Genomic DNA, 57,671 nt, shown 5'->3' with positions numbered 1-57,671 from the left:
GATGATGCCGTCCATTATTTAGAAACAATGAGGACTTCCGGTTAAGGAAGCCCGTAACGTATAGGAGGCATTGTATACTCGAGCTTCATAAACTCGGTTGCGGCAGGTTCGTTGAGGATGAGCGCATAAACATTTGTCGCTCTGAGATCCATTTCCAATACATCTGAAGAATAGGACGAAACTTTAGAAATAAGCGGCAGCTCCAACTGTTTTTTAACAGCTTGCAAATAGCTTTGCCCCCGCCCTGACATTCCGAGCAAACGAATATACGGGGCTTTTTTCGTTTTTAATATGCTCGCCATTTCTTCTTTTTTCGTATTGGTCAAAAGATAGGTGCATAATCTTTGCAATCTTGTCCATGTGTATCTTTTCGTTTTCAAGAGAGATAGAAACTGGTGGAATGATGCAGCCCTTTTAATATGGTGAACAACGCGGTGTTCCAAGCCTTCGTCCATTTCATATATTTCTTTTAATTCTGTTAAAGTTTTGGACAATATAGAATATTTTAAAAATGGAAAGTAAAGCTCCCAATCGTGAAAGGCTGAATAAGTTTGTTTATAATTCAGTAAAATGCGAAACGAACTTTCCGGAACATAATGTTTCATGGAAGACAAGTTTTGTTCATGAACAATGTTTTTTCGGATGCTTGTTGCGCTGGCAATGCTCGGGTGATGGTATGATTCATCATGGTAGCCGGCGCCAATTCTCTCGATTGTAAGAGGCTTCATCGAGCTTTTTTGTTGAACAATGGCTTTGACATATTGAAATCCTAATATATTGTTCGGTTTGCTTAAATCTAATAGCGTTTTTTCCCCGGAAGCAATTTTTTGAAAAGCAATGGAAACGGCCTTTGGATAACTGTTGCCTTTCGAAAGCGCTGTTTTCAAAAGATGAACGAAATCATCGCTTCTTTTCTCCAGCAGTTCATATGTTTCAAGAAAAGCGTCAATTTTTCCGACCTCGCTTCCGAAACATAGTGAATCACAGCCAAGCGCATCTAAAATCGACACGGCGCCGCTGGCGAAAATTTCTGCGCTTTGCGTTGAAAAGGCAAACGGAAGTTCAAAAACTAAATCTGCGCCGCCTGCTAGAGCCATTTCTGTTCTCGCCCATTTTGAGACGAGTGCCGGCTCTCCCCTTTGCAAGAAATGACCGCTCATCACTGCAATGACAATATCAGCATTTGCTTTCTTCTTTGATTCGGCTAGATGGTGTAAATGACCGTTATGAAATGGGTTATATTCTACAACAATTCCGACCGCCTTCAACTCCATCACCTTCTTTTTCAATTCATCAATATATTTGTGCAATAATGCCTATATTATAGTGTAAAGGAAAAATATTGACAAATACTTATTTGAAAGCTATAATAACCTTTGTTGTCTTGAGGTGATATATGTTGAAATGGTCTGTTCATCAATTATATAAACTGCAGAAAAAAGGCTTACAAATCAATGAAGATGTCGATCTATATGATCTTGTCCAAAATCATCCTGATTTGCGGGAGATAACTCCTGTTCATGTTCAAGGACATGCAGATATAAGCTCTATGAAAGTCATCTTTCATTTAACAATTACTGGCGAAATGACGCTTCCTTGCGCAAGAACACTTGTTGATGTTAAATATCCATTTGAAATCCGCACATCGGAAACGTTTTTGTTTAGCTCCGACGAGTATGAAACGAGTGAGCAAACACATGTTGTTCAAGGAGAAGTCATTGATTTAATGCCAATCATTCATGAGCTTGTCCTTTTAGAAATTCCGCTTCAAGTGTTTAGTGATGAAGAGGAAAACAAGCAGGAAGCAGCACCTCAAGAAGGAAAGTTTTGGAAGTTAATAAATGAGGAAGAACAACAAAACAAAATTGACCCAAGATTAGCTAGCTTAGCTAAGTTATTGGATAAGAAAGAAAATGATTCTTAAAGCATTGCTCTGTAAGGAGGTGGGAAAAATGGCAGTACCTTTTAGAAGAACATCCAAAACGAAAAAAAGATTGCGCCGTACACATTTTAAATTACAAGTTCCAGGTATGGTAGAATGTCCAAACTGCGGAGAAATGAAGCTGGCGCACCGCGTATGCAAATCTTGCGGAACATACAAAGGCAGAGAAGTAGTAAACAAATAATGAAAAGTGACCATACCCATGTCAAGTAGACAATTTAGCTGCGGCCTTTTCTCGATATTCAGTCGGGGAAAGGCCGTTACATTTTGTGAAAGCAAATGCGGCTTAAGATCTGCTTGAACGGCTTGATCGTTTTGGACTTTCTGTATTAAAGCGCGAGAAAAAGCTTTTCAATACATACATATTTTTTCTCCTGGCACAAAGGCTTCCTTGAATCTTTGAAAATTTCTTAATCCATTCTGCAATCTGTGCATCCTCTTTATTCCTAAGGCTCCATGAAGCTGCCGAGAAAACGATCCTTCCTCTAATGTTAAGCGAACGACTTCACGAATATGAGTAGAAGATTTGTCCTTTTAGCATAAATCTCCTCCAAGCTAGACTCTAAAAAATATCCTCTTTTTTGACAGCCAGCCTGCTGGCGGAATGGGAAAAGATGTGAAGAAAATGTCGAATGCCGAATTAGAACAACCGCTTCTTCCAAATTTACTAATGCATCTCTCAATTCTCCCTCGATTTTCAAAAAAAAACTTTTTAGGAAGCAGAAGAAATGTCAATGAAAGAAGCACATTCTTTTTCCTTTCAACTAAAACTGTGCTTCTATCGTTTCTATTACAGGCATATATATTATTAAAAATTGCATGAAATAGTTGAGATGAGGCAAAAAGCTCGCATCACAAAATTTAGAAAAGAGAATGGAAGCAACAATTGATTTGTTACATCTCATTCTATTTTTAAAAAATCATTTTTAAGAAAAAGTCAAATCAAAACGGAGGGATGAACAAATGGCGGTGACACGGCAAGATGCATGGACAGAGGATGAAGATCTGCTCTTGAAAGAAATTGTTTTGCAGCATATTCGCGAAGGCGGAACACAACTAAAGGCTTTTGAGATCGTTGCGGAGAAACTTTCAAGAACGGCTGCTGCATGCGGTTTTCGCTGGAATTCATATTTGCGAAAAAAATATGAAACAGACATTGAACTTGCGAAACAGGAACGTAAAAAATTTAGACAGCAAAAAGAAAAGAAAAATTCCGAAAAAAAGCTGCTTCATTATGAGGAAGCAGGTGGAAGATCGGAAATCACTATCGATGATGTGATTGCTTTTTTAAAGTCTACACAGCACCAACCGGTGAACAATCGGTTGGAAGAAGAAAATAAAAGCTTGCGTGAAAAAATCTCTTTTCTAGAACAAAAAGTAGAAGAATTTAAAAACGAAAATGAACAATTACATGAACAATTGAAAAAGATTGAAAATGAATTTTACGCTTTTATTAAAATGATGGAAAAAGTGAGGGAACGAGCAGGATTGAAAGAAGAGGCGGAGGAAGAAAAAATGAAACATAAAAAAAGACCGTTTCAGTTCGGTCAGGAATGAAAAAAGGGAGATTCTAAAAATAGATGAAACCGACAAAGCGTGCCGGTTTCATCAACTATCGACTTCTGACTTTGAAAAAGACGCTGCCAGCGTCTTTTTTTAATGAGCGCCCTTTTCTTTGACAGTGACACCGTTAGGATACCAAACGAGAGGATTTTCTCCACGATCTCGTTTCATATCATACTTTACAGGGACAAAGCCCATCTTTTCCCAAAAGCCAGCCGATTTCATACGCGGATTTGTTTTTATAGGCAAGCCGAACGATTTGGCAAAATCAACCAGCGCTTTTCCATACCCTTTTCTTTGGTATTCAGGAAGCACTTCCAATTTCCATAACTCAAGATAGTCCTGTTTTGGCTCAAAATATTGATCATATTTTTTATCCACCCGATATAAACTCATCCGGGCAATTAATTTGTCTCCGTAGTAAATCCCGTAAAAGGGCGAATCGCTGTTATTTTCGATAATATTTGCTTCTAAATCCTCCAGCATGGATAATTCTTGTAAACCGTATTCTTTAAATTTTTTAAATTCCTCTAAAGTTTTATAATTGACTAATAATTTTTCCACTTTTACCATGGCGAATCTCCCCCAATTGCCGCTATAATGATAGACGCCTTTTCACTCACATTATACTAAACATAAAGAGAAAATAACATTGAAAAAATAATAAAAAAGCAAATATAATCAAATTTTTAATTATATTCAGGAAAAAGAAGAATTTTTAGTTTTTGTTTGTTATGATACATATGAGAGAGGTGGAGAACTTGAAGATCGGTGTAATTGGCGGAGGAGCTGTAGGCTTGTTAATATCGGCATACCTTAGCCGAAAACATGACATTACCCTTTATACAAAGACGGAAGAGCAGGCAATTTCGGTAAGGACAGAAGGGATACATGTCATAGGCCCGAACCCTTGGACTGCATATGTAAAATCACGTGCAGATGTATTATATAATGAAGAATTATTAATTATTGCTGTCAAGCAATATAGTCTGCCGTCATTATTTGGAAATCTAAAGCAATTGCCGCCGAAAAAGATTGTATTTGTTCAAAACGGCATAACTCATATCGGCAGAATGAAAGAGCTTGCCCAACATGAATTGTATATAGGTGTTGTAGAGCACGGCGCCTTAAAAAAATCCCCCAATACCGTTCACCATACTGGTATTGGGAAAATTCGCATCAGCCCGTATGACGGCGGTGGGGCGCGGGAATTTATTGATCAGTTAAATACGTCTGATCCTTTATTTTTGATACAATATGAAGAGGATTGGGAGCCGGTTGTATTGAAAAAATTGGCCGCCAATGCAGTTATTAATCCATTAACTGCCTTATTTCGAATGCCGAATGGCCACATCGTCAGCAATCCTTATGTTGCAAAGCTTGCCAAAAAGCTATTTCACGAAGTATGTGATGTTCTTGAAATAAATGATAAGGATGATTTATGGGAATATATTGAAAGTATTGCAATAAAGACAAAAAACAATCGTTCATCAATGCTGTCGGATATTGAACATCATAAAAAAACAGAAATTGATTCAATATTAGGGGATCTCATTCAAAAAGGGAAAGAAAAGGGTGCTCATACTTGTACAATGGAATTTTTGTACAATGCGATTAAAGGGTTGGAAAACCGGGAGGAACGTTGATGGGAATTGTTATAGGAATCATCGCCTTTTTTGTGACGTTTCCATTGGCCGCGTGGCTGCTGTTTTTGGTTCTTTTTCGTGTTTTATTAAAGAGTAAGAAAAAATCTTTCCTTTTGAGCGTTGATGTGGCTACTGTATTTTTTGCCGTTTCATTTTGGATCAAGCTTTCTGTTATTTGGCATCATCAATCGTTTTTATGGCTGCTTTGTTTATATTTGCTGCTTTTTTTGGCGACAGCTGGACTTCAATTCGTATTCACTGACGAGATCAAATGGATGAAAGCATTGAAAATGATGTGGAGAAGCTCTTTTTTAATATTTTTTCTGCTGTCTGAGAGCATGGCGATCATCGGGGTGTTTATGTACATAATGAATCAAATGTGAATAAATAAAAGCAAATTTTTTTTGTTTGAAAATATTACATGCTATACTCTTGTCGGGGTAATGATAATGAACGAAGAAAGGAAGTTAATAGATATGGAGGCGTTTGAACTCTTCCTTCCTCAATCCAATCCTTTTGTGAACAATTATATAAATCGGCGATTAGAGGTTGAAAAATATTTTGATTATGATCCATTTCAAGAAGATGTATTTCAAAAAAGATATGACGATATTTTATCAAGGACTTATAAGAGGGATGAGCTGGCGGATGTTTTAATCCAATATCATAAGCGGCTGAACGCAACAGAACAGATAATGGAGAATATTTTAAAATTAAAAAATCCGAATAGTGTCGTCGTTGTGGGCGGTCAGCAAGCTGGACTCTTAACAGGACCTTTATATACAATACATAAAATCATTTCCATATTGGCATTGGCGAAAGAGCAAGAGAAAAAGCTAAACATACCTGTTGTTCCCGTTTTTTGGATCGCGGGGGAGGATCATGACTTTGACGAAATTAATCATCTCTATGTGGCAGACAGAGGGCGTTTGAAAAAGAAAACGATCATGCAAACACAACGAAAAAAAACAATGATATCGGAGTTATCAATTGATAAAAACGCTTGTCGCATTTGGCTGGAAGAAGTTTTTGCGGCATTTGGCGAAACGAAATATACGAAACATTTGCTTGCTTCTTTGTATCATGAGCTTGACCAATCTGCCACTTATGTTGAATTTTTTGAACGATTACTCATCTCCATGTTCGGAGATGAAGGAATTGTACTTATCAACTCTGGATCAAAAGAATTGCGGGAATTGGAAAAATCTTATTTCGAACAAATGCTCATGGCAACTGACAGCATTTATCATCAAGTCGTCAAGCAGCAGCAAATTTTAAAAGAAGAAGGATATCCATATCAAGCAATTACAATGAGAGAAAACTGCGCCAATCTGTTTTATCAAATAGAAGATGAGCGCTATTTGCTCATAGAAAAAGAGAAGAATCTATTTTCGATCCCTGAAATCAATTGGACGTCTTCGTTGTCTGATCTTTTAGAAGAAGTCAGAATGAATCCATGGAAGTTCAGCAATAATGTAGTGACAAGACCGGTCATGCAGGAATATTTGCTTCCGACTTTGGCTTTTATCGCCGGACCAGGAGAAATTGCGTATTGGGCAGAATTAAAAGGGGTATTTCATTTATTCTCGATGAATGTGCCGCCAGTTATTCCGAGAATTCATTTGACGATTTTAGAAAGAAACATAGAGTCGGACTTGCTAGAATTAGACCTGCCGTTGGAAGAGGTTCTTAAGCAGGGGGTTGAACCGTTAAAACATAGGTGGTTTAAACAAAAGGAGCCTTTTGATGTCAGCGCATATGTGTCGAAAGCAAAAGAAGAGATTGAGGACATTCATCGGTCATTGCGAGAAAAAATAGAGGATTTCGACCAAAGCTTAGCGCCCGTATTGCGAAAAAACGCACAATTTATCGAACAGCAGATAGATTTTGTGGAAAGGATCGTTCAAAAAAAGATACATGCAAAATATGAAGCAGAGCTGCAAAAGTTCAGGCGTATTGAGTATTCACTGAAACCGAATAATCAATGGCAAGAAAGAGTATGGAATATTTATTACTATTTAAACAAATATGGGCCGAATTTTGTAAAAGATTTGCAGCAGTTGACATATACTTTCAATGGAAAACATAAAATTGTCAAATTATAAAACTATTTTTTGAAAAATCCTGTGTCATACAGGGTTTTTTTTTATGTCCATTAATAGTACAATAAATTTGTGGTGAAAAGTGGGGGGAAGTGGTGGAAAAGAAATGAAAGTGGGGCCAACGTGATGTTTATGGGAGAATACCAACATACGATCGATTCAAAAGGAAGATTGATCGTACCCGCAAAATTCAGGGAAGGCCTTGGCGAGAAGTTTGTTCTCACGAGAGGTCTTGATCAATGCTTGTTTGGATATCCCCTCAGCGAATGGAAAGTGATTGAAGAGAAACTGAAAGCTCTCCCATTAACAAAAAAAGATGCCCGAGCTTTTACACGATTTTTCTTTTCCGGCGCTATTGAATGTGAAATGGACAAGCAAGGACGGATTAACATTGCGGCTCCACTTCTTGCTTACGCGAAATTGGAAAAAGAATGCGTCGTCATCGGCGTTTCCAGTCGGATAGAAATTTGGAGCAAACAAAATTGGGAGCAATACGTGGCTGAACAAGAAGAATCATTTGAAGAAATTGCAGAAAACATGATTGATTTTGATATTTGATGTTCATCCTATCCATAATCAAGACTTCTTCCGTTGGAAACGAGGTGCTGGATATTGTTTGTACATAAGACAGTTTTGCTGGATGAAGCGATTGAAGGTTTACGAATAAAAGAGGACGGAATTTATGTTGATTGCACATTAGGAGGGGCAGGCCATAGCGAACAAATTGCTAAAAGGCTGACAACTGGACATTTATACGCCTTTGACCAAGATGAAGCTGCAATTGCTTTTGCGAAGGAAAAACTCGAGCCCTTCCAAGATAAAGTAACCATCATCAAAAGCAATTTTAAACATTTAAAAGAAGAGCTTTTCTCTAGGGATATTCATAAAGTAGACGGGATTTTGTTTGATTTGGGAGTATCTTCGCCTCAGCTGGACACACCGGAACGAGGCTTCAGCTATCAATATGACGCTCCTCTTGATATGAGGATGGATCAAAACCAAGAGCTTTCCGCTTTTACCATTGTCAACACCTGGCCCTATGAAAAGCTTGTAAAAATTTTTTTTCAATACGGAGAAGAAAAATTTTCAAAGCAAATTGCTCGAAAAATTGAACTTGCCCGCAAAAAAAAGACCATTCAAACAACTGGCGAGCTGACGGAAATTATAAAAGAGGCCATTCCTTCCGCCGCTAGAAGAAAAGGCGGGCATCCTGCCAAACGCATCTTTCAAGCAATTAGAATTGCCGTCAATGACGAGCTTTCCGCTTTTGAAAGCGCGGTTAGTCAGGCAATTGAACTGTTAGCTCCAGAAGGGCGGATATGTGTCATTACGTTCCATTCTTTAGAAGATCGAATTTGCAAACTGGCGTTTAGAAAAGCTGCCAGCCAAGCAGAAATTCCGCGCAACATACCGATAATTCCCAACGAAATGCTGCCAGAAATCAAAATTATAACAAAAAAACCGATCGTGCCGTCGGAAAAAGAAATTGAAGAAAATCGAAGGTCGAGATCCGCTAAACTTCGTATAGCAGAAAAGATTAAAAAATAGGAGGTTTTCTATGAGCAATTTAGCTGTCAAAATTCAAGAAAGGCGACAAGAAGAAAAGAAGCATGCAAAACAACCCCTCGTTGTTAAACGAAAAAGATCCTCCATTACATTAGGCGAGAAACTGTTATTTGTTGTTTTTTTATTTTTGATGCTGGTATGCTCCATTTGGATTATCTCAAATAGTGTGAAATTGTATCAAGCAAATATAGAAATGCAGAAAATCGAAGCTAAAATTGAAAATCAGGAAAAAATCAACAGTGATTTAAACCTTCAGGTCGATGAATTGAAAAGACCTGAAAGAATTTATAAAATTGCTAAAGACTTAGGCTTCACATTAGATCCAAGCAAAGTAAAAGGCATACAGGACTGATTGGGATGAAGAAAAGCAAAAATATGAATCGGGGAGCAGCAATATTATCCGTAATATTTGTTCTGCTCTTTTTTATCTTATTTGGGAGGTTTTTCTACATTCAAGCGACAGGAACTGTCGATGGTCAAGTGCTAGCTGTAAAGGCAAAAGAAAAATATGAAAAAAAGCGCATGCTTGAAGCCCGCCGCGGCCAAATATTGGATCAAAAAGGAAACGTGTTCGCTGAAGATACTGTTACCTATACATTAGTAGCTGTATTGGATGAAAAAATGACAACGGATCCCGACCATCCGAATCATGTTGTCGATCCTGAAGAAACGGCAGAAAAATTAGCTCCCATTCTTGGAATGAAACAGAAAGAAATCGAAGCTATTTTGAAAAAAGACAAATTTCAGGTCGAATTCGGAGAAAAAGGAAGAAACATCAGCTTTGCGAAAAAACAGCAAATTGAAAAGCTTAAATTGCCCGGCATCGGTTTTATTCGCGATACAAAACGTTTTTATCCAAACGGAAAATTTGCATCATATGTGATTGGCTACGCCAAGCGAGATGAAAAGACGGGAAAAACAACCGGGCAGCTGGGGATAGAAAAAAGCTTAGATAAATATTTGCAGGAAACAGACGGATATGTGATATATGAAAGCGACCGAAGCGGCTACAAGCTGCCGGGCAGCAAAGACAAAATTGTTACGCCGAATAACGGAGCCGACGTTTATTTAACAATTGACCAAAAAATTCAAACGTTTTTGGAAGATGCGTTAAATGAAGCTGAAAAACAATATCAGCCGACGAAAATGATCGGAATTGTCGCAGACCCAAAAACGGGGAAAATTTTAGCGATGTCTCAGCGGCCAAGCTTTGATCCAAACGAGCGTGATATTCAAAATTTTTACAATGACGCTGTTTCTTACCGTTTTGAGCCTGGTTCGACAATGAAAATTTTTACATTAGCTGCTGCGGTTAATGAAGGGGTTTATAACGGCAACGAAAAATATAAGTCCGGGATGTATAAAGTAAAAGGCGCAAGTCCTATATACGATCATAACAATGTCGGATGGGGCACCATTACGTTTGATGAAGCTGTTCAGCGGTCATCCAATGTCGGTTTTGCCATATTAGCGCATAAAAAGATTGGGCTTGAGCGGTTTTATCAATATTTAAATCGTTTTGGGTTTTTAGAGAAAACGGGTATTGATTTGCCGAACGAAGAGAACAGCAAATTAAATTACAAATGGGAGAGGGATAAAATTTCGACTGCATTTGGACAAGCGTCAGCTTTCACACCAATCCAGCTCGTACAAGCTGCAACAGCTATTGCCAACGATGGGAAGATGATGAAGCCTTATGTCATCGATAAAATTGTAGACCCTGACACAAATCGAGTGCTAAAGAAGACGGAACCATCGGTAGAAGGCGAACCAATCACAAAAGAAACTGCTGCGAAAACGCTTGACATTTTAGAAACTGTTGTGACATCTGAACATGGAACAGGGAAACCTTTTCAAATACCGGGGTATCACATCGCCGGGAAGACTGGGACAGCTCAAATAGCAGGAGAAGGAGGACGTTATTTAACGGGCCGGGAAAATTATGTATTTTCCTTTTTAGGTATGGCTCCAAAAGAAAATCCAGAGCTCATTGTCTACATTGCTGTTCAGCAGCCGAAGTTGAAGCCGACAGAAACCGGTTCAGCTCCTGTTTCCATGATTTTTAAATCAGTGATGAAAAATAGTCTTGAATATTTAAAAATTGAACCGACGACTGCTGCTGCGAAGGAAGAAAAAAATGTTGAAAATGAAAAAGAAGTCGGAGTTTCACTGCCTGAATATAAAGGCCAGCAGGTTCAACAAGCCGTTCAAGAGCTCGAAAAACAGCAAATTCAACCAATTGTTCTAGGCGGCGGAGCCACCGTCACCTCCCAATATCCAAGCGCGACTTCACGGGTGATCCAAAGAGAAAAAGTGTTTCTTCTAACGGACGGAGCTGTGAAAATGCCGAACATTTCCGGATGGTCGTTGCGGGATGTGATGAAGCTGTGTTCCATCATGGAGCTTGAGCTGAAATATGAAGGAAGCGGATATGTTAACGCACAAAATATTAAACCAGGCACTGAAATTAGAAAAGGAGATCAATTAACTATTAAATTAAAAAAGCCTAAGTAGTACCACAATAGGAGCCTGCTTTTAAAAAAAATGTATCTGGGAACGGTTCGGCAAGCGGGCGCCTGCTTCCGCTTGAAGCTTGTTCTATATTAAATGGACGAGTCATATATTTTGATAGCGAACCTACATGAGGGGAGTTATCGTATATATGCGCGTTTCAAATGTAACAGTAAGAAAACGGCTCGTTTTCGTTCTATTGGCAGGTTTTTTGATTTTCGCCGTGATCGAAGTAAGACTAGGATATGTCCAATTTGTGTTAGGCGGGCAATTAACTTCTCTTGCTAAGGATTTATGGAGCAGAAATATCCCTTTTGAACCAAAGCGGGGAGAAATCGTGGACAGAAATGGGGAGAAGCTTGCGACAAATGTCAGTGCCCCGAGTGTTTTTATCATTCCCCGTCAGGTCGAAAATCCAGCTGAAACGGCTCAAAAGCTTGCTTCTGTCTTAAATATGCCGACGGAAAAAGCTTATCAATACGTAACGAAAAAAGAAATGATTGTCCGTGTTCATCCTGAAGGGCGGAAAATATCTGACGAAAAAGCGCAAGAAATACGCAGTTTAAATTTAAAAGGCGTTTACATTGCCGAAGATTCTAAAAGATATTATCCGTTTAACAGCCTTTTAGCGCACGTTTTAGGCTTTACAGGGATCGACAACCAAGGGCTAAGCGGACTTGAATTATATTATGATCGGCAATTGAAAGGCCAAAAAGGATATGTTAAATTTTATTCTGATGCTAAAGGAAAAAGAATGCCAAATGAAGTGGAGGAATATATGCCTCCTGTGGACGGCTTGAATTTAAAGCTGACGATTGATGCAAAAATTCAATCGATCATCGAAAGGGAATTGGACATTGCCGAATCGAAATACAATCCGGACGGAATAATTGCCATTGCCATGAATCCGAACAACGGAGAAATTTTAGGCATGGCATCAAGACCGACATTTGATCCGACAAAATATCAGCATGTCGATCCGAAAGTTTATAACCGAAATTTGCCGATCTGGAGCACGTATGAACCTGGATCAACATTTAAAATTATCACGTTAGCAGCCGCTCTTGAAGAAAAGAAGGTTGATCTTTATAGAGAGCATTTTTACGACCCGGGTTATGTAAAAGTTGCCGGTGCGACATTAAGATGTTGGAAAAAAGGCGGACATGGGGATCAGACGTTTCTTGAAGTTGTTCAAAATTCATGCAACCCGGGATTTGTTGAACTTGGACAAAGGCTGGGAACATCGACTTTGTTTGAATATATTAAAAAATTTGGCTTTGGTGAAAAAACGGGGATTGATTTAGCAGGTGAAGGAAGCGGCATTCTATTTCAAGAAAGTCAGGTTGGACCTGTCGAGCTTGCGACCACAGCGTTCGGCCAAGGGGTCTCTGTAACGCCGATCCAGCAAGTGGCCGCTGTTTCAGCCGCGATCAACGGCGGTGTTTTATATACACCGAATATCGCAAAAGAATGGATTGACCCGGATACGGGAGATGTTGTATCAAGAAAGACACCTGAGGCGAAAAGACGCGTTATTTCCGAGGAAACATCCAAACAAATTCGCGCTGCTCTTGAAAGTGTTGTTGCAAAAGGTACAGGAAGAGGAGCGTTTGTTGAAGGGTATCGGGTCGGAGGAAAAACGGGGACTGCGCAAAAAGCTGCTCCCGGCGGAGGATATTTGACAAATAATCATATTGTATCGTTTATTGGTTTTGCACCTGCAGACAACCCTCAAATAGTTGTTTATGTCGCCGTTGATAATCCAAAGGGAACGGTGCAATTTGGCGGTGTAGTTGCCGCACCAATTGTAGGAACAATCATAAAAGACAGTCTCCGACAGCTCGGTGTGAAGCCTAGAACGAAGCAAATGGAAAAAAAGGAAACTTGGCTGGATGAAAAGTTCGTCACAGTACCGGACGTTTTAGGACTCTCAAAACAGGAGCTCGCTGAACAGCTTGTGAATTTAAAACTTGATGTAAACGGCGACGGCAAGGTAGTCGTTCAACAATCGCCAAAAGCAGGCGTAAAGGTAAAAGAAGGATCTACTGTACGAATTTTATTAGGAGACGAGGCGGCAGCAGACGAATAATTTTCTAAAAAAGGGCTTTTTGAAACAACTGCTTTTGAAAAGCCCTTGTCGCTCATTTTAAGCTAAGATAAAATAATGGAGAATGTTTTTTTGAGAAAGGATTATCGTTATGAAATTAGATGCAATTCTCACTGCTCTACATCATTATAAACGTTATGGTAATGGGAATCCTGAGATTACTTCATTGGAAATGGATTCGCGTGCTGTGAAGGAAGGAAGCTTATTTATTTGCATCAAAGGCTTTACGGTAGACGGTCATGAGTTTGCTTTAGAAGCTGTAAAAAAAGGCGCGGCCGCTCTGTTATCAGAAAAACCGCTGAACCATCTGCCGGGTGATATCCCGGTAATTGTCGTAAATGATACAAAACGGGCAATGGCTGTGCTTGCTGATTATTTTTATGACCAGCCAACACATAAGCTTCACCTCATCGGTGTCACGGGCACGAACGGAAAAACGACTACGACTCATCTGATTGATCATATTTTTCGCAATGCCGGCTATAAAACCGGTTTAATCGGAACAATGTATACAAAAATAAATGATCAACAATACGAAGTAAAAAATACAACGCCTGACAGCTTAACCCTGCAAAAAACATTTAAAAAGATGATCGAGGAGAACGTGACCCACGCCAGTATGGAGGTTTCCTCTCATGCGCTGCATATGGGACGAGTCCACGGCTGTGATTTTGATGTTGCAGTATTTACGAATCTCACCCAAGACCATTTAGACTATCACCAAACAATGGAAGAATATCGAAATGCGAAAGGATTATTGTTTGCTCAGCTCGGAAATAAATATGATCATGATCATCCAAAATTTTCTATATTGAATGGTGATGATCCAGCCTCTGACTATTACAGACATATGACTTCTTCCCATATCGTTACATATGGAATTGAAAACGAATGTGAGATTATGGCGAAAGATTTGAAAATGAATGCAAGCGGGACTTCTTTTCTCCTCGTTACTCCTGAAGGTACATTTCCTGTACAAATGAAATTAGTCGGGAAATTCAGCGTTTATAATGTTCTTGCTGCTATTGCGGCTTCTTTAGTTTCAGGAGTTGAGATCGAAAAGATCATCGAAGCGGTCGAATCGATGGAAGGTGTGCGCGGCCGATTTGAGTTAGTAGATTGCGGACAAAATTTTTCCGTCATTATTGACTATGCACACACACCAGACAGCTTGGACAATTTATTGAAAACGGTGAAGGAGCTTGCCAAAAAGAAAGTCATTTTAGTCGTTGGCTGCGGAGGAGACCGCGATCGAACGAAGCGTCCGCTTATGGCGAAAATTGCTGTTCAGTGGGCGGACATTCCAATTTTTACTTCCGACAACCCTAGAAATGAAGATCCGCATCAAATATTAAAAGATATGACAGCTGGTGTCGACGGAGAACCTTTTCATTCAATTGTCGATCGAGAGGAAGCCATCCAATTTGCAATCAGCAATGCAGAAGAAGGAGATGTCGTCGTCATTGCAGGAAAAGGCCATGAAACATATCAACAAATCGGGGACAAAAAATTTGACTTCGATGATCGAAAAGTGGCTATTCGCGCTATTCAATTGAAAGAGAATAAATAATCAAGCAGGAAGAGGATTTGTTATGAAATTGGAATGGTTTAACATCAATAATCATATGGATATAAAGGCAAATGTTGGTTTTGGTGGGAGGAGGAAGTATCAATGCTAGAACAAGTCGTGCTTTTTACCATCTTAATGGGCTTTTTAATCAGTGTATTACTTTCTCCCATTTTTATTCCATTTTTAAGAAGGCTGAAATTTGGCCAAAGTATTCGGGATGAAGGACCAAAATCCCACCAAAAAAAATCCGGAACTCCGACGATGGGCGGAGTCATGATTATGTTATCCATCATTATCACCACTATTGTCATGACCAATAAATTTTCGAAACCGGGGATCGAAACGTTTTTGCTGTTGTTTGTAACGATCGGTTACGGACTCCTCGGATTTTTAGACGATATGATTAAAGTGGTGTTAAAAAGAAATCTCGGTCTGACTTCAAAACAAAAATTAATCGGTCAAATCATTGTTGCGGTTATTTTTTATTTTGTTTTAAATCAATTTGAGTTCTCTACAGAAATTCGATTGCCGGGGACGGAACTTTCTTTTGATCTTGGCTGGCTCTACCCCGTTCTTATTTTGTTTATGCTTGTAGGCGGCTCAAATGCCGTCAATTTGACCGACGGTCTCGATGGATTGTTATCCGGCTGCGCTGCAATTGCTTTCGGAGCATTTGCTGTATTGGCATGGAACAATAGTCAATATGATATCGCCATCTTTAGTGTTGCAGTGGTCGGTTCCGTATTAGGCTTTTTAGTGTTCAACGCTCACCCTGCAAAAGTGTTCATGGGAGATACTGGCTCATTGGCTTTAGGAGGAGCGATTGTCGCTGTAGCCATTTTGACAAAATTAGAAATTTTGCTTATAGTGATTGGCGGCGTGTTTGTTATTGAAACATTATCAGTCATTATTCAAGTAATTTCCTTTAAAATGACTGGAAAAAGAGTGTTTAAAATGAGCCCGCTCCATCATCACTATGAATTAAACGGATGGTCGGAATGGAAAGTCGTCGTGACATTCTGGGCGATGGGTTTGCTTTTTGCAATACTAGGAATTATCATCGAGGTGTGGTTATAATTGAAAAATGTACAAATGTATGTCGATCAAAACGTTCTCGTATTAGGTTTGGCGAAAAGCGGCTTGAGAGCCGCTAAATTATTGCATAAACTAGGTGCTCATGTTACCGTAAACGACATTAAGCCATACGAAGCAAATGATGATGTAATAGAACTTGAAAGTTTAGGGATCAAACTTATTTTAGGGGAACATCCCGAACAATTGCTCGAGGAGCATAATATTGATATTGTTGTAAAAAATCCAGGCATTCCATACACAAACCCGATCGTACAAAAAGCAGCGAGACAAAATATTCCCGTTATAACCGAAGTCGAGCTTGCGTATCAAATTTCTGAAGCGGAAATTATTGCGATAACTGGATCGAATGGAAAAACGACGACGACAACTTTAATATACGAAATGCTGAAGGCGGATGGAAAACAGCCGCTGCTGGCAGGAAATATCGGAAATGTGGCTTGTGAAGTTGTGCAGGAAGCGACAAAGGAACATATTGTAGTTATGGAGGTATCCTCGTTTCAGCTTTTAGGAACCATTCATTTTAAACCTTCAGTCGCGGTCTTGTTAAATATTTTTAATGCCCATCTAGACTATCATGGAACTCGCGAAAATTATATGCAAGCGAAAGGAAAAATTTTTTCGAACCAAGATGACCAATCGGTTGCGGTTATCAATTCGGATGATCAAGATGTTGTGCGTCTGTCTGAACTGTCAAACGGAAAGAAAATTTATTTTTCAACCAATAAGGAAGTATCAAATGGTGCTTATATCAAAAATGAATCCATTTGGTATGATGGCGAAAAAATTATTGATATAAAAGATATTGCTCTTGTCGGCAAGCATAACTTAGAAAATATTTTGGCTGCTATTTGTGCAGTAAAGGCGAAAAATGTTGGAAACAAAGCGATTCAAAAGGTGCTGGCATCGTTTTCAGGTGTAAAGCATCGCCTGCAATATGTCGGCGAAGTTTCAGGAAGAAAATTTTATAACGATTCGAAAGCCACGAATATTTTGGCAACAACAAAGGCTCTCGAAGCTTTTTCATCCCCTGTTGTATTGTTGGCCGGAGGGCTTGACCGGGGGAATGAATTTGATGAATTAATCCCGTATTTCAAACATGTGAAAGCAGTCATCACCTTTGGACAAACTGCCCCAAAAATAAAGAAGGCTGCAGAGAAGGCTGGAATAGAACTGATAGAACATGTCGATAATGTGGAACAAGCAGTCTTTGCGGCGTTTCGCATATCGGATATAGGTGATGTCATTTTGCTCTCTCCGGCCTGTGCAAGCTGGGATCAATATAAAACATTCGAAGAGAGAGGAGACATTTTCATAAACGCCGTGCATAAGCTAAAATAAGGGCTCGTACCCTTAAGCTTAAAAAAGATGGGGTGTTCGGCGTGTCGACAAAAAGCAAATCTCCAGATTTCATTTTAATTTTGATCACATTTTTGCTGCTTTCGATCGGTTTAATCATGGTATATAGCGCAAGCGCCATATGGGCAACGTATAAATTTGACGATGCATTCTTTTTTGCAAAGCGGCAGCTGCTGTTCGCCGCCTTGGGCATTGTTGCCATGTTCTTTTTTATGAATATAGACTATTGGACATGGAGAACGTGGGCAAAGGTGCTTTTAATCGTATGCTTCGTTTTGCTGATTGCCGTGTTGATTCCTGGAATTGGCGTTGTACGAAATGGCTCCAGAAGCTGGATCGGTGTCGGGGCATTTTCCATTCAGCCTTCTGAGTTTATGAAGCTAGCGATGATCGCCTTTCTGGCTAAATTTTTGTCCGAAAATCAAAAATTTGTAACAACCATTAAAAAAGGGCTTTTCCCGTCCTTAGGATTAGTCTTTTTAGCATTTGGGATCATTATGCTTCAGCCTGATTTAGGAACAGCAACGGTGATGATGGGAGCATGTGTCGTCATGATTTTTGCAGCAGGAGCGAAAATTAGCCATTTTATCGGACTGGGATTGATAGGTGCACTCGGTTTTACCGCTCTTGTGTTATCAGCTCCTTATCGTATGAAAAGGATCACTTCGTTCCTCAATCCATGGGAGGATCCGCTTGGGAGCGGGTTTCAAATTATTCAATCGCTTTATGCAATTGGCCCTGGAGGCCTTTTCGGATTAGGATTGGGTCAAAGCAGACAAAAGTTTTTTTATTTGCCCGAGCCACAAACAGATTTTATTTTTGCGATCGTTGCGGAAGAATTGGGGTTTATAGGCGGTTCTCTTGTGCTTTTATTATTCTCTCTTTTGCTTTGGCGGGGAATTTTAATCGCGTTGAACGCGCCTGATTTATTCGGCAGCTTGCTAGCTGTCGGCATTGTTGCAATGGTTGCGATTCAAGTGATGATCAATATCGGGGTTGTCACAGGATTAATGCCTGTAACGGGCATCACCCTTCCGTTTTTAAGCTATGGAGGATCGTCACTGACGTTAATGCTGATGGCAATCGGGGTGCTTTTAAATATTAGCCGATATGCAAAATATTAAGCTTTCCAATCTGGATAAATATGGAAAAAAGGGGGCTTTTCGGCTTGTTTGCTCAGCCTCTTTTAACTGTTTTATAAAAAGTTTCTAACATTTCAGGGGGGCTTTTTGAATGAACATTGTCGTAAGTGGAGGAGGAACCGGCGGTCATATTTATCCTGCGCTTGCTTTCATAAAAGAAGTGAAAAAATATGACCCTCATGCCAATTTTTTATATATAGGGACGGAAAATGGACTGGAAAAAGAGATTGTGGCACGGGAAGGGATCCCGTTTAAAGCGATTAAAATTAGCGGTTTTAAACGAAAGCTGTCGTTTGATAATGTTAAAACAGTTTATCGATTTTTCAACAGCTTCGCCATCTGCAAAAAGCTGCTAAAAGAGTTTCAGGCGGATGTTGTAATTGGGACTGGAGGATATGTTTCGGGACCAGTCGTTTATGCAGCCAGCAGACTCGGAATACCGACAATCATCCACGAACAAAACAGCGTGCCTGGTTTGACTAATAAATTTTTAGCAAAATATGTTGATAAAGTCGCCATTTCTTTTGAAAGCTCCAAAAAATTTTTTCCGGAAGAAAAAGTTGTTCTAACAGGAAATCCTCGCGCGCAGGAAGTGATTGGCGGCGATCGGGCAAAAGGTAAATCATCTTTAAATTTAACAGAGAATGTAAAATCCGTGCTCATCTTTGGAGGAAGCCGCGGGGCAAGACCGATTAATGAATCTGTCCTCAGCATCCTTGACGAATTATCGAAAAAGCCGTATCAAATTGTTTATGTCACCGGTGAGGTTCATTACAAGCAAATAATGGAACAAATAGGTGATTGCGGCCGGCTGAAAAATATTATTATCAAACCGTTTATCCACCAAATGCCGGATGTGCTGGCAGCAGTTGATTTAATCGTATCAAGAGCAGGTGCTACGACTTTAGCGGAAATAACAGCGCTTGGTCTTCCAAGCATATTAATTCCAAGCCCGTATGTTACAGCCAATCATCAAGAAGCAAATGCCCGCACACTCAGTGAAAGAAACGCTGCCGTTTTATTGCTTGAACAAAATTTAACAGGGCATCGTTTGTTAACGTTGATCGATCAAATTTTACTGAATCCGGAAACGTTGAAGAGCATGAGCGAAGCTTCTTTTGAACTGGGAGTTCGTGATGCAGCCAAAAGGCTTTATCAAGTCATGAACGAACTTGCCGCTGCTAATAACAAGATTTGAAAATGGGGGGATACATGTGAAGCAGCTGTTGGAAGAGTTAATTCGAGCTGATGTAGGAAAAGTGCTTGAGAATGAGCCGTTAAAAAAACATACAACGATGAAAGTCGGCGGACCGGCAGATGTGTTTGTCGAGCCAAAAAGCATTGAAGGCTTAATGAAAACAATGGAAATCATCAAAAAGCATCATGCAGATTGGCGCGTAATAGGGAGAGGATCCAATTTACTTGTTTTAGATGAAGGAATTGCCGGGGTCGTAATTAAATTAGGAAACGGCATCAGCCATTTAACCATTCAAGATGAGGAGATCACAGTGGGGGGAGGCTATTCATTAGTCAGCCTGTCAACATTGATCAGCAGAAAAGGATTGTCTGGTTTAGAATTTGCCAGCGGCATTCCCGGATCTGTAGGCGGTGCGGTCTATATGAATGCGGGTGCGCACGGCTCGGATATTTCAAATGTTCTCAAAAAGGCGCATATTTTGTTTGCAGATGGGACATTAGAATGGCTTTCCAATGAAGAAATGGAATTTTCATATCGCAGCTCTATCTTGCAAAAAAAGCGCCCGGGAATATGTTTAGAAGCGGTATTTCAATTAAAAAAAGGAGATAGAGACAGCATCGTATCCACTATGCAAAAAAATAAAGAATATCGCCGTGAAACACAACCTTGGAACCATCCTTGCGCAGGAAGCATTTTCCGAAACCCCCTTCCTCATTATGCTGGTCAGCTCATTGAAAAAGCCGGCTTAAAAGGCTACAAAATCGGAGGCGCAAAAATATCGGAGATGCACGGGAATTTTATTGTCAATGAAGACAATGCAACAGCTTCAGATGTTCTGGCCCTCATCGATTTTGTAAAAAAGACGATTTACGAGCAATTCCAAATCAAAATGGAAACGGAAGTTGAAATTGTTGGAAGGAATAAATAGGAAAAATCTTTCTCCCTTTCAGCTTGTACATTATGTTATAATATTTCAACAAGATTTTTTTAAAACGGCATGCTATTGCCGTTTTTTCACCTTTAAACATTTTTTGCTCCTTTTGGACAAGCTTATATATTAAACCTGGATTCAATGAATCTAGGATGGGGTGAACATAGACTTGGAAAAAGAAAAAATCGTTTCAATCGAGGATCGGATACCGAAGCTCAAGCAGCAGCGCAAACAAAAGGCAAATAGGAGATTTATACTATTTATTCTCACCTTCTCCTTGCTTATTTTATTAATTATTTATTTAGAAACGCCGTTAAGCAAAGTGAAAAACGTAGAAGTGAGCGGAAATGTCAATGTTCCCAGCGATGAAATCATTTCGCTTTCCGGTATCGATCAACAGACGAATTTTTGGAGTGTTAATAAAGAAAAAACGATCAAAGCCTTGAAAAAACATAAAGAAGTGAAAGGTGCGAACATAGTCAAAATTTTCCCTCACACCATTCGGATTGAAATTGAAGAAATGAAACGAGTAGCCTACGTGTCCAATGGATCATCCTTTTACCCGGTTTTGGAAAACGGGGAAACTTTAGATGGACAAAAAAGCGTAAAAGTGCCTGATGCTCCGATCTTATTCGGTTTTGACGATGCTGAATTTGCTCATCTCATGACTGAACAATTGACAAACCTTCCGCATTCCATTTCCAATTCCATTTCTGAGGTTCACTATACGCCGGAAAAAATGGATCCGTACATAATTACATTATTTATGAACAACGGCTATGAAGTGAGAGCTTCTATGAAAACTTTTGCTGAAAAAATGCGTTCATATCCAATGATTGTAAAAGAACTCAACCCGAAAGTAAAAGGGATTATCCACTTAGAAGTCGGTTCTTATTTTGAGCCTTACAGCAAGAAAGGATCACAGAAGAATAAAGGGGACAAAGCCGATGAGGAAAGCTAATGCCAGCCATGTCATGTTATTTTTTATTATGCTCGTCGTCGGTTTCTTAATTTCATATTCTTTTCAATGGACAAAAGAAAGAAAAGATTTGAATGTATCACCAGAACAGTGGGAAAAAGAATATGAAACAAGAAAGCTGCTGATCAATCAAGAAGAAACAAACCGGAAGCTCCAGGAGGAGCTTTTTCAAAAACAAAAAAAAGTTACAGAAATTGAAGAGCAATTGAAAAAAGAGAAAGAGCTTTATTATAACTTAGTTGAAGATGTTGAAAAATTGAGGATGTTTGTAGGAGAGGTAGGGGTTGTCGGCGAAGGGATTGAAGTGACGCTCGAAGACTCTTCTTATGTTCCAGAAGGGGAAAATGTGAACAATTATATTGTTCATGAAAGCCACATCTTTAAAGTTGTGAATGAATTGCTCATTTCAGGTGCGACCGCTGTAGCGATCAACGGACAAAGAATATTCCATCATTCTTATATCATCTGTAACGGCCCCGTCGTAACGGTAGATGGAAACCAATTTCCCGCTCCATTTGTTATTTCTGCCATCGGAGATGCTGAGGTATTGACGCAGGCGCTAAACATTGCAGGAGGCGTTTTGGATCAGCTTGCCTATGAAAATATTGTTGTAAAGGTGGAAAAGAAAAAAGAAATTAAAATGGGGCCCTATTTGTCAAATGAACTGGATGATTAGCGGAAACCCTAGCTAACCTAGCTCTAGAAAAAAGAAAGGTGATGGACGATTGATTAAACCAAAATGGAAATTTGCCTTTACATTTTCCATCATTACAACAATTTTTGGGTTTATGCTTGGCGTGCAATATCGATCCATAGAAGAACCGGACGAGCGTGATACGAGGGATATGTGGGAGCTCCGTGAAGATTTAAAAAGAGAACAGAAGCTTCAAGTGGAATTGTTAGAAGAAATCCGCAAATATGACCAAATGCAAAGGGAAATGGAAAAAAACGAAAGTCCTGAAAAAGCGTTGAAAGATACTTTAGAAGAGCTGAAGGCGAAAGCGGGTTTAACCGAAGTAAAAGGTGAGGGTGTCGTTCTCACAGTTGAGCCTTTGTTTGACAGCAACCTGCTCGGAAAACCTATTCAGCCGATTTCGCCAGAGCTTTTAAAGCGTCTGATCAATGAAGTGAACTCTTATGAAGCAAAAGAAATTTCAATAAACGGATACAGAGTTGTCAACACAACCGTTATCCGCGATATTAACGGAATAACGAAAATTGACGGAAACAGTCTGAACACTTACCCGATTGAAATCAAAATTTTATCAAACGACGCTGAAAAACTTTACAGTAAAATAAATGGATCTGCATTGAAAGACGATTTTGCGATTGATAATTTGAAATTGACCGTATCTGCACCGCAGAAACAGCTAATTATACCGCCTTATGAAAAATCGATCCGCATTCAAAATATGGCACCTCTTAAAGATGAAAAGGAAGGGAATTAGTTATGTGGCTCCCGGTTATCGGAATTCTTTTAGGTATCGTCTTAGGTCTGTACAGCAACATTCAAATTCCAGATGAATATTCCAACTATTTATCAATAGCCATACTTGCTGCGCTTGATACTCTGTTCGGGGGATTCCGGGCATACTTGCAAAATTCTTATGATGAGCTTGTGTTTGTTTCCGGATTCTTTTTTAATATACTTTTAGCTGCAAGTTTAGCTTTTCTCGGCGTTCATCTTGGTGTAGACTTGTATTTAGTAGCAATGTTTGCTTTTGGAGTTCGGCTTTTCCAAAATATAGCGGTTATTCGCAGAATTTTAATCGCAAAATGGAACAGCGGCAGAAATACGAACAAAAAAAAATCCAACTTTTAAAAGGGAAAATAGATCAAGTGTTGAATTTACACATATACAAATTGAAACAAATATGTAACGTTCGTTTCATTGTATTGTTCTATTGGACGTAATAGAATAGTAGTATTGGATAAGGAGGTGCCAAAAGCATTGAACAGCAATGAAATATTTGTCAGTCTTGACATCGGTACATCCAATGTAAAAGTAATCATTGGCGAAATGATGGATGAATCGTTAAACGTTATTGGTGTTGGTAATGTGAAATCAAAAGGCTTAAAAAAAGGATCAATTGTTGATATAGATGAAACCGTTCATTCTATTAAAAAGGCTGTGGAACAAGCGGAAAGAATGATCGGCATGCCCCTCCATAAAGTTGTTGTCGGTGTGAGCGGCTCTCATGTAAAACTTCAAGATTGTCAAGGAGTAGTGGCAGTTTCAAGTGAAAACCGAGAAATTCAAAATGAAGATGTAAGGCGTGTCATTGAAGCTGCACAAGTTTTATCCATTCCCCCAGATCGGGAAATTATAGATTGCATTCCGAAGCAGTTTATTGTAGACGGTCTTGACGGGATACATGATCCAAGGGGAATGTTGGGAGTAAGGCTGGAAATGGAAGGACTGCTCATCACCGGATCAAAAACTATTCTACATAATTTACTGCGCTGCGTTGAACGTGCAGGCCTTGAAATTACGGATATTGCACTTCAGCCTCTCGCATGTGGTTCAGTTGCTTTATCCAAAGACGAAAAAAATTTAGGCGTAGCTCTTATCGATATTGGCGGGGGATCCACTACCATTGCAGTTTTTGAAAACGGAGAGTTAAAAACAACTTCCGTTCTACCGGTTGGGGGAGAACACATTACCAACGATTTATCAATTGGTCTTAGAACTTCCACAGAAAATGCTGAAAAAATTAAAATTAAACATGGACATGCCTTTTATGATCATGCATCTGAAGACGAGGTGTTTGATGTTCCGATTATAGGCAGCGATAAAATGCAAAAATTCAATCAGCTTCAAATAGCTGATATTATTGAGGCTAGAATGGAGGAAATTTTTCTGCTTGTAGCTCAAGAAATTGCAAAACTGGGCTTCAGGGAATTGCCCGGAGGTTTCGTGTTAACTGGCGGAAGTGCAAACATTCCTGGTGTGCTTGAACTTGCTCAAACTGTACTCGCCCACAATGTTCGGATTGCTAGCCCCGACTACATAGGTGTTAGAAATCCTCAATACATGACAGGTGTCGGTCTCATCCAGTTTGCCTACAAAAATGCAAAAATTCAAGGGAGACGGATTGGATCGAAGGTGGAGGTGGAACAGATTAAGCAAACTGTTCCGAGTGAAGCGAATGAAGTGACTTTAAAGCAAAAAACGAAGCGTCAAAATGAAGAAAAAATGAGCAGAGTGAAGAAATTTTTTGGGTACTTTTTCGAATAAATTTCGTCAATAGAGCATTGATGGATTAGGGAGGATTTTGCATGTTGGAGTTCGATACGAATATTGACGGCTTTGCAACAATTAAAGTTATTGGAGTAGGAGGCGGCGGAAATAATGCCGTCAACCGGATGATTGAACATGGTGTGCAAGGTGTAGAGTTCATTGCTGTCAACACTGATGCACAAGCATTAAACCTTTCAAAAGCAGAAACAAAAATGCAAATTGGCGCAAAATTGACAAGGGGCCTTGGTGCAGGAGCAAATCCAGAGGTCGGAAAAAAAGCTGCTGAAGAAAACAAGGAACAAATTGAAGAAGCTGTAAAAGGTGCAGACATGGTGTTTGTAACGGCTGGAATGGGAGGAGGCACCGGAACTGGTGCAGCACCTGTCATTGCGCAAATTGCCAAAGATTTAGGAGCACTGACGGTCGGCGTTGTCACGAGGCCGTTCACGTTTGAAGGAAGAAAACGCGCTATGCAGGCGGCTGGTGGAATTGCAGCCATGAAAGAAGCCGTTGACACTCTTATTGTGATTCCGAATGACAGACTTCTTGAAATTGTTGATAAAAATACGCCGATGCTTGAAGCTTTCCGTGAAGCGGATAACGTTCTTCGTCAAGGAGTGCAAGGTATTTCTGATTTAATTGCTGTGCCGGGACTCATCAATCTAGACTTTGCGGACGTGAAAACGATTATGTCGAACAAAGGTTCTGCATTGATGGGAATCGGAGTAGCAACGGGAGAGAACAGAGCGGCTGAAGCTGCCAAAAAAGCAATCTCAAGTCCGCTTCTTGAAACTTCAATTGACGGGGCGCAAGGAGTATTGATGAACATTACCGGCGGAACAAATTTAAGCCTATATGAGGTTCAAGAAGCAGCCGATATTGTTGCATCAGCCTCGGACCAAGATGTCAACATGATCTTTGGATCTGTTATTAATGAAGATTTGAAGGATGAAATTGTTGTAACAGTGATTGCAACTGGATTTAGAGAAACTGAAATAAATCCTAGCAAGCAAGAAGCGAGACCATTTGCTCCTAATAAGAAGCCAAATGTTGCAACTAAGCGTGAAGTGAAAAAGGAAGAGCCGACTCACGACATTACGAGCCGTGCATTGCAGCAGGCAGAAGATACGCTTGACATCCCGACATTTTTAAGAAACAGAAAGCGCCGCTAAAAAAAGCATGGGTGACAATAGACGTCATCCATGCTTTTTTCTTAAAGCTCATCAAGCGGGCAAAATGGAAGGTTTTTAATATTTGCATGCGTAAAACAGTTTAAATATTGGACTGGAACATAAATATTTGCAGGATTCAGAGATTCCTATTAGGCATGATTTGTTCAAAAATCGTATTACGGCGGAAAGAATCAAAAAATTATGTAAAAATAGATAAACAGATTTGCACGCGTTCCCGAAAATAGCAAAACGAATGAATCAAAACTTTATGAAAAAATACGACATGCCATTTGAAAAAAATGCGGATCCTTGCTGAAAATTTAATGCCATGTATATGGTAAGTTCTAATATTTTTTGTGGAATATAAATTGCAGATATATACGCGAAAGGACCTGGCTTTTTAGCCAGGCTTTTTCCTCGTTCTGAAAAAGTATAAACATTTACACAGCTTTTTTAAGAAAAGATCTCCTGTAATTTCCCCATCGTCTCTTAACGAAAGTGTTTACAACTTCAGCAATTTAGCTTTCTTCCTCTAAAAGGCTTGTACCGTTTTTTTTTCTTTAACCATTTTTCCATTCGACGAAAACATTAGGAATCCGTCAAAAATTGTATGCTGTACTCGCCACTATTTGACACAATTTGGAATGAATAGCGTTTATACTACCTATTAATAGCAAGTCAGAAGCCTAGAAAATTGAATGGTGGGAGAGGAAGAGGCGGTTGACCATTTATTTGGATGCTATTTGGCTGATGAATTTTTGCTTTGATATCATGCTCCTTTTTCTTACAGCAATCATCTTAAAGAGAAACATTGTATGGAAAAAAATAATGATTGCTTCGCTCATCGGCTCCGCTATTGTGATATTGCTTTTTTCGCCTTTCGCACAGCTGGCGAGCCGTCCGGAATCAAAACTAATCCTCTCATGTGTGATGGTTCTTTATGCTTTTGGCTTTAAGAAGTTTCGCTACTTTATAGAAAATTTATTGACTTTCTATTTTGTCACTTTTGCAGTTGGGGGAGGTATGCTTGGCACTTATTATTTTTTTCAAGTAGGCTTTTCATTTCAAAATAACATGATTTTAACAAATGGAAATGGCTTCGGAAATCCTGTCAGCTGGTTATTTATCGTGGTCGGCTTTCCGATTATTTGGTATTTTTCCCGCTTGCGGCTTGAACAGGTTGAAGCAAAAAAAATCCACTATGATCAAATTGTCGATGTTTCGATCACGATGATGGAGAAAAAAGTAACAGTAAAAGGATTGATTGACAGCGGCAATCAATTGTATGATCCCATCACTAAGAAGCCAGTCATGATTGCCGAAGCGGAAAAATTAATGACCGTGTTTCCTGAAAGTATGCACCAAGTCATTTCAAATCGAAATCCTATGGAGGCTGTGACAGCGATAGAACAGAAAGAATGGATCGGCAGGCTGAAAATTATTCCGTATCGGTCTGTTGGCCAGGATCTTCAGTTATTATTAGCCGTAATAGCAGACGAAGTGGTGATTCATACAAAAGAAGAATCATTAATGCTGTCCCGCCCGCTTATTGGACTAAATCATTCGCGGCTTTCAAGCGAAGACGATTATCAATGCATTATTCATCCAAAAATGATCCAGACGGGTAAACAAAAAGATGCTTCTTAGCCTTTATTCATAGCATACTCATAAACCAATTTGTTTAGAAGGGGGAACAACATGAAAAAAATTAAGCTTTATCTCACGTATATATGGTACAAGTTTTTAACAAAATTAGGGATCAAAACAGATGAAATTTATTATATTGGCGGAAGCGAAGCGCTGCCGCCTCCGCTTTCGAAGGAAGAGGAAGAAATACTGTTAAAAAAACTTCCGAGCGGCGATAAGGCTGCCCGTTCGATTTTGATTGAACGAAATTTGCGCCTTGTCGTGTATATTGCCCGAAAATTTGAAAACACCGGCATCAATATTGAAGATTTGATCAGCATTGGGACGATCGGGCTAATTAAAGCAGTCAACACCTTTAATCCCGAAAAAAAGATCAAGCTTGCGACATATGCATCTAGATGTATAGAAAATGAAATATTAATGTATTTGCGCAGAAATAATAAAACAAGATCTGAAGTTTCTTTTGATGAACCGTTGAACATTGATTGGGATGGAAATGAACTGCTTCTTTCGGATGTTCTCGGAACAGAAGACGATATTATTACAAAGGATTTGGAGGCTAATGTTGACCGAAAGCTATTAATGCGGGCGCTGCAGCAATTAAATGAACGAGAAAAACAAATAATGGAGCTTAGGTTTGGATTGCATGGCGGAGAAGAAAAAACGCAAAAAGATGTGGCTGACATGCTCGGGATTTCTCAATCTTACATATCAAGATTGGAAAAAAGAATTATTAAGCGTCTTCGAAAAGAATTTAATAAAATGGTGTAATTTTTGCTTGCTAGTCGCATGTATAGCGAAAAATCAACAGCGTGTTCACTCTGAAAAGCTTGTGCATATTTTTCCCCTTCAGGGAGATACTTAACTTAAGACAGCAAGAACTCCTGTAAGGGGGAAACGAAATGACAAGAAATAAAGTTGAAATTTGCGGTGTTGATACTTCGAAGCTTCCTGTTTTAAAAAATGAAGAAATGCGAGAATTATTTAAACAAATGCAAAGTGGTGATTTATCAGCCAGAGAAAAGCTTGTCAACGGAAATTTGCGACTCGTTTTAAGCGTCATCCAAAGATTTAATAACAGAGGCGAGTTTGTCGATGATCTTTTTCAAGTAGGATGTATTGGGTTGATGAAATCTATAGATAATTTTGATCTGAGCCAAAACGTAAAATTTTCTACTTATGCTGTACCGATGATCATCGGTGAAATTCGTCGATATTTGCGAGACAACAATCCGATACGTGTTTCAAGATCATTGCGTGATATTGCCTATAAAGCTTTGCAGGTGCGTGAAAAACTCATGAGCGAAACGTCACGTGAGCCGAAGGCAGAAGAAATTGCTAAAGAGCTGAATGTGCCGCATGAAGAAATCGTTTTTGCTTTAGACGCCATTCAAGATCCAGTTTCATTATTTGAACCGATTTATAACGACGGCGGTGATCCGATCTTTGTTATGGATCAGTTAAGCGACGAGCGAAACCGCGATTCCAAGTGGATTGAAGAAATTGTTCTAAAAGAGGGGATCAGACGATTGAATGATCGGGAGAAGCTGATATTGAAAAAAAGGTTTTTTCAAGGCAAAACACAAATGGAGGTAGCAGAAGAAATCGGCATTTCCCAAGCTCAAGTTTCTCGGCTTGAAAAAGCTGCCATTAAACAAATGACCAAAAATATTCAATAATCATTGGGCCACATTCTTTTGAATGTGGCCCTTTATCATCATTCAAAAAAAAACTCATATACTGATTGTAAAAATACTTGAGGGGAGAAGCCGGCATGATCCATATTTCCGATTTGCAAATAAAAGATGTTGTGAATGTCCATGACGGAAAAAAATTAGGAAGCATTGAAGACGTTGACATCGACTTAAAAACTGGTAAAATTCAAGCGATCATGATCACTAGTCAAGGGAAGGTTTTAGGTTTTTTTGGAAAAGGGGAAGAAATTGTCATTCCTTGGAGGAACATCGTAAAAATCGGAAAAGATGTTATTTTAGTAAGAGTTTCGAAAAATGTTGAAACAGAATAAGAATCGCACGAATTTTGGTTAAATGTTGGCTTAAAGATATGTTAAAATAAAAATAAGAGAATTGTCGAAGAGGAATGGTACAATGAAACATGAACCGTTTCAATTAACAGATGAATCTTTTTTCTCCATACCTGCTTGGGCGAAGCTTCATTCTCAGATTACAGCAGGTTTTACGACGAGAAAAGGAGGATTTTCCAAGAATGGTTTTGCTTCATTAAATTTAGGTCTTCATGTGAATGATGAAAAGGAAACGGTGATCAAAAATCGAAAAATCATTGGGGACAAAATTCGTTTTGATCTACCAAACTGGGTATGTGCCGATCAAGTCCATGACAAACAAATTGTCAAGGTAGTAAATAAACATAAAGGATCAGGGGTTTTTACATATCGTCAATGCATCACTCAAACGGACGGCCTATACACAACGGAAAAAAATATATTACTTTCCCTTTTTTTTGCTGATTGTGTTCCGATTTTCTTTTTTTCTCCAAAAGACTCACTGATTGGCATCGCACATGCGGGCTGGAGAGGGACTGCGAAAAATATAGCAGGTGAAATGATCGACAGTTGGGTTTTGCACGAAGGTGTGCAAGCTCAAAATATATTTGCAGCCATAGGTCCTTCAATCGGCGAATGCTGTTATGTCGTCAATGACGATGTGATCGATGCGATCAAACCTCTTTTTGACAATGAGACGACATTTTATAAACAGCTTGAGAACGGCCTTTATTCTATTCATCTTGCAGAAATCAACAAAAGATTGTTAATGAAAAAAGGAGTGCCGGAACATCAAATCCTATTGACCTCATATTGTACAAGCTGCGATCAAGATTTGTTTTTTTCCCATCGAAGAGATCAAGGGAAAACAGGACGAATGATGGGATTTATCGGTTTGAAGGAGGGATACTAAGCCTTGTCAGTGAAAGAAAATTTAGCACGAATCCAACAGGAAATCGAACAAGCATGCAAAAAATCAAATCGAAAAATAGATGATATCCAAATTATTGCAGTGACGAAATATGTAACGGTAGAACGGGCTATAGAGGCGATAAATTCAGGCATTTTACACTTAGGCGAAAACAGGGATGACGGTTTTTTATCGAAATATAACAGCATTGGGTCAAAAGCTGTCTGGCATTTCATCGGCACACTTCAAACTCGAAAAGTGAAAAATATTATAGACAAGGTGGATTATATTCATTCGTTGGATAGAATATCGCTAGCAAACGAAATTGAAAAAAGAGCAGATCGAACGATCAAATGCTTTGTGCAAGTAAATACATCTGGCGAACAGTCAAAGCATGGTGTGGCTCCTGAACAATGCATTGATTTTATTCAACAGTTGAAGGAGTATCGCCATATCGAAGTTGTCGGATTAATGACAATGGCTCCATTTACAGAAGATGAAGATGAAATCAGAAGATGCTTCCGAAGTTTAAAGCAACTGCAGGAACAAGTGAAAGCACTAAATATAGCGAATGCACCATGTACAGAGCTATCAATGGGGATGTCCAACGACTACAAAATCGCGGTTGAAGAAGGGGCTACTTATCTTCGCATCGGCTCCACGCTAGTAGGTACATAAAACGAAACTGGAGGTAAATCAGATGAGCTTAAAGAATAAATTTAAAAGCTTTTTTGCCCTCGATGATGAAGATTATGAGATTGAAGATATGGAAGCTCCGGAAGAGAAACACCAACATGAACCGATTATGTTCAATCACAACAGCAGCGTTGAAAAAAATGCCGCTTTCGGAAAACAAAATGTTGTAAGTTTGCAAAGCGCCCAAAAATCCACTAAAGTAATATTATGTGAGCCAAGAACGTATTCAGAGGCGCAAGAAATTGCTGATCATCTGAAAAACCGCCGTTCATGCATTGTCAATTTGCAGCGGATCGGGCATGATCAGGCAAAAAGAATTGTTGATTTTTTAAGCGGCACTGTTTATGCGATTGGCGGAGACATCCAGCGTGTTGGAACAAACATATTTTTATGTACCCCAGATAACGTAGATGTCGCCGGCTCCATTTCCGATTTCATGGCAGATGATGAAAATAAAAGGTGGTAGAAATGATTGATGGGGACAATATATAACATATTAAGTTTTTTGCTCGATATTTATTCCTATGCGATTATCATTTATATTTTGATGTCTTGGTTTCCGAATGCAAGGGAAACGTCCATTGGACAATTTTTAGCGGCTATATGTGAGCCTTATTTAGAACCGTTTAGAAGAATCATTCCTCCATTAGGGATGATTGATGTATCTCCTATTGTTGCATTGATTGCCCTGCATTTTGCAGATTATGGGCTGTATGCTCTTTTTAGTATGATTTCATAAAATTCATTCGCCGATTGACATTCGAATTGTTTTGTATGCCAATCGGCTCTTTTCATATCATAATTGGAGTTGTCTCTTATGGAGAGTGTTTATCAGCATTTTCGCAAAGAAGAAAGGGAGTTCATTGACAAAGTCTTTGGATGGAAACAAATTGTGACTGAGCAATATCGGCCAAAATTGACCGATTTTTTAGATCCGCGGGAACAGAAAATCATTAAGACATTGATCGGTGAAAATCCGGATGTTCACGTGCAATTTTTCGGAGGCTATAAAAATGCTGAAAGAAAGCGGGCTTTTTTTTACCCTGACTATATTCAACCGACATTAGATGATTTTTCAATGTTCGCATTTGAAATCATGTTCCCGAAAAAATTCGTGACATTATCACATCGCGAAGTGCTTGGATCGCTTATGTCGCTCGGCTTAAAACGGAGCAAGTTCGGCGACATTATCATTCATGATAAAACGGTGCAAGTCATGGTTGCGCAAGAAATTGCCAATTTCCTGCAGCTGAACTGGAATAAAATTGGAAAGATTTCCGTTCGTTTGAAACAGATCCCATTCGAAGATGTGTTTTCTCATGAAGAAGAAATGGATATTTCTTTGATCACCGTTTCTTCGCTTCGGCTCGATGCTGTTCTAGCAAATGTTTATCACCAATCTCGGCAAAAAATAAAATCGCTTATTGAAAATAGTCTCGTCAAAGTCAATTGGAAAATTGTTGAGGATGCTCATTTTGAAATTGCGGAAGATGATGTGTTATCTGTCCGAGGATTCGGAAGAAGCAAAGTTTTGGCAATTGAAGGGAAAACAAGAAAAGATAAGTGGCGCATTAAGATCGGAATACAAAAATAATATTACAAATGGAAAGATTTTTGCCCATTCTGTCGAAAAATCGTTTATAATTGGATTAGTGTTTTGCGAAAAACATACATATGGAGGTGGAATTTGTGCCTTTAACCCCGCTGGATATTCATAACAAGGAATTTACAAAAGGCTTTCGCGGCTATGATGAAGATGAAGTAAATGAGTTTTTAGATCAAGTGATTAAAGATTATGAAATGGTCATCCGCGAAAAGAAAGAATTGGAATTAAAGGTGAAGGAATTAACCGAGAAGCTGAATCACTTTACAAATATAGAAGAAACGTTAAATAAATCGATTTTAGTTGCGCAGGAAGCTGCGGAAGATGTGAAAAGAAACGCTCAAAAGGAAGCGAAGCTGATCATCAAAGAAGCGGAAAAAAATGCTGACAGAATCATCAATGAAGCACTTGCTAAATCGCATAAAATTGCAATGGAAATCGAAGAGATGAAAAAGCAGTCAAAAGTATTCCGCACCCGTTTTCAAATGCTCATCGAAGCACAGCTTGATCTGCTAAAAAATGATGATTGGGATCACTTAATGGAATACAATGTCGAGCCAATCTTAGGAGAAGAAGCGGAAGAACCGAAAGTATAACTTGACTTTTTTGTTCGTGATTTCATATAATACGAAAATAAAACGGAATATGACAAAACAATGAGAGGGACAGTAGTCCTTTCAAGCCCTTTATGACAGCGAACCGGGGACGGTGGAAGCCCGGGTAAAGGCGAAAGGATGAACATCACCCTTGAGTCCATAGCTGAAACATGCTAGTAGGCTGTGGCGGCCAAGTCCGTTATGTTTATGAGTGGATGTGCATGATTTGTGCGCATCTAAAAGGGTGGTACCGCGAGATTCCTCCTCGTCCCTTAGGGATGAGGAGTTTTTTTATTTTAGTGAACAAATATTATGTGGAGGAATGGGAATGGATTATAAAGAGACGTTACGAATGCCGAAAACAGACTTTCCAATGAGAGGAAACCTTCCGAAAAAAGAACCTGAGATCCAGAAAAAATGGGAAGAGATGGATATTTATGAAAAAGTGCAGGAGCGCACGAAAGGACGGCCTCTTTTCATATTACATGATGGTCCGCCGTTCGCAAACGGGGATATTCATATGGGGCATGCCTTAAACAAAATTTTAAAAGACATTATTGTCCGTTATAAATCCATGAGCGGATATTGCGCACCGTATGTTCCAGGATGGGATACACACGGTCTGCCAATTGAAACAGCACTTTTGAAGAAACAAAAAATCAATCGAAAAGAGATGGATGTCGCGCAGTTTCGAAAACATTGCGAGCAATATGCATGGGAGCAAATTGAGCGGCAGCGCGTGCAATTTAAACGCCTTGGAATTCGAGGCGACTGGAAAAATCCATATGTCACCTTGAAACCAGAATATGAAGCTCAGCAAATTCGCGTCTTTGGAGAAATGGCGAAAAAGGGATATATTTATAAAGGCTTGAAGCCGGTTTATTGGTCTCCATCGAGCGAATCTGCCTTGGCAGAGGCGGAAATTGAATATTATGACAAACGCTCGCCTTCTATTTATGTTGCATTTGAAATAAAGGACGGAAAAAATGTATTAACAGATGGAGAAAAAATCGTCATTTGGACGACTACTCCGTGGACTATCCCTGCAAACTTAGGAATTGCTGTTCATCCTGATTTGGAATATTCTGTAGTGAAGGTTGGAGCTGACAAGTTTGTGATCGCATCTGCCCTGCTCGAAGAAGTGGCAAAAGAGCTGGACTGGACAGAATATGAAGTAGTGAAATCGTTTAAAGGCAAAGAGCTGGAATATGTGGTTGCGAAACACCCGTTCTATGACCGCGATTCATTAGTGATCCTTGGCGAACATGTAACGACCGACGCTGGTACAGGATGCGTCCATACAGCGCCAGGCCATGGGGAAGACGATTTTGTCGTCGGACAAAAATATAACCTAGGCGTATTATGTCCTGTCGACGAAAGAGGGTACATGACAGAAGAAGCTCCAGGGTTCGAAGGATTGTTTTATGATGACGCAAATAAAAAAATAACGGAAAAATTAGAAGAAGTAGGGGCATTGCTAAAGCTTTCATTTATTACTCACTCCTATCCACATGACTGGCGGACAAAGAAACCAACGATTTTCAGAGCAACAGCGCAATGGTTTGCGTCCATTAAAGATTTTCGAGATGAATTGCTGCAAGCAATTAAAGAAACGAAATGGATCCCTAATTGGGGAGAAATTCGCATTCATAACATGATCCGCGATCGAAGCGATTGGTGTATTTCCCGTCAGCGGGCATGGGGCGTGCCAATTCCAGTGTTTTATGGTGAAAATGGGGAGCCGATCATAACAGATGAAACGATTGAACATGTGGCAAAACTGTTCCGCGAGCACGGCTCGAACGTTTGGTTTGAACGCGAAGCAAAAGACCTGCTTCCAGAAGGATTTACACACCCTTCAAGCCCGAACGGCATTTTTACAAAAGAAACAGACATTATGGACGTTTGGTTCGATTCAGGCTCTTCTCATCAAGCAGTTTTAGTTGAACGGGAAGATTTGCAGCGTCCTGCTGATCTTTATTTAGAAGGCTCTGACCAATATCGCGGCTGGTTTAATTCATCGCTGTCTACAGCAGTTGCTGTCACCGGAAAAGCTCCATATAAAGGCGTTTTAAGCCATGGATTTGCGCTGGACGGCGAAGGACGGAAAATGAGCAAATCGTTAGGAAATGTTGTTGTTCCTGCCAAAGTGACGGAACAGTTTGGAGCAGATATTCTTCGTCTATGGGTAGCATCAGTTGATTATCAATCGGACGTTCGCGTCTCTGATGCAATCTTAAAACAAGTATCTGAAGTATATCGGAAAATTCGCAACACGTACCGTTTCTTGTTAGGAAATTTGTTTGATTTTGATCCAAATCAGCATCGTGTTTCTGTAGAAAAATTAAGAGAAGTGGATCGCTATATTCTCATTAAACTGAATAAACTAATTGCCAAAGTGCGAAAAGCATATGAAGAATATGATTTTGCATCCATCTATCATGACGTTCACAATTTCTGTACGATTGAGCTAAGCTCATTTTATCTTGATTTTGCAAAAGACATTCTGTATATTGAGGCTGCTGACAGCCATAATCGACGTTCTATCCAAACGGTTTTATATGAAGCGCTTCTTGCTCTTGTAAAGCTGATGACACCGATTTTGCCGCATACAACAGAAGAAGTATGGGGACATATTGAATCAGTCGAAGAAAAGAGCGTACAGCTTGTCGATATGCCGGAAGCTGTAGAGATTGAAGGCAGCAAAGAGATTGAAGCGAAATGGGATCAGTTTATGTCAGTTCGCGATGATGTATTAAAGGCCCTGGAAATTGCCCGAAATGAAAAAGTGATCGGCAAATCGTTAAATGCTGCTCTCATCCTTTATCCGAACGAAGAAATAAAAGAATTGTTCAATTCAATACAAGAGGACTTAAAACAGCTGTTTATTGTTTCCCAGTTAGAAATTGCCGGTGATTACAAAGATGCTCCAGAAGAAGCGCAAACATTTGATAGCATCAAAATAATTGTGAAGCAAGCGGATGGTGAGACTTGTGAAAGATGTTGGGTTGTTTCAACAGATATAGGCACTGATCAAGACCATCCGACATTGTGCAAAAGATGTGCAAGCATTGTGAAAGATCACTACAGCCATCTAGCATAGTTTTATCAGCTCCCTGTGCAAACAGGGAGTTTTTTCATTTAGCAATGCTTCCTCATAAAGAAGTGTCATAAAAAGAACGATCTTTCATTGAAATCCGTCATAGTCAATTGGAAAAGTTTTCTCGGATGCTTTTTCAAAAATGAATACTTTGCTCAAAATTGAAAGAAGAATTCAGCTTTTTAGCTTTTAAAGTGTGAATCATTTCCAAGCCGCTATTTACGTGTGTGGAAAAACTTGAATGTGATAGGAGGCAGTACGGCGGTTACAATATAAATACAAAACAGACGAGGGGGTTTTAATAATGAATCCGCTCGATCAAATCAAAGACGAATTAACGTTAATGAAGAACGAACTTAATGCGCGGCTCGCCAAAAGTCAATTGGATGACCCGATTTTTATCCGGGATGTAAAAAATGAGCTCAACGATGTTGAGCTTGCATTGGAAAAAATGGAATATGGACTTTATGGCATATGTGAAGAAACATTGCAAAAATTGCCGCTCGAACAATTGGCACAAATTCCGACAGCCAGAACGATTCATGATTTTCTCAATATGAAATCATATTTAAAAAAAACACTAGAATATCATTAAGAAGTGAAGTGAACAAGCTTCACTTTTTTGCTTGTTCCCCTTCTTTACTGTTTGTCAAAAAATGTGCTAAAATTTGATGGAAACTTGCCAGTGAGTGGAGGAACGCAGTGTGCTTAAATATTTGATTGCATTATTTGTCATCGCTCTCGACCAATGGACAAAATGGCTGATCGTAAAAAATATGGAAATTGGCGAAAGCATTGAAATTATCAACGGATTTTTATACATAACGTCTCACCGCAATAAAGGAGCGGCTTGGGGAATATTGCAAAACCAGATGGTGTTCTTTTATGTGATTACCATTATTGTTGTCGTAGCGATTATTTATTATATGCAAAAATATGCGAAACAAAATGCAATGCTGGGGGTTGCTCTCAGCTTAATGCTCGGCGGAGCGATTGGGAATTTTATTGACCGCCTTTTCCGCAAAGAGGTGGTGGACTTTATCCATACATATATTTTCGGTTATAATTTTCCAATTTTTAATATTGCCGATTCATCTTTAACAATCGGTGTTATTTTACTTTTCATATATTTTCTGTTTTTTGAAGAAAAGAAGCAAAAGGAGTAGAAAATGGAGCAATTTACTTTTGTTGTGACGGAAAAAGAGGAAAATGAACGAATAGATAAATTTTTGGCCAATAAAGATGAGAATTGGTCAAGAACGTTGGTCCAAAATTGGATCAAGGACGGGGTTGTTTCAGTAAATGAAAAATCGGTGAAGGCCAATTACAAGTGCCAAATTGGTGATGTCATCACTGTATCTGTTCCAGAACCGGAAGAGCTGGATGTCAAGCCTGAGCCGATGGAGCTTGATATATACTATGAGGATGAAGATGTCATCGTTGTCAATAAACCGCGTGGGATGGTCGTCCATCCAGCGCCGGGACACACTTCAGGAACACTTGTGAACGGTCTTTTATATCATTGTAAAGATTTGTCCGGAATTAACGGAGTCCTTCGTCCGGGAATTGTTCACCGGATTGATAAAGATACTTCAGGTTTATTAATGGTTGCCAAAAATGATTACGCTCATGAATCATTAGCAAATCAATTAATGGAAAAGAGGGTTGAAAGGAGATATAAGGCGATTGTACACGGGGTAATTCCGCACGATCATGCCACAATTGATGCTCCGATCGGCAGGGATCCAAAGGATCGGCAAAAAATGACGGTAACAAAAATAAACAGTAAAGAAGCTGTCACCCATTTTCATGTGCTGGAACGATTTTCGGATTATACATATATTGAATGTCGGCTGGAAACCGGAAGAACGCATCAAATCCGCGTGCATATGAAATATATCGGTTTTCCGCTAGCCGGCGATCCAAAATATGGACCGAAAAAAACACTTCCGATTCATGGACAGGCTCTTCATGCAGGCGTACTTGGTTTTGAGCATCCAAGAACAAAAGAGTTTTTGAAGTTTGAAGCATCGCTCCCGGAAGAATTCGAAAAGATTTTGCAAATGTTAAGAAATGATCGTTGACATTTACGAGCTGCTCTGTCATAATACGTTTAGACAATACAGCATCCTTTAACTGCAGTCCCGTGAGGCTGAGAAGGAATCGTATGGCAATAGGTGAGCTATGCACAAAACCTCTCATCCTCAGGATGAGAGGTTTTTTTAACCGAAATTTGAGGTGATGAGCATGCCGGAAAAAGCGGTTGTTTTAGATGAGCAGGCGATCAGAAGGGCGCTAACTAGAATAGCCCACGAAATTATCGAACACAATAAAGGTATAGACAATTGTGTTTTGGTCGGAATCAAGACAAGGGGAATTTATCTTGCCAAACGTCTTGCAAAAAGAATAGAGGACATTGAAGGAAAAGAGATACCTGTCGGCAACCTTGACATTACTTTTTACCGGGATGATTTAACACAAAAAACAGAAAGCGGCGAACCGCTCGTTAAAGGTTCAGATATCCCGATCGATATTAACAATCGAAAAGTCATTTTAGTAGACGATGTCCTTTACACGGGAAGAACGGTACGGGCAGCGATGGATGCCATTGTTGACTACGGCAGGCCAGCGCAAATCCAGCTAGCTGTACTTGTTGACCGCGGCCATCGCGAACTGCCGATCCGAGCGGATTATGTCGGGAAAAACATACCTACTTCAAAATCAGAAAAAATTGTTGTACAGCTTTTGGAAGTAGATGAAAAAGAAAAAGTATCCATTTATGAAAATGAATAGATGTCCCTTTTAATAGCAGTCCCGTGAGGCTGCAAAGGGGTTCGAAAGGTGTATACGCTATTTGTATGCACTTTGGCAAAAACCTCTTTGTGCCTCATCGGCCAAAGAGGTTTTTTTGTGCAAATTCCATAAGGAGGAAAAAACATGAAAAGAAATATTATACTAGATGTTCATGATAAACCTGATTTTATCACATGGCTCGCCTTAAGCTTCCAACATTTATTTGCCATGTTTGGAGCAACGATTCTCGTACCGTTTTTAGTCAAAATTGATCCTTCTGTTGCTTTGATTTCCAGCGGTCTCGGCACACTCGCATTTATTTTGATAACAAAAGGAAAAGTGCCGGCATATGTCGGCTCCTCCTTTGCCTTCATCACACCGTTAATTGCGGCTAAAGCTGCCGGCGGTGTAGGAGCGGCGATGATCGGCAGCTTTTTGGCAGGCCTAGTTTACGGGGTTGTCGCGCTTATCATCAAACAGACAGGATATAAATGGATTATGAAATTACTTCCAACTGTTGTCGTCGGTCCAGTAATTATGGTAATCGGACTTGGCCTTGCATCAACAGCTGTGAGTATGGCCATGAACGATCCTAAAGGACATTACAGCTTGCTTCACTTTTCAGCAGGCCTTGTTACGCTTCTGATCACCATTATAACAATGGCATTTTTTAAAGGATTTTTTAACCTAATCCCTGTATTAATCGGAATTTTCGGCGGATATGTATACTCGCTTATAATCGGTATTGTCGACTTTCAAAAAGTGGCGGAAGCCAAATGGTTTCAGCTCCCGAACTTTATCATTCCATTTGTTGATTATACACCTCACATTACATCTGAAATCATTCTGCTGATGGTTCCAGTCGCAGTGGTGACATTATCCGAGCATATCGGTCACCAAATGCTGCTAAGCCAAGTAATCGGAAAAGATTTAATCAAAGACCCTGGACTTGCCCGTTCCATTCTCGGCGATGGAGCGGCAACCATGATTGCATCTTTTATCGGTGGACCGCCGAACACGACATATGGCGAAAATATCGGCGTATTGGCGATTACAAGGATTTACAGCGTTTATGTCATTGCCGGTGCAGCTCTATTTGCAATCTTGTTTGGCTTTATTGGAAAAATTTCCGCCTTGATCAGTTCGATTCCAACTCCAGTAATGGGAGGCGTTTCAATACTGCTCTTCGGGATCATCGCATCTTCAGGATTAAGAATGATGATTGAGCATAAAGTTGATCTGAACGAAAAAAGAAACTTAATCATCACTTCCGTCATTTTAGTAATAGGAATTGGCGAAGCGATGATTAAGTTCGGGGAAAGCTTTGAGTTACACGGAATGGCATTAGCTGCAATCATTGGCGTCATTTTAAACTTTGTGCTCCCAGGTAAAAAAGAAGAACATATTTTTGACACAAATGAAGAAGATTCAGTAGCGTAGCAATCACCTTTTAAAAAAGTCCAGAGAGGCTTTCAAGGGTGTGTGGGACAAATCATGCTTCGTCATTTGCTTACACCCTGTCATGCCTTGGCAGGGTGTTTTTTTAAAATTCAAACGTCAATCGCTTTTATTTAAAGGAAAGGGGAAGAAAGCGATGAAACATTTAGTGACAATGAGCACGCTGTCAACTGAAGAGATTATTGCCATTTTGGATGAAGCGGAACGCTTTAAAATGGGAAAACGATGGAAAGTCAGAGAACAAACATTTATCGCCAACTTGTTTTTTGAGCCGAGTACGAGGACGAGGTTTAGTTTTGAAGCTGCTGAAAAAAAACTTGGACTTGACATTTTAAATGTGGATGGAGCTTCTTCAAGCATTCAAAAAGGAGAATCGTTGTACGATACTGTAAAAACTTTAGAATCGATCGGTGTCGAGGCGGTCGTCATCCGACATCCCGAGGACCGGTATTTTGACGAGCTTATCGGCCGTGTCCAAGTATCCATATTAAATGCTGGCGATGGGTGCGGACACCATCCAACGCAATGTTTGCTCGATTTGATGACAATTCGTGAAGAGTTTGGGCGTTTTAACGGATTGACGGTTTCCATCATCGGTGACATTCGCCACAGCCGTGTAGCAAGATCTGATGCAGAAGTGCTGACAAGGCTCGGGGCAACCGTATTGTTCTCTGGACCTGAAAAATTTCGGGACGACACCAATCCATACGGTACATACGTATCGATCAATGAAGCAATCGAAATGTCAGATGTTGTGATGCTCTTAAGAATCCAGCATGAACGCCACAGCGAAAAATGGACAGCTGATCAATATTTGGAGCAGTACGGATTGACAAAGGAACGGGAAAAAATGATGAAGGACCATGCGATTATTATGCACCCTGCACCGGTCAACAGAGGAGTTGAAATCGACGGAGATTTAGTAGAGTGCAGCCGATCGCGAATTTTTAAACAGATGGAAAACGGTGTATTTGTCCGCATGGCAGTTATAAAACAGGCGATTGAAAGTAAAGCACAAGGGGGAGAGAAGAAACATGTCCATTCTATTTAAAAATGCGCAATTGTTAACAGAGGAAGGCGAATTGACAAAACGGGATGTTCTTGTGGAAAACGGAATAGTCAAACAAATATCGGAAGAGATAGCTGATGGAGCGGGAGACGTGATCGATTGCAACGGAAAGCTTCTTTCCCATGGATTCATCGATCTTCACGTTCATCTGCGTGAACCGGGTGGAGAAGCGAAAGAGACGATTGCCACCGGCACGCTGGCTGCAGCGAAGGGCGGCTTTACAACCGTTGCCTCCATGCCTAATACGAAGCCGCCTATTGATACGAAAGAAAAAATGATCAATTTACAAAAGCGAATTAAAGAAACAGCAAAGGTTCGCGTTCTTCCTTATGCAGCGATCACACTTGGGCAAAGCGGAAGCGAATTAACGGATTTTGATGCATTAAAAGAGGAAGGTGCTTTTGCCTTTACGGACGATGGCGTAGGTGTCCAGTCGGCCGGCATGATGTTTCAGGCAATGAAAAAAGCGGCGGAGAAAGGATATTCAATTGTCGCGCATTGTGAAGACAATACCCTTATCAACGGCGGATCCTTCCATGATGGAGTTTTTGCAAAAAATCACGGTATATCCGGCATTCCATCTGTATGTGAATCCGTTCAAATTGCAAGAGATGTTCTGCTGGCAGAAGCTAGCGGCTGCCATTACCACGTGTGCCATATTAGTTCAAAAGAATCCGTCAGAGCCGTCAGAGACGCCAAAAAAGCAGGCATCCGCGTGACATGCGAAGTGACCCCGCATCATCTTCTTTTATGTGATGAAGATATTCCGGAGCTTAATCCGAACTTTAAAATGAATCCGCCGCTTAGAGGCAGAGAAGACAAGAAAGCATTAATCGAAGGGCTGTTGGATGGAACAATCGATTTTATTGCTACGGATCATGCGCCTCATACGATGGAGGAGAAATCTTTAGAGGTCGATAAGGCGCCGTTTGGGATTGTCGGGTTGGAAACTGCCTTTCCTCTTTTGTACACATATTTTGTCGAACGGGGCATTTTTACATTGAAACAGCTTGTTGATTGGTTGACGGTAAAGCCTGCTAGAGCTTTTAACTTGGATATGGGGGAATTAAAAGAAGGCATTTCTGCAGATTTGACGCTCATTGATTTACAGGAAGAAAAAAGGATAGATGCCTCAACATTTGCATCAAAAGGAAAAAATACGCCGTTTAACGGCTGGCTTGCAAAAGGCTGGCCTGTTTTAACAATGGTGGACGGCAAAATCGTTTGGAAAAGGGGAGAGTAATATGAAACGGCAATTAGTGCTTGAAAACGGCGATGTTTTCATCGGCGATGGCTTTGGAAGCGATCGTGACATCATCGGAGAGGTTGTGTTCACAACCGGAATGACAGGCTATCAAGAAACACTTTCAGATCCTTCATATTGCGGACAAATCGTAACGTTTACTTATCCATTGATCGGCAATTACGGCATCAACCGCGACGATTTTGAGACGATCCGCCCGTTCGTGAACGGGATGATTGTGAAGGAAGCCTGTGAAGCACCCTCCAACTGGAGAAGTTTATATTCAATCAATGATTTTCTCATAGAAAACGATATTCCTGGCATCAGTGGAATCGATACAAGAAGGCTGACTAGAATTATCCGCAACTACGGAACGTTAAAAGGTGCAATCTGTTCAGCTGAGGCGGATCCAAAGCAAGTGGCTGAGAAATTAAGAGAAACGGAGCTGCCGCGCAATCAGGTGGAAATTGTATCGACGAAAAGACCATATCAAAGTCCAGGAAGAGGAAAAAGAGTGGTTGTTGTAGATTTTGGCATGAAGCATGGAATCTTAAGAGAATTAAACAGCCGAAATTGCGACTCGATCGTCGTTCCATATGATACATCTGCGGAGGAAATATTGCGATTGAAGCCTGACGGCGTTTTGCTTACAAACGGACCTGGAGATCCGCAAAACGTTCCAGAAGCAATTGAAATGCTGCGCGATCTTATCGGGAAAACCCCTATCTTTGGAATATGTTTAGGGCATCAGCTGCTCGCTTTAGCATGCGGTGCGAAAACAGAAAAATTAAAATTCGGCCACCGCGGCTCAAACCATCCAGTGAAGGATTTAAAAACTGGGAAAGTGTATATGACTTCCCAAAATCACGGCTATGCTGTAAGCATCGAATCCATTAGGAATACAGAGCTTGAAGTAACACATGTTGCACTGAACGACGGAACAGTTGAAGGATTGAGACATCGCGTGCATCCTGCTTTCGCTGTTCAATACCATCCGGAAGCATCGCCGGGACCTGAGGATGCCAATCCATTGTTTAATCAATTTATCGAGCTGATGGAAAAGACTGCTCAAAGGGGGAATCTCAATGCCTAAGCGGAAAGATATTCAGAAAATTTTAGTTATCGGATCAGGACCGATTATTATCGGACAAGCGGCGGAGTTTGACTATTCGGGAACACAGGCGTGCTTAGCATTGAAAGAGGAAGGATATGAGGTTGTTCTTGTCAACTCGAACCCAGCGACAATTATGACGGATACGGAAATTGCCGACAAAGTGTATATGGAGCCGCTCACTCCGAGCTTTGTTGCCAAAATCATCCGCAAGGAAAGGCCGGATGCGATCCTGCCGACTCTCGGCGGACAGACTGGACTAAACTTGGCGGTCGAGCTTCATAAAATGGGTGTTTTAGAAGAGTGCGGCGTTGAAATTTTAGGAACTAAGCTTTCAGCCATTCAAAAAGCTGAAGACCGTGAACTGTTCCGCGAGCTTATGAAGGAGCTGAATGAACCGGTGCCGGAAAGCGCCATAATTCATGAGCTTGAAGAAGCGTTTCATTTTGTGGAGCAAGTCGGCTATCCGGTGATCGTCCGGCCTGCATATACACTTGGCGGGACCGGAGGCGGCATTTGTCACGATGAGGAAGAACTGATTGAAATTGTGACGAACGGTTTAAAGCTCAGCCCTGTTCATCAATGTCTGCTCGAAAAAAGCATTGCCGGCTACAAAGAAATCGAATATGAAGTGATGCGGGACTCAAAAGACAATAAAATCGTTGTCTGCAACATGGAAAATATTGACCCCGTCGGCATTCATACAGGCGATTCGATCGTTGTGGCGCCCAGCCAAACGATTTCAGACAGAGAATACCAGTTGCTCAGAAACGTGTCATTAAAAATTATCGGAGCTCTTGGCATCGAAGGCGGCTGCAATGTTCAGCTTGCTCTTGATCCGGATAGTTTTCAATATTACGTTATCGAAGTGAACCCGCGGGTTAGCCGCTCATCTGCCCTTGCATCAAAAGCGACAGGATATCCGATTGCGAAACTCGCAGCGAAAATTGCCGTCGGTTTGACGTTAGATGAAATCATCAATCCAGTGACAGGGAAAACATTTGCTTGCTTTGAACCGGCGCTTGATTATGTTGTCACGAAAATACCGCGATGGCCGTTTGATAAATTTGAATCAGCCAACCGTGTGCTTGGCACTCAAATGAAAGCAACCGGTGAAGTCATGGCGATCGGCCGCACGTTTGAAGAATCGTTGTTAAAAGCTGTTCGTTCTCTCGAAGCAAGCGTCTACCATTTAACATTGAAAGAAAACGATGTCTCAGATGAAATGATTGAAAAGCGAATCAAGAAAGCAGGGGATGAACGAATCTTTTACATCGGCGAAGCGCTGAGAAGGGGTTTTTCCGTTGAGCAAATTCATCAATGGAGCAAAATCGACCGCTTTTTCTTGAATAAGATAAACAACATTATCGAATATGAACGAGAACTGAAAAAATCTCCATTTGATGTAAACGTGTTGAGAAAAGCAAAGCAACTCGGATTTTCTGATCACTTTATCGCTTCGTTATGGAATACAGATGAATCGGAAGTTTATGAGTTTCGGAAAAAACAAGGAATTGTTCCAGTTTACAAAATGGTTGATACGTGCGCAAGCGAGTTTGAATCCGAGACGCCTTACTTTTACGGCACATATGAAGAAGAAAATGAATCGATTGTGACTGAACGAAAAAGTGTTGTCGTGTTAGGTTCAGGGCCGATTCGAATCGGGCAGGGTATTGAGTTCGATTATGCAACAGTTCACTCTGTTTGGGCGATTCGCGAAGCAGGATATGAAGCAATCATTATCAATAACAATCCAGAAACGGTGTCAACGGATTTCAGCATTTCCGACAAGCTGTATTTTGAACCGCTGACGATCGAAGATGTCATGCATATTATCGACTTGGAGAAACCGATTGGCGTTGTCGTCCAATTCGGCGGGCAAACGGCAATCAATTTGGCAGGCAAGCTGGCAAAACGAGGTGTCAAAATATTAGGAACAAGCCTGGAAAATTTAGATCGGGCGGAAGACCGCGACAAGTTCGAACAAGTGCTTGAAGCTTTGGAAATACCACAGCCTGTAGGGAAAACGGCTCTATCCGTCGCTGAAGCGGTGGAAATTGCGGAAGAAATCGGCTATCCGGTGCTTGTCCGTCCTTCCTATGTGCTTGGCGGCCGGGCGATGGAAATTGTCTACCATAAAGAAGAATTGCTCCATTATATGGAACATGCAGTAAAAATTAATCCGGAACATCCCGTTTTAATTGATCAATATTTAACCGGAATAGAAGTGGAAGTTGATGCGATTTCAGACGGTAAACATGTGCTCATTCCGGGCATTATGGAGCATATTGAGCGGGCAGGCGTGCACTCAGGGGACTCGATAGCGGTTTACCCGCCGCAAACGTTATCTGATCAGTTGAAAACAGAACTTGTTGATTATACGATTCGTTTGGCAAAAGGGCTGAATATTGTCGGACTGCTAAACATTCAATTTGTAATTGCTGACGGGCGGGTATACGTATTGGAAGTGAACCCAAGATCAAGCAGAACAGTTCCGTTTCTAAGTAAAATTACCGGAATTCCGATGGCTAAGCTTGCGACAAAGGTGATACTCGGTGCTAGCTTGCCGGAACTCGGTGTGAAAACAGGGCTTGCAAAAGAGCCGAAAGGTGTATTTGTGAAGGTGCCGGTATTTTCATTTGCGAAGTTGCGCCGTGTAGACATTACGCTTGGACCAGAAATGAAATCAACTGGGGAAGTAATCGGAAAGGATGCCACCTTTGAAAAGGCTCTTTATAAAGGCTTTGTTGCAGCCGGTACGAATATTTACGAGCACGGATCAGTGCTGCTTACGATTGCTGATAAGGACAAAAACGAGGCTTTAGAAATTGCGGGCAGATTTCGCAATATCGGCTATCAACTGCTGGCGACGGAAGGAACCGCAAAGTTTCTAGAAGAGAACGGCATAAAAGCAAAGGTTGTCAGCAAAATCGGATCACGCGGCGACAACATTTTGGATGTGATACGCAATGGAAAAGCGCAATTTGTCATCAACACGCTGACGAAAGGAAAGCAGCCTGAGCGCGACGGCTTCAGAATCAGAAGGGAATCGGTTGAAAACGGTGTGCCGTGCCTCACTTCTTTAGACACTGCAAGGGCAATTTTACGCGTGCTTGAATCGATGGCTTTTACGGTTGAAAATCTCTCCGAACATAATAGGTAAAGAAGGTGATCCAATGATCAAAGCTTGGATGGAAATCATCAGCAACAGGCCAATTGCGAAAAACATTTATAAAATGGAATTAAAAGGAGAGCTCGTTCAACGCATTACTCGTCCGGGACAATTTGTTCAAATAAAAGTGGATGACAGTTTTGATCTGTTATTAAGAAGACCGATCAGCATTGCCGAATACAATGCCGAAAAAAACACGATGACATTAATTTATCGGGCAGAAGGCGCTGGAACGAAAAGATTGTCCAGAAAAAAAGCAAGTGAGCTTGTCGATGTTTTCGGACCGCTCGGAAACGGTTTTCCGGTTGAAGAAACGAAGGAAAAAGCATTGCTTGTCGGTGGCGGCATTGGCGTTCCCCCTCTTTATGAATTGTCGAAGCAGCTTGTTCAAAATGGAGTGGAAGTTGTCCATGTATTAGGATTTTCAACAAAAGCGGCGGTGTTTTACGAACAAGAGTTTAAGGAGCTGGGCGAAACGTTTGTGGCGACAGTTGACGGCACATTCGGCGCAAAAGGAACCGTTATGGATATCATCAATGAACAACGCTTCACATTTGAAACGCTCTATACATGCGGACCAACTCCGATGTTAAAAGCGATAGAAGAAGCATTTCCGCATAAAAAAGTGTTTTTGTCCCTGGAAGAAAGAATGGGCTGCGGAATCGGCGCTTGCTTTGCCTGTGTCCGCCGTACGAAAACCGATGCAAATGATTCGGGCTATAAGAAAATCTGTACCGACGGGCCTGTTTTTCGAATCGGGGAGGTGATGTTGGAATGTTAACTGTTAAGCTTCCTGGTCTTGAGTTAAAAAATCCGATCATGCCCGCATCAGGATGCTTCGGCTTTGGCCGCGAATTTGCCAAGCTGTACGATTTATCCAAGCTTGGAGCGATCATGATCAAAGCAACAACGCTTGAGCCTAGATTCGGAAATCCAACACCAAGGGTGGCGGAAACGCCGTCGGGAATGCTCAATGCCATCGGGTTGCAAAATCCCGGATTAAAAAAAGTGATGGAGGAAGAGCTTCCTTGGCTTTCTCAATTTGATGTTCCGATCATTGCGAACATTGCCGGCTCGACTGTTGAAGAATATGTGGAAGTGGCAAAAGAAATCAGTAAAGCGCCTAACGTAAAAGCACTTGAACTGAACATTTCTTGTCCGAATGTTAAACAAGGGGGGATCATGTTCGGAACAGTTCCTGAAGTAGCCGGACATTTAACAGAAGCTGTGAAAAACGTTTCTTCAGTACCGGTTTATGTCAAGCTTTCTCCAAATGTAACTGACATTGTCGCCATGGCAAAAGCGGTGGAAAAAGCGGGAGCAGACGGAATTACGATGATCAACACGCTCCTCGGCATGCGGATCGATGTGAAAACAGGCCGGTCGATTATTGCTAATGGAACAGGCGGGCTTTCTGGACCTGCTGTCAAGCCGATTGCCGTTCGTATGATCTATCAGGTTTCCCAAAGTGTAGAAATCCCGGTCATTGGCATGGGAGGAATTATGAATGTCGATGATTGCATAGAATTTTTGCAGGCAGGAGCAAAGGCAGTCGCAATTGGTACAGCGAATTTTGTCAATCCTTACGTCTGTGTTGAACTTATTGATGCGTTGCCGAATCGGCTGAAAGAATTAGGCTTTGATCATGTGAATGAATGTGTCGGAAGGAGCTGGAAAGATGAAAAATCGTCCTCTAATTCTTGCCCTTGATTTTGATACGAGAGAAAAAGCATTGCAGTTTGTGCAAATATTTGAGGAGCCTTTATTTGTTAAAGTGGGGATGGAACTTTTTTATCAAGAAGGCCCTTCTATCATTGAAGAATTACAGCGAAGCGGTCATCAAATATTTCTTGATTTGAAGCTGCATGATATACCAAATACCGTGAAACAAACGATGAAAGGACTTGCCAAGCTCGGAGTCGATTTGATCACTATTCACGCTGCGGGAGGTAGAGACATGATGGAAGCAGCGATAGAAGGGCTGGAGGCGGGAGCTCAGAGCGGAAATAAGCGTCCAGATGTTGTCGCTGTCACCCAGCTGACAAGCACTTCCAGCGAGATGCTAAAAAATGAACTTCTCATTGAAAAGCCGTTGCTTGAGACGGTTTTACATTATGCGGAAAATGCAAAAAAAAGCGGGATGAGCGGTGTTGTTTGTTCTGTCCATGAAGTAAGCGAAATAAGAAAAACGTGCGGTCCATCTTTTCTGACTGTTACGCCTGGAATTCGTTTAGCAAAAGATAGAGCACAGGATCAAGTCCGCATTGCGACGCCAAAATTTGCAAAGGAACAAGGCGCATCAGCCATTGTAGTCGGCAGGACAATTACAAAAGCAGAGGATCCTGTTGCAGCCTACAATGAGGTAAAAAAAGAATGGGAGGGTAAGGTGGAATGAAAAAGGAAATCGCCAAACATTTGCTAGAAATTGAAGCAGTTACTCTCAGACCAAATGAACCGTTTACGTGGGCAAGCGGAATAAAATCGCCCATTTATTGCGACAATCGTTTGACTCTATCGTATCCGAAGCTCCGCAAAATCATTTATAAAGGACTAGCTCAACTAATCAGTGAGCATTTTTCCGATGCTGAATTAATTGCTGGAACTGCAACAGCCGGTATTCCCCATGCGGCATTAGTTGCTGAAGAGCTGGGATTGCCTATGTGTTATGTGCGCAGCACACCGAAAAAACATGGGAAGGGAAACCAAATAGAAGGAAAAGTGAGGGAAGGACAAAAAGCTGTTGTAATCGAAGACTTGATTTCAACAGGGGCAAGCTCCTTAAAAGCTGTTGAAGCACTAAGAAATGCTGGCTGTCAAGTACTAGGTGTCGCCGCAATTTTTACCTACGGTCTTCCTCAAGGAAAGCAAAACTTTGCCAATGCTGGCATTCCGGCGATCGCATTAAGTGATTATGACACTTTAATCCAAGTGGCTTTGGAAGTGCAAATGATTTCAAAAGAGGATCTCGACCGCTTGTCATTATGGCGAAAAAATCCTGAAAACGACAGTTGGTTCGAAAAAGTTTAACCGCCTTTTCATATAATATTTAATTCCAATCAAAAAACTCGGGTTGACTTTTAGGAAAATTATGATAAAATTTGATAGCATATAGCACGTTCTTGAAAGGAACACTGTGAATCTTCTAACCTAATTTTTAAGTACAAAATGTCATTTGTACAAATGAAAGAAAAGAAGGATTATATAAAAAGCTGTCTCAATAAACCGCTGACTAGACGACTAGAGGCGGTTTTCAATCCTTTTATTGAACGCGCTCTATTCCTTTTCTAATAAGGGGGAAAGGCGAATGCTTACGTACGAAACCTGGGCGGAACCTGATCTCGTGTTTGATGAGACATCGGACACAAAAGGTGCCCTAGAGGTGTTGGAATGGGCATATTCAACATATAAAGATGATATTGTGTATTCGTGCAGCTTTGGAATTGAAGGGATTGTACTCATTGATTTAATATCGAAGGTCAATCCGACAGCACGGATTGTCTTTTTGGACACGGGGCTGCATTTTAAAGAAACCTATGATTGCATAGAAAAAGTAAAAAATCGATATCCAGATTTAAATATAGAATTAAAAAAACCAGAGATCACATTAGAAGAGCAAAAAGAGCAATATGGAGATAAGCTTTGGGAGAAAGATCCGAATCTTTGCTGTCACATCCGGAAAGTGGTTCCATTAAGGGAGACGCTTGAACCAGTAAAAGCATGGATTTCAGGATTAAGAAGAGAACAATCGCCGACAAGAAAACATGTAAACTATATTAATAAAGATGAGAAATTCCAAAAGGTGAAAATTTGCCCTCTCATCCACTGGACCTGGAAGGAAGTTTGGCGATATGTTTATAAACATGATTTGCCTTATATCGTCTTACATGATCAAGGTTATCCTTCCATTGGCTGCCAGCCTTGTACTCAGCCAGCCATTAACATGGATGATCTGCGTTCTGGAAGATGGGTCGGCCATCAAAAGCTTGAATGCGGATTACATGAGAGTACAAGTGTGACAAAATAATGGAAGCCTATAACCATTAGAGGAAGCGGTGCGGCGGCAGCGGGTGCTGCCTGTCGTACAGGAGCGGTAAAAACATATCGCTTTTTCCTCCATTCGGACTGCTGGAAATGTTCTCTGTTCAATGGTCGGTGGAGGTGAAGGTGCCTAAACCGTCTGCTTCGGCTTCATCGATAGTTGATTCAATCATTTTATCTTTGGTGTTTGTTCAATCAAAATATGAATATCACTTACAAGTGAAGTGACAGTTTGATCTACAGCAGGCCTTTTTCCGCAGATAATGCTTTATAAAAACTCGTCATAAAAAAATAAAGTTTTGAAGACTCGTTTCATGAAATGATTCCAATTGTTCAAGCTTTTTTTTACTCGTTTTTGATGATGGCGTATCGCAACGATTTAGATTTATTTAGCGGCTAAGGCTAAAAATTTTTTCAATAAAAGCCTAGTAAATAAATATGAATATAGGAATATATGGCGTAGCAAGGAGGAGATCAAATGGGGATTGCACCGCACGGAGGAACATTAATCAATCGCTATAATCCAGAATACAATTATTCTCATATTCAAGAAGCAATTGAATTGGATAATATCGGGCTCTCTGACTTAGAGTTAATCGGTATTGGAGCATTTAGTCCATTAACGGGTTTTTTAACTAAAAAAGATTATGATAGTGTTGTCGAAAACATGCGTCTTGCCAATGGTATAGTTTGGAGCATTCCAATTACACTTCCTGTTGAAGAAGAACAAGCTGATCGCATCGACATTGGAGATGAAGTTAAGCTGACATTTAACGGAGAAGTATACGGTGTGATCAAAGTGGAAGATAAATATAAGCCGGATAAACAAAAAGAAGCGGAATATGTTTATCGGACAAAAGATGAAGAGCACCCAGGAGTTGCTAAATTGTATGAGCGTCCACCTGTCTATCTTGGCGGGGATGTCGTGTTAGTAAAGAAAACGGAAAAGCCGTTTCCAAACGAAACATTTGAACCAGCGGAATCTCGAGCCGCTTTTGAACGTTTCGGCTGGAATACAGTCGTAGGGTTTCAAACGAGAAATCCTGTTCACCGGGCGCATGAATACATTCAAAAAACAGCTCTTGAAACCGTAGACGGATTATTTCTGCAGCCGCTTGTCGGCGAAACAAAAAAGGATGATATTCCTGCGGATATTCGCATGGAAAGCTATCGAGTTCTGTTGGAAAATTACTATCCAAAAGATCGTGTTCTGTTAGGAATTTTTCCAGCCGCCATGCGCTATGCCGGACCAAGGGAAGCGATATTCCATGCTATCGTTCGAAAAAATTATGGGTGTACGCATTTCATCGTTGGAAGAGACCATGCAGGGGTTGGAAATTATTATGGAACATATGATGCGCAGAAAATCTTTTTCAACTTTACAAAAGAGGAATTAGACATTACGCCGCTGTTTTTTGAACACAGCTTTTATTGTAAAAAATGCGACGGCATGGCTTCCCATAAAACATGCCCGCATTCTGATGACGACCGTGTCATTTTATCAGGTACAAAAGTAAGGGAAAAACTTCGAAACGGTGAGCCGCTGCCAAACACTTTCAGCCGTCCGGAAGTTGTGGAAGTGCTTGTAAAAGGTCTGCGCCAAGAAGCATTGCAAAAATGAGGTGGAATTAACGTGACAAGCAAAAATATTGTATGGCATCATCATTCCGTCACAAAAGAAGAGCGGAGGAAAAAGTCGGGGCATCACAGCTTTGTTCTATGGTTTACCGGATTGTCCGGTTCCGGCAAATCAACGTTAGCCAATGCATTAAACCAAAAGCTGTTCAATGAAAATATTTCGTCTTACGTACTAGATGGAGACAACGTTCGCCATGGGTTGAACAAAGATTTAGGATTTTCGGAACTGGACCGAAAAGAAAACATTCGGCGCATTGGAGAAGTTGCAAAATTATTTGTAGACAGCGGTCAAGTTGTTTTGACAGCCTTTATTTCTCCATATAAAGAAGATCGGGAGTTAGTAAGAAATTTGCTCGAGCATGATGAGTTCATTGAAATATATGTTAAATGCTCATTATCAGAATGTGAAAAACGAGATCCGAAAGGGCTGTACAAAAAAGCGAGAAACGGTGAAATAAAACATTTTACAGGTATCGACGATCCATATGAAGAGCCTGAAAATCCTGAAATCATTGTTCATTCTGAGGAATGGTCAGTAGAAGAAAGTGTTGAACATATTTTTCAATATTTAAAAAATCGAAAGTTCCTATAATTTTAAACATTGGGGGAGTTGCAATGGCACATGAAAAAGTATGGGCAAACAATGAAAATTTAAATAAATTTGAATTAAAAAAGCTTGAAAAAGACGGATTGGATATTTTGGAAGAAATCGACACCTTTGCGAAAAACGGCTTTGCTTCCATTCCGGAAGAAGATTGGGATTTGCTCAAATGGGCGGGGCTGTATCTTCAACGGCCTAAAAAAGACGGATATTTTATGATGCGGATCAAAGTACCGACGGGAATATTAAACTATGAACAAGTCGTTGCACTCGCAGGGATCTGCAGAGATTTTGGCCGGGATCTATTTGATATTACAACTCGTCAAGCCATCCAATTCCATTGGCTGGAAATCGAGAACATTCCGGAAATATTTAGACGCTTGGATGAAGTAGGTCTAACAACGGTAGGCGCCTGTGGCGACATCGCCCGCAACGTGATTGGAAATCCTCTTGCGGGCATTGACCCGGAGGAGCTTTTGGACACAGAGCCGATTGTGCGAGAAATTCATCAATTTTTCCATAAAAATAGAGATTTTTCCAATTTGCCAAGAAAATATAAAATTTCGATTAGTGCAAGCTACTACAATTCCGGACATGCCGAAATCAATGATTTAGCTTTCATACCAGCTACAAAAGAGATTGACGGAAAGCTTGTGAAAGGCTTTCATGTAAAGGTCGGTGGCGGACTATCATCAAAACCGCATTTGGCCCAACCATTGAACATTTTCGTAACCCCGGATAAAGTGAAGGATGTTGCCATTGCGGTCACAACCATCTTCCGTGATTACGGCTATCGTGAGAAAAGACACCGCGCCCGTCTAAAATTTTTAGTTGCCGATTGGGGTGTAGAAAAATTCCAAGAAAAACTGCTTGAACTGACAGGTCCGCTTCCGGAGAGAGGAAACGATGAAACAAAAGGCTGGAATGCAGGATATTTTTACGGCGTTCATCCGCAAAAGCAAAAAGGCTTGAATTACATCGGCTTTAATGTTCCGCTCGGAAGACTTTATTCTGAGGAAGTGCTGGAGATCGCCAGAATTTCCAAAAAATACGGTAATGGACAAATCCGAACTTGCAATACACAAAATATTGTGATTCCAAACGTTCCGGATGATCAAGTTGAAGCTTTGCTGGCAGAAGAAATTTTTCAAAAGGGCAGAATTACCATCAAGCCGAAATCATTCATTGGTTATGCCGTTTCCTGCACTGGAACGGAATTTTGCAACCTTGCGCTTGTTGAAACGAAACAGCGGATGAAAACAATTGTCGAATATTTGGATCAAGAATTAGAATTGGATGTACCTGTTCGGATGCACATCACAGGCTGCCCGAATTCATGCGGTCAGCGGCAAATCGCGGACATCGGTCTGCAAGGCGTTTTGATGAGAACAAAAGATAAAAAAATGGTCGATGCCTACGAAATTCATGTTGGCGGAACGCTTCTTGACGGCGGTCGTTTTAATGAAAAATTGAAAGGAAAAATTGAGGCAGAGAAGCTTCATTTAGTGTTGAAAGATTTTCTGCAATATTTCAAAGAAACGAAGCTGGCCGGCGAAACCTTTTTAGAATATTATGATCGCGTCGGCATTGAACCTTTGCAGGCGAAGCTCGATGAGATTTTGGAACCTCTCGGAGCTTAAATGGGGTGTCAGCATGTATTTGTATCGCTTTCTTGTAAAAACGAAGGAGAAGGAAATTCCAGTAATCATCGCGGCCGAAAATGATTTGAAAGCATTCGAGCAAGTAGATGTTGAGCTTGAAAAATTTTATTTAAAGGTTCTTGATATTGAAGATGTTACGTTGTACGAAAAGAAAAAAATACGAAAAAGTGCAGGGTTTGTGATTGATGAAGCGACGTGACGCTCTGTACGTAGTGGGGGAGATCAGCGTGGGAAAAGTGTATATTGTCGGAGCAGGCCCAGGAGATCCAGAATTAATCACAATAAAAGCGATGAAGGCGATTCAGAAGGCGGATGTGATTTTATATGACAGGCTTGTCAACAAAGAGCTCCTTGCTTATGCAAAAAAAGAAGCGGATCTCATTTATTGCGGCAAATTGCCAAATTACCATACGATGCGCCAAGAGACGATCAATAAGTTTTTAGTGAAGTATGCCCAGGCAGGCAAAATCGTAACGCGGTTAAAAGGAGGCGACCCCTATCTGTTTGGCAGAGGGGGGGAGGAAGCGGAAGTATTGGTGCAAAAACGAATTCCTTTTGAAGTGATCCCCGGGGTTACGGCTGCTTCCGCCGCTTCCGCCTATGCTGGCATCCCGCTTACGCATCGCAACATCAGCGCTTCGTGTGCATTTATTACCGGACATAGAGCAGGGGATTGGACAATTAAAGAGGAAACGATTCGTTTAATGAAAGCAGCAGACACCGTTGCCGTCTATATGGGTGTGAAAAATATTGCGGAAATCCAAGATATGATTATACGAAGCGGGAAGGATCAAAATACGCCTGTTGCCTTTATTGAATGGGCGACTACGGAAGAACAACGGACAGTAACGACAACCGTGAAGGAAATGGCGAAATCGGCAGAAGAAAATTGTATTTCCAATCCATGCATGATTATTATCGGCGAAGTCGTTCGTTTTCATGACCAGTTGAACTGGTTTGAGAAGCAGATGAGCAACATCGATTTTACAACAGGGGTTTCGTTATGAAAAAAGGGGTTCTGTATATCTTTCACGGCAGTCGGTTGCGAGATTCTAGAGAAGAGGCGATTCATTTTTTCAATGAAGTGAAGGCGAGCCTGCCATACGAGATTCAAGAAATCTCTTTCCTTGAGCTTGCAAAGCCTACCATTGAGGAAGGATTTGCATCCTGTTTCGCAAAAGGAGCTGCTCATATTGCGGTAATCCCAGTGCTGTTACTAGCTGCCGGCCATGCTAAACAAGATATACCAGCTATTCTTTCGACATTGCAGACAAATTATCCGGAAGCAATGATCTCCTATGGCATGCCTTTTGGCGTTGATGAATTGATGCTAGAGGCAGTGGAAGACAGAATTAAACGCGTTTTGAATAGACCGAAAAAGTCTAGAATGATTTTGATCGGTCGAGGAAGCCGGGATGTGGAAATGCAGCAAGATTTTTTAACGATTGGCCGCATGCTTGAAGAGCGATTGGAAGTACCGGTGACGTGCTGCTATTTAACCGCAGCTTCTCCTCTTTTTCAAGATGTTGTTCAATCCGTTCCAAAAATGCCGGAAGAAGAAATAATTTTTGTGCCTTATTTATTGTTTACAGGTCTATTGTTAAAAGGAGTTCAAAAGGAAATCGAGCAATTGCAAAGAGTAACAAATAAAAAGATTATGTTAACTGATCATATCGGAAACCATTCAGCTGTTAAAGAGCTGCTTCGCGTCAGAGTTGAAGAGGCGTTTGCAGCAAGAGCAGAGAATAAATATTTGAAAAAGGAAACCGTGTTATGAATGGTTTCCTTTTTCTCTGTACTGAAATGAGGCGTACATAATTTTTCAAGATTAGAGCTAGTGAAGGCGACATTCCAGATGATCAACGTTGTTAATGGAGTAAGAGTTTCATAAAAGAAGCTTATAAAAGCAGAAGGAGAAGCAGAAAAAACGTCTATTGTTTTTTCAACTTCAGCACGAGCTCTTCATCTGGCGTCACATAGACCGTTTGCTGATTTTCATATATGACAAACCCAGGCTTGGCGCCATTCGGTTTTTTTACATAGCGCACTTTTGTATAATCGACAGGTACGGAGCTTGATTGGCGCGCTTTGCTGAAATAAGCTGCCAGATTCGCTGCCTCTAAAATGGTCTGTTCAGACGGATCTTTTTTCCGGATGACAACATGGGAGCCCGGTATGTCCTTTGTATGAA

58 protein-coding genes and 1 other annotated feature (2 of these 59 only partly in view) are annotated in these 57,671 nt (G+C 40.6%); of the genes, 55 read left to right on the top strand and 3 right to left on the bottom strand.

Going from position 1 to position 57,671, the window contains the following annotated elements; all coding sequences use genetic code 11:
* Positions 1-45: the 3' portion of a SepM family pheromone-processing serine protease gene (locus RI196_RS11300; protein ID WP_311066254.1), read on the top strand. 978 nt of this gene lie to the left of the window's left edge; only the last 45 of its 1,023 coding nucleotides appear in the window; its start codon lies beyond the left edge, outside the window; its stop codon occupies positions 43-45.
* Here the strand turns inward: RI196_RS11300 and RI196_RS11295 are convergent.
* On the bottom strand, positions 42-1,268 hold the full coding sequence (locus RI196_RS11295) for a nucleotidyltransferase (protein WP_066251837.1): 1,227 nt from the start codon (positions 1,266-1,268) through the stop codon (positions 42-44). The two genes, RI196_RS11300 and RI196_RS11295, sit on opposite strands and share 4 nt — an antisense overlap.
* Before the next feature lie 131 nt (positions 1,269-1,399).
* On the opposite strand from RI196_RS11295, the gene RI196_RS11290 reads away from it, so the two are divergent.
* The 3 genes from RI196_RS11290 (at position 1,400) to RI196_RS11280 (ending at position 3,499) form a co-directional block, all read left to right on the top strand.
* The gene (locus RI196_RS11290; RefSeq protein ID WP_311067354.1) at positions 1,400-1,924 is read left to right on the top strand and encodes a YceD family protein; all 525 of its coding nucleotides are present in this window, start codon (positions 1,400-1,402) and stop codon (positions 1,922-1,924) included.
* 28 nt (positions 1,925-1,952) lie between these two features.
* Positions 1,953-2,126, top strand: coding sequence for a 50S ribosomal protein L32 (gene rpmF / locus RI196_RS11285; protein ID WP_063388509.1), 174 nt, complete (start codon positions 1,953-1,955; stop codon positions 2,124-2,126).
* A 779-nt stretch (positions 2,127-2,905) separates the two neighbouring features.
* Positions 2,906-3,499 carry an RsfA family transcriptional regulator gene (locus RI196_RS11280; protein WP_066251829.1) on the top strand — a complete coding sequence of 198 codons (594 nt, stop codon included), beginning with the start codon at positions 2,906-2,908 and terminating at the stop codon, positions 3,497-3,499.
* Between the two features lie 99 nt (positions 3,500-3,598).
* On the opposite strand, the gene RI196_RS11275 is transcribed toward RI196_RS11280, so the two are convergent.
* Positions 3,599-4,078, bottom strand: coding sequence for an N-acetyltransferase (locus RI196_RS11275; RefSeq protein ID WP_063388507.1), 480 nt, complete (start codon positions 4,076-4,078; stop codon positions 3,599-3,601).
* 188 nt (positions 4,079-4,266) lie between these two features.
* Here RI196_RS11275 and RI196_RS11270 point away from each other — a divergent pair, with 188 nt between their 5' ends.
* From RI196_RS11270 to RI196_RS11020, 51 genes are all read left to right on the top strand, one after another.
* Positions 4,267-5,151: a 2-dehydropantoate 2-reductase gene (locus tag RI196_RS11270; RefSeq protein ID WP_157728002.1), complete on the top strand. Its 885-nt coding sequence runs from the start codon at positions 4,267-4,269 to the stop codon at positions 5,149-5,151.
* Positions 5,151-5,534 (top strand): DUF3397 family protein, encoded by a 384-nt coding sequence (locus RI196_RS11265; RefSeq protein WP_311066253.1) that lies wholly within the window; start codon positions 5,151-5,153, stop codon positions 5,532-5,534. The genes RI196_RS11270 and RI196_RS11265 overlap by 1 nt, the downstream gene beginning before the upstream one ends.
* Before the next feature lie 66 nt (positions 5,535-5,600).
* Positions 5,601-7,256, top strand: a complete 1,656-nt coding sequence (bshC, locus tag RI196_RS11260) for a bacillithiol biosynthesis cysteine-adding enzyme BshC (RefSeq protein WP_162877000.1) — start codon at positions 5,601-5,603, stop codon at positions 7,254-7,256.
* 123 nt (positions 7,257-7,379) lie between these two features.
* The gene (gene mraZ / locus RI196_RS11255; RefSeq protein WP_063388503.1) at positions 7,380-7,811 is read left to right on the top strand and encodes a division/cell wall cluster transcriptional repressor MraZ; all 432 of its coding nucleotides are present in this window, start codon (positions 7,380-7,382) and stop codon (positions 7,809-7,811) included.
* 54 nt (positions 7,812-7,865) lie between these two features.
* Positions 7,866-8,801 carry a 16S rRNA (cytosine(1402)-N(4))-methyltransferase RsmH gene (gene rsmH, locus RI196_RS11250; RefSeq protein WP_311066252.1) on the top strand — a complete coding sequence of 312 codons (936 nt, stop codon included), beginning with the start codon at positions 7,866-7,868 and terminating at the stop codon, positions 8,799-8,801.
* A gap of 10 nt (positions 8,802-8,811) precedes the next feature.
* On the top strand, positions 8,812-9,171 hold the full coding sequence (gene ftsL, locus RI196_RS11245; RefSeq protein WP_130156250.1) for a cell division protein FtsL: 360 nt from the start codon (positions 8,812-8,814) through the stop codon (positions 9,169-9,171).
* 5 nt (positions 9,172-9,176) lie between these two features.
* Complete coding sequence (locus RI196_RS11240) at positions 9,177-11,333, top strand: penicillin-binding protein (RefSeq protein ID WP_311066251.1); 2,157 nt, start codon at positions 9,177-9,179, stop codon at positions 11,331-11,333.
* A 148-nt stretch (positions 11,334-11,481) separates the two neighbouring features.
* Complete coding sequence (locus RI196_RS11235) at positions 11,482-13,419, top strand: stage V sporulation protein D (protein ID WP_066251821.1); 1,938 nt, start codon at positions 11,482-11,484, stop codon at positions 13,417-13,419.
* Positions 13,420-13,528: 109 nt separating this feature from the next.
* Positions 13,529-15,007: a UDP-N-acetylmuramoyl-L-alanyl-D-glutamate--2,6-diaminopimelate ligase gene (locus tag RI196_RS11230; protein WP_094246093.1), complete on the top strand. Its 1,479-nt coding sequence runs from the start codon at positions 13,529-13,531 to the stop codon at positions 15,005-15,007.
* A gap of 102 nt (positions 15,008-15,109) precedes the next feature.
* Positions 15,110-16,084: a phospho-N-acetylmuramoyl-pentapeptide-transferase gene (gene mraY, locus RI196_RS11225; RefSeq protein WP_066251816.1), complete on the top strand. Its 975-nt coding sequence runs from the start codon at positions 15,110-15,112 to the stop codon at positions 16,082-16,084.
* On the top strand, positions 16,085-17,440 hold the full coding sequence (gene murD, locus RI196_RS11220; RefSeq protein ID WP_375338751.1) for a UDP-N-acetylmuramoyl-L-alanine--D-glutamate ligase: 1,356 nt from the start codon (positions 16,085-16,087) through the stop codon (positions 17,438-17,440). It abuts the gene before it with no gap.
* Between the two features lie 41 nt (positions 17,441-17,481).
* On the top strand, positions 17,482-18,582 hold the full coding sequence (gene spoVE / locus RI196_RS11215; RefSeq protein ID WP_063388496.1) for a stage V sporulation protein E: 1,101 nt from the start codon (positions 17,482-17,484) through the stop codon (positions 18,580-18,582).
* A 109-nt stretch (positions 18,583-18,691) separates the two neighbouring features.
* Positions 18,692-19,798 (top strand): undecaprenyldiphospho-muramoylpentapeptide beta-N-acetylglucosaminyltransferase, encoded by a 1,107-nt coding sequence (gene murG / locus RI196_RS11210; protein ID WP_063388495.1) that lies wholly within the window; start codon positions 18,692-18,694, stop codon positions 19,796-19,798.
* 16 nt (positions 19,799-19,814) lie between these two features.
* Positions 19,815-20,726, top strand: a complete 912-nt coding sequence (murB, locus tag RI196_RS11205; RefSeq protein WP_311066250.1) for a UDP-N-acetylmuramate dehydrogenase — start codon at positions 19,815-19,817, stop codon at positions 20,724-20,726.
* A 172-nt stretch (positions 20,727-20,898) separates the two neighbouring features.
* Entirely contained in the window at positions 20,899-21,690 is a 792-nt protein-coding gene (locus tag RI196_RS11200; protein ID WP_063388493.1) for a cell division protein FtsQ/DivIB, read from the top strand.
* Positions 21,677-22,384, top strand: coding sequence for a DUF881 domain-containing protein (locus RI196_RS11195; protein ID WP_063388492.1), 708 nt, complete (start codon positions 21,677-21,679; stop codon positions 22,382-22,384). Before RI196_RS11200 ends, RI196_RS11195 begins: the two co-directional genes overlap by 14 nt.
* Positions 22,385-22,433: 49 nt before the next feature.
* Positions 22,434-23,156: a DUF881 domain-containing protein gene (locus RI196_RS11190; protein WP_232515562.1), complete on the top strand. Its 723-nt coding sequence runs from the start codon at positions 22,434-22,436 to the stop codon at positions 23,154-23,156.
* Positions 23,157-23,158: 2 nt separating this feature from the next.
* Positions 23,159-23,530 (top strand): small basic family protein, encoded by a 372-nt coding sequence (locus RI196_RS11185; protein WP_311066249.1) that lies wholly within the window; start codon positions 23,159-23,161, stop codon positions 23,528-23,530.
* Positions 23,531-23,659: 129 nt separating this feature from the next.
* On the top strand, positions 23,660-24,946 hold the full coding sequence (ftsA, locus tag RI196_RS11180; protein ID WP_063388490.1) for a cell division protein FtsA: 1,287 nt from the start codon (positions 23,660-23,662) through the stop codon (positions 24,944-24,946).
* Positions 24,947-24,987: 41 nt separating this feature from the next.
* Positions 24,988-26,121 carry a cell division protein FtsZ gene (gene ftsZ, locus RI196_RS11175; protein ID WP_063388489.1) on the top strand — a complete coding sequence of 378 codons (1,134 nt, stop codon included), beginning with the start codon at positions 24,988-24,990 and terminating at the stop codon, positions 26,119-26,121.
* A gap of 720 nt (positions 26,122-26,841) precedes the next feature.
* Positions 26,842-27,768 carry a sigma-E processing peptidase SpoIIGA gene (gene spoIIGA, locus RI196_RS11170; RefSeq protein ID WP_063388488.1) on the top strand — a complete coding sequence of 309 codons (927 nt, stop codon included), beginning with the start codon at positions 26,842-26,844 and terminating at the stop codon, positions 27,766-27,768.
* Positions 27,769-27,819: 51 nt separating this feature from the next.
* Complete coding sequence (gene sigE / locus RI196_RS11165; protein ID WP_063388487.1) at positions 27,820-28,539, top strand: RNA polymerase sporulation sigma factor SigE; 720 nt, start codon at positions 27,820-27,822, stop codon at positions 28,537-28,539.
* Between the two features lie 131 nt (positions 28,540-28,670).
* Positions 28,671-29,447 (top strand): RNA polymerase sporulation sigma factor SigG, encoded by a 777-nt coding sequence (sigG, locus tag RI196_RS11160; RefSeq protein ID WP_063388486.1) that lies wholly within the window; start codon positions 28,671-28,673, stop codon positions 29,445-29,447.
* A gap of 95 nt (positions 29,448-29,542) precedes the next feature.
* Positions 29,543-29,794 carry a YlmC/YmxH family sporulation protein gene (locus RI196_RS11155; RefSeq protein ID WP_063388485.1) on the top strand — a complete coding sequence of 84 codons (252 nt, stop codon included), beginning with the start codon at positions 29,543-29,545 and terminating at the stop codon, positions 29,792-29,794.
* A gap of 82 nt (positions 29,795-29,876) precedes the next feature.
* Complete coding sequence (gene pgeF / locus RI196_RS11150) at positions 29,877-30,704, top strand: peptidoglycan editing factor PgeF (RefSeq protein ID WP_311066248.1); 828 nt, start codon at positions 29,877-29,879, stop codon at positions 30,702-30,704.
* Positions 30,705-30,707: 3 nt separating this feature from the next.
* Complete coding sequence (locus tag RI196_RS11145) at positions 30,708-31,379, top strand: YggS family pyridoxal phosphate-dependent enzyme (RefSeq protein ID WP_311066247.1); 672 nt, start codon at positions 30,708-30,710, stop codon at positions 31,377-31,379.
* Positions 31,380-31,401: 22 nt separating this feature from the next.
* Positions 31,402-31,863: a cell division protein SepF gene (locus RI196_RS11140; protein ID WP_063388482.1), complete on the top strand. Its 462-nt coding sequence runs from the start codon at positions 31,402-31,404 to the stop codon at positions 31,861-31,863.
* A 9-nt stretch (positions 31,864-31,872) separates the two neighbouring features.
* Complete coding sequence (locus RI196_RS11135; protein WP_063388481.1) at positions 31,873-32,136, top strand: YggT family protein; 264 nt, start codon at positions 31,873-31,875, stop codon at positions 32,134-32,136.
* Positions 32,137-32,214: 78 nt separating this feature from the next.
* Entirely contained in the window at positions 32,215-32,991 is a 777-nt protein-coding gene (locus tag RI196_RS11130; RefSeq protein ID WP_311066246.1) for a YlmH family RNA-binding protein, read from the top strand.
* A 95-nt stretch (positions 32,992-33,086) separates the two neighbouring features.
* Positions 33,087-33,596, top strand: coding sequence for a DivIVA domain-containing protein (locus RI196_RS11125; protein ID WP_063388479.1), 510 nt, complete (start codon positions 33,087-33,089; stop codon positions 33,594-33,596).
* Positions 33,597-33,647: 51 nt separating this feature from the next.
* Positions 33,648-33,872 (top strand) — a binding site (T-box leader).
* A gap of 52 nt (positions 33,873-33,924) precedes the next feature.
* Positions 33,925-36,699, top strand: coding sequence for an isoleucine--tRNA ligase (gene ileS / locus RI196_RS11120; protein ID WP_066246579.1), 2,775 nt, complete (start codon positions 33,925-33,927; stop codon positions 36,697-36,699).
* Between the two features lie 301 nt (positions 36,700-37,000).
* Entirely contained in the window at positions 37,001-37,291 is a 291-nt protein-coding gene (locus RI196_RS11115; RefSeq protein ID WP_130156256.1) for a TraR/DksA C4-type zinc finger protein, read from the top strand.
* 109 nt (positions 37,292-37,400) lie between these two features.
* Entirely contained in the window at positions 37,401-37,862 is a 462-nt protein-coding gene (gene lspA / locus RI196_RS11110; protein WP_094246084.1) for a signal peptidase II, read from the top strand.
* A gap of 3 nt (positions 37,863-37,865) precedes the next feature.
* The gene (locus tag RI196_RS11105) at positions 37,866-38,780 is read left to right on the top strand and encodes an RluA family pseudouridine synthase (RefSeq protein WP_311066244.1); all 915 of its coding nucleotides are present in this window, start codon (positions 37,866-37,868) and stop codon (positions 38,778-38,780) included.
* 163 nt (positions 38,781-38,943) lie between these two features.
* Positions 38,944-39,489, top strand: coding sequence for a bifunctional pyr operon transcriptional regulator/uracil phosphoribosyltransferase PyrR (gene pyrR, locus RI196_RS11100; RefSeq protein ID WP_063388474.1), 546 nt, complete (start codon positions 38,944-38,946; stop codon positions 39,487-39,489).
* A gap of 144 nt (positions 39,490-39,633) precedes the next feature.
* Positions 39,634-40,929 carry a solute carrier family 23 protein gene (locus tag RI196_RS11095; protein ID WP_063388473.1) on the top strand — a complete coding sequence of 432 codons (1,296 nt, stop codon included), beginning with the start codon at positions 39,634-39,636 and terminating at the stop codon, positions 40,927-40,929.
* Positions 40,930-41,083: 154 nt separating this feature from the next.
* Positions 41,084-41,998, top strand: coding sequence for an aspartate carbamoyltransferase catalytic subunit (locus tag RI196_RS11090; RefSeq protein ID WP_311066243.1), 915 nt, complete (start codon positions 41,084-41,086; stop codon positions 41,996-41,998).
* Positions 41,982-43,259 carry a dihydroorotase gene (pyrC, locus tag RI196_RS11085; RefSeq protein ID WP_063388472.1) on the top strand — a complete coding sequence of 426 codons (1,278 nt, stop codon included), beginning with the start codon at positions 41,982-41,984 and terminating at the stop codon, positions 43,257-43,259. Before RI196_RS11090 ends, pyrC begins: the two co-directional genes overlap by 17 nt.
* A 1-nt stretch (position 43,260) precedes the next feature.
* A complete protein-coding gene (locus RI196_RS11080; RefSeq protein ID WP_063388471.1) occupies positions 43,261-44,352 on the top strand; it encodes a carbamoyl phosphate synthase small subunit in 1,092 nt (363 codons plus the stop codon).
* Positions 44,345-47,533 carry a carbamoyl-phosphate synthase large subunit gene (gene carB, locus RI196_RS11075; protein WP_066246575.1) on the top strand — a complete coding sequence of 1,063 codons (3,189 nt, stop codon included), beginning with the start codon at positions 44,345-44,347 and terminating at the stop codon, positions 47,531-47,533. Before RI196_RS11080 ends, carB begins: the two co-directional genes overlap by 8 nt.
* Before the next feature lie 13 nt (positions 47,534-47,546).
* On the top strand, positions 47,547-48,323 hold the full coding sequence (locus RI196_RS11070) for a dihydroorotate dehydrogenase electron transfer subunit (RefSeq protein WP_063388469.1): 777 nt from the start codon (positions 47,547-47,549) through the stop codon (positions 48,321-48,323).
* Positions 48,317-49,252 carry a dihydroorotate dehydrogenase gene (locus RI196_RS11065; protein WP_063388468.1) on the top strand — a complete coding sequence of 312 codons (936 nt, stop codon included), beginning with the start codon at positions 48,317-48,319 and terminating at the stop codon, positions 49,250-49,252. The genes RI196_RS11070 and RI196_RS11065 overlap by 7 nt, the downstream gene beginning before the upstream one ends.
* On the top strand, positions 49,221-49,937 hold the full coding sequence (pyrF, locus tag RI196_RS11060) for an orotidine-5'-phosphate decarboxylase (protein WP_063388467.1): 717 nt from the start codon (positions 49,221-49,223) through the stop codon (positions 49,935-49,937). Before RI196_RS11065 ends, pyrF begins: the two co-directional genes overlap by 32 nt.
* Positions 49,934-50,569: an orotate phosphoribosyltransferase gene (gene pyrE / locus RI196_RS11055; protein WP_311066242.1), complete on the top strand. Its 636-nt coding sequence runs from the start codon at positions 49,934-49,936 to the stop codon at positions 50,567-50,569. Before pyrF ends, pyrE begins: the two co-directional genes overlap by 4 nt.
* Positions 50,570-50,846: 277 nt before the next feature.
* Entirely contained in the window at positions 50,847-51,566 is a 720-nt protein-coding gene (locus tag RI196_RS11050; RefSeq protein ID WP_063388465.1) for a phosphoadenylyl-sulfate reductase, read from the top strand.
* Positions 51,567-52,058: 492 nt separating this feature from the next.
* Positions 52,059-53,201 carry a sulfate adenylyltransferase gene (gene sat, locus RI196_RS11045; RefSeq protein WP_094246079.1) on the top strand — a complete coding sequence of 381 codons (1,143 nt, stop codon included), beginning with the start codon at positions 52,059-52,061 and terminating at the stop codon, positions 53,199-53,201.
* A 12-nt stretch (positions 53,202-53,213) separates the two neighbouring features.
* Positions 53,214-53,810, top strand: a complete 597-nt coding sequence (gene cysC / locus RI196_RS11040; protein ID WP_066246569.1) for an adenylyl-sulfate kinase — start codon at positions 53,214-53,216, stop codon at positions 53,808-53,810.
* A gap of 23 nt (positions 53,811-53,833) precedes the next feature.
* Positions 53,834-55,459 carry a nitrite/sulfite reductase gene (locus tag RI196_RS11035; protein ID WP_063388462.1) on the top strand — a complete coding sequence of 542 codons (1,626 nt, stop codon included), beginning with the start codon at positions 53,834-53,836 and terminating at the stop codon, positions 55,457-55,459.
* 13 nt (positions 55,460-55,472) lie between these two features.
* Complete coding sequence (locus RI196_RS11030; RefSeq protein ID WP_130158136.1) at positions 55,473-55,679, top strand: DUF3906 family protein; 207 nt, start codon at positions 55,473-55,475, stop codon at positions 55,677-55,679.
* A 28-nt stretch (positions 55,680-55,707) separates the two neighbouring features.
* Positions 55,708-56,487, top strand: coding sequence for a uroporphyrinogen-III C-methyltransferase (cobA, locus tag RI196_RS11025; protein WP_066246567.1), 780 nt, complete (start codon positions 55,708-55,710; stop codon positions 56,485-56,487).
* On the top strand, positions 56,484-57,257 hold the full coding sequence (locus tag RI196_RS11020) for a sirohydrochlorin chelatase (protein ID WP_094246077.1): 774 nt from the start codon (positions 56,484-56,486) through the stop codon (positions 57,255-57,257). Before cobA ends, RI196_RS11020 begins: the two co-directional genes overlap by 4 nt.
* 154 nt (positions 57,258-57,411) lie before the next feature.
* Here the strand turns inward: RI196_RS11020 and RI196_RS11015 are convergent, their stop codons facing one another.
* Positions 57,412-57,671 carry the final stretch of an Rqc2 family fibronectin-binding protein gene (locus RI196_RS11015; protein WP_063388458.1) on the bottom strand. The gene runs 1,447 nt beyond the window's last position, so 260 of the gene's 1,707 nt are visible here — the last part of the coding sequence; the start codon falls outside the window, past its right edge; it ends in the stop codon at positions 57,412-57,414.

The sequence above is a fragment of the Aeribacillus composti genome (genome assembly GCF_031760945.1).
In the GTDB taxonomy this organism is placed as follows: Bacteria; Bacillota; Bacilli; order Bacillales; family Aeribacillaceae; genus Aeribacillus; species Aeribacillus composti.
This window is presented reverse-complemented; position numbering and strand designations above follow the sequence as displayed.

Coding starts and splice junctions, on each gene's coding strand:
- rpmF (WP_063388509.1), top strand. CDS start 1,953: ATGGCAGTACCTTTTAGAAGAACATCCAAAACGAAAAAAAGATTGCGC.
- RI196_RS11280 (WP_066251829.1), top strand. CDS start 2,906: ATGGCGGTGACACGGCAAGATGCATGGACAGAGGATGAAGATCTGCTC.
- RI196_RS11275 (WP_063388507.1), bottom strand. CDS start 4,078: ATGGTAAAAGTGGAAAAATTATTAGTCAATTATAAAACTTTAGAGGAA.
- RI196_RS11265 (WP_311066253.1), top strand. CDS start 5,151: ATGGGAATTGTTATAGGAATCATCGCCTTTTTTGTGACGTTTCCATTG.
- bshC (WP_162877000.1), top strand. CDS start 5,601: ATGAACGAAGAAAGGAAGTTAATAGATATGGAGGCGTTTGAACTCTTC.
- mraZ (WP_063388503.1), top strand. CDS start 7,380: ATGTTTATGGGAGAATACCAACATACGATCGATTCAAAAGGAAGATTG.
- ftsL (WP_130156250.1), top strand. CDS start 8,812: ATGAGCAATTTAGCTGTCAAAATTCAAGAAAGGCGACAAGAAGAAAAG.
- RI196_RS11240 (WP_311066251.1), top strand. CDS start 9,177: ATGAAGAAAAGCAAAAATATGAATCGGGGAGCAGCAATATTATCCGTA.
- RI196_RS11235 (WP_066251821.1), top strand. CDS start 11,482: ATGCGCGTTTCAAATGTAACAGTAAGAAAACGGCTCGTTTTCGTTCTA.
- RI196_RS11230 (WP_094246093.1), top strand. CDS start 13,529: ATGAAATTAGATGCAATTCTCACTGCTCTACATCATTATAAACGTTAT.
- mraY (WP_066251816.1), top strand. CDS start 15,110: ATGCTAGAACAAGTCGTGCTTTTTACCATCTTAATGGGCTTTTTAATC.
- murG (WP_063388495.1), top strand. CDS start 18,692: ATGAACATTGTCGTAAGTGGAGGAGGAACCGGCGGTCATATTTATCCT.
- RI196_RS11195 (WP_063388492.1), top strand. CDS start 21,677: ATGAGGAAAGCTAATGCCAGCCATGTCATGTTATTTTTTATTATGCTC.
- RI196_RS11185 (WP_311066249.1), top strand. CDS start 23,159: ATGTGGCTCCCGGTTATCGGAATTCTTTTAGGTATCGTCTTAGGTCTG.
- ftsZ (WP_063388489.1), top strand. CDS start 24,988: ATGTTGGAGTTCGATACGAATATTGACGGCTTTGCAACAATTAAAGTT.
- sigE (WP_063388487.1), top strand. CDS start 27,820: ATGAAAAAAATTAAGCTTTATCTCACGTATATATGGTACAAGTTTTTA.
- sigG (WP_063388486.1), top strand. CDS start 28,671: ATGACAAGAAATAAAGTTGAAATTTGCGGTGTTGATACTTCGAAGCTT.
- RI196_RS11155 (WP_063388485.1), top strand. CDS start 29,543: ATGATCCATATTTCCGATTTGCAAATAAAAGATGTTGTGAATGTCCAT.
- pgeF (WP_311066248.1), top strand. CDS start 29,877: ATGAAACATGAACCGTTTCAATTAACAGATGAATCTTTTTTCTCCATA.
- RI196_RS11140 (WP_063388482.1), top strand. CDS start 31,402: ATGAGCTTAAAGAATAAATTTAAAAGCTTTTTTGCCCTCGATGATGAA.
- RI196_RS11135 (WP_063388481.1), top strand. CDS start 31,873: ATGGGGACAATATATAACATATTAAGTTTTTTGCTCGATATTTATTCC.
- RI196_RS11130 (WP_311066246.1), top strand. CDS start 32,215: ATGGAGAGTGTTTATCAGCATTTTCGCAAAGAAGAAAGGGAGTTCATT.
- ileS (WP_066246579.1), top strand. CDS start 33,925: ATGGATTATAAAGAGACGTTACGAATGCCGAAAACAGACTTTCCAATG.
- RI196_RS11115 (WP_130156256.1), top strand. CDS start 37,001: ATGAATCCGCTCGATCAAATCAAAGACGAATTAACGTTAATGAAGAAC.
- RI196_RS11105 (WP_311066244.1), top strand. CDS start 37,866: ATGGAGCAATTTACTTTTGTTGTGACGGAAAAAGAGGAAAATGAACGA.
- pyrR (WP_063388474.1), top strand. CDS start 38,944: ATGCCGGAAAAAGCGGTTGTTTTAGATGAGCAGGCGATCAGAAGGGCG.
- RI196_RS11095 (WP_063388473.1), top strand. CDS start 39,634: ATGAAAAGAAATATTATACTAGATGTTCATGATAAACCTGATTTTATC.
- RI196_RS11090 (WP_311066243.1), top strand. CDS start 41,084: ATGAAACATTTAGTGACAATGAGCACGCTGTCAACTGAAGAGATTATT.
- pyrC (WP_063388472.1), top strand. CDS start 41,982: ATGTCCATTCTATTTAAAAATGCGCAATTGTTAACAGAGGAAGGCGAA.
- RI196_RS11080 (WP_063388471.1), top strand. CDS start 43,261: ATGAAACGGCAATTAGTGCTTGAAAACGGCGATGTTTTCATCGGCGAT.
- carB (WP_066246575.1), top strand. CDS start 44,345: ATGCCTAAGCGGAAAGATATTCAGAAAATTTTAGTTATCGGATCAGGA.
- RI196_RS11070 (WP_063388469.1), top strand. CDS start 47,547: ATGATCAAAGCTTGGATGGAAATCATCAGCAACAGGCCAATTGCGAAA.
- RI196_RS11065 (WP_063388468.1), top strand. CDS start 48,317: ATGTTAACTGTTAAGCTTCCTGGTCTTGAGTTAAAAAATCCGATCATG.
- pyrF (WP_063388467.1), top strand. CDS start 49,221: ATGAAAAATCGTCCTCTAATTCTTGCCCTTGATTTTGATACGAGAGAA.
- pyrE (WP_311066242.1), top strand. CDS start 49,934: ATGAAAAAGGAAATCGCCAAACATTTGCTAGAAATTGAAGCAGTTACT.
- RI196_RS11050 (WP_063388465.1), top strand. CDS start 50,847: ATGCTTACGTACGAAACCTGGGCGGAACCTGATCTCGTGTTTGATGAG.
- sat (WP_094246079.1), top strand. CDS start 52,059: ATGGGGATTGCACCGCACGGAGGAACATTAATCAATCGCTATAATCCA.
- RI196_RS11035 (WP_063388462.1), top strand. CDS start 53,834: ATGGCACATGAAAAAGTATGGGCAAACAATGAAAATTTAAATAAATTT.
- RI196_RS11030 (WP_130158136.1), top strand. CDS start 55,473: ATGTATTTGTATCGCTTTCTTGTAAAAACGAAGGAGAAGGAAATTCCA.
- RI196_RS11020 (WP_094246077.1), top strand. CDS start 56,484: ATGAAAAAAGGGGTTCTGTATATCTTTCACGGCAGTCGGTTGCGAGAT.